The organism is Glaciecola sp. SC05 (assembly GCF_041380235.1).
In the GTDB taxonomy this organism is placed as follows: Bacteria; Pseudomonadota; Gammaproteobacteria; order Enterobacterales; family Alteromonadaceae; genus Glaciecola.
Window position 1 is genome coordinate 1 of sequence record NZ_JBGIYY010000003.1, and the last position, 57,671, is coordinate 57,671.

The window sequence follows — 57,671 nt, forward strand, 5'->3', positions numbered from 1 at the left end:
GGCAAGCAATAACTTTCATGACGTATAACACCTTACATAACCGGTGGTGGCTGCTCTTGCCAACATCCGGTTAATGTATTTGTTATGTAACATTACCTTTATCTCAGACAAAACCAATTACTAGCCCAACGACCAAAACTATCCAGAAATTTGTGGTATTCAGCGTTTTAGATAACAACCAAAAATATATGTAACTTAAAATACCTGAAATAACAGTGCTAATTAAAATATTTAAAATACTCGACCCGAAAGCTAGGCCAAAAATCAGCATGAGAGCAGTGTATATAGCAGCACATAATTCAGGCTTCTCTGTTCTTACTAGAAGTTGAACTAGGGCTACCAAAATAAGCATATTCAAAAAAAACATCTAAATATCTTCCCTGTTATATAACAACTTATTATCCGAACACAATTATCAGATAAACCAAAATCTGAGTCGTGTTTGTTTTTTTTCATATTACTAATATATTAGGCAAGCCTTGTTAGGTCAATAAGGTCGTTTTATCGTGTTTTTAAAACACGAACAAATGCTGAATCTTGCACATAGGCGGCTTTTGTTGATAGTTCGATGGTTAAAACAAAATTGCTCTAGTGATAAATAAGAAGTTTCATGTTTTCTAAATAGAGCAATAACTACAGTAATGTTGTATCTTGTTTTTATGCGGTAATTTGTATTAAATAGCGAATATAGCGGCTCAGACTGCGATCATACCCGTTGTCCGTTACTCGATACCCGTTATCGAAATGCTGTTAGTAAGCTGCAAGGTGGCGTTATTTATCTGCGAGAAAATGACACCATAAGCGCCTATATAAAATCAGAATTCCCACTACATAGTCGCCGTTTCCTGGCAAACAGTACAAGCAGAGTTATTCAAAACCCTTTACCAATATCGAATTGGCCGTACTTCCCGCTTCTCGATGCTTTGAAATAGCTTGATACTCATCAGACATTAACCACGTGATTGCACTTCGCTTTGAAGGAAATTCAATAATCACTGAACGTGTGGCCTCCCACTTGCCGGCAAGGACGGTTGGCTCTTCGTCAACGCTTAGCATTTTGCCGTCAAATTTTTCGAAAACTTCGGTAAAGCCGCTTTCGTACTCGTCGTATTTAGCACGGTCGTGGATAGTTAGTTGTGAGACGATATAAACTGTCATCATAAATTCCTGTAAACATTCAATATGGACTTGCCTAGTAAATTGATAGTACATTAATCAGCGTGAATAGATGACTAACGCTAGCGTATAAATACTTATAAATTTGATGAAGTTTACGCCTCAACTATGTTCACTGAGCAAAACCTTATACAGTTAAAGGATCGGTAAACACACAACTTAAAAAACCGCATAAAAGAGGACGTGTAAAATGACAATCGGAACAGACCCCATTCTATTGGAGCCGGATGTGTTTAGCGCATTTGCCATAGGCCAAGGCCACTGTGTTGGTAACGTGGTGTATCTGTCAGGTCAGGCAGCAGTAAACGATGCAGGCGAAATTGTGGGCGAAGGTGACATTACTGCGCAAATTGACCAAGCCATGGCGAACATTAAACGTGCGCTGCAAGCAGCAGGCTCTGATATTGACCGTATTTTCAAGATTACGGTGTACCTTACCGACATGAACAATTTTGAACATATCATGGCTATGCGTCATCGATATTTTGCTGAGCCATGGCCCGCCGATACCACTGTGGGCGTGCAATCACTGGCATTACCTGAACTCATGGTTGAGCTAGAGGTTATCGCTACACGCAGTTAAAGTTCAGTCAGGCTCGCACGATTTGTAAACTGGCAATTGCGATTGACGCTAAGATCAAAAGGAACGTCTAAATATCATCACGTAGCTTTGCCACATGCGATTATTTGATCTACCAAATCTCTCAAGCGTAATCTATATCTTCAGGCAGGATATATCGCCACAACCTCTAAAATGAAGCTAAAAATGAAAATACTAAAGACAGTAATCTTATCGCTTTGCGTACTCAGTCTAGCCGCTTGCACTACCTCCCAACCTGCATCTAATGCAAGTATTACAATGGCGACAGATTCAATTCAAGAAAATTCAGCTATAGCCTTAAGTGCCTGTGGTCAAGGCAATGTGAAAAGTGTTGATGAGCAAGGGTTTGATTGCGCAAACAACATGCAAACGGGCTCCGCAATGCATAAAAACGGTTGGGTAATGCCGGTTGGCTATGAGTTCCCTGACGGTGACACCGTAAAAATCATTTCGTGGAACGTCGAGCACTTTGTTGACGAACACGACGATCCCTATGTAGAAAATCGCCGCGAAGATAACCCTGAGCATATGGGCAACAAACGCGCCGACTTAGTTGCTGCTCTTAGAATGGCCGATGCCGATGTGGTCGTACTGCAAGAGTTTGAAAGCGCTAAGTTGCTGCGACATATCGCCGTAAATGAACTTGCAGACATGGGCTATCAATTTTTTGCAGATGCCCCCTCGCACACTTGGTATATGAACGTAGTAGTCATGAGCCGCGTACCTTTAGGCGTTCTGTATAGCTACGGTAACCTGCATACCCCCCTAGTAGATTGGCTAAATGATGAGGGCAAACCCGCTTCACAGAATCGTTTAAATACCCGTACTTGGGCTATTGATGTTTATCCGTCTACAGACTATTCATTTGTTATGGGCGCTGTTCACCTTAAAGCTGGGCGCGACAAGCGCGATGTAGCTATGCGATTGGGTCAAATTAACATGTTAAAAGGCCAGTTCGAGCGTTTTTTAAATGAAGATCCTGACCGAAACATACTATTAGTAGGTGATTTCAACTCACTGCCCAACACCATAGAGCTGAATACTCTACTAAGCGGTCAGCACAATGGTAATACCTTTACCGACCCCTTGAGCGATACTGACTTTACCCACACTGCGTTAGAGCCTCAGCGACGTTTAGACTATGCGGTGATGAACGGTAACATGCTGCCCGAGTTAGTGCCTGGGTCAGCTAAACCAGTAAGTTATTTTGAGCCTAAGCGTCAAGACGATCTAGCCGACCACTTGCCTGTCGTCATTGAGTTTTATACTACCGACAGAACTTTCTCTGCTCCTTTGGATTACGATACTAATTGAGCCTCTTGCTTAAAGAAGCTGAGCAACTAAATGTGATTGCGCTTCACAAATGCAAACAAATTTGATTGCACAACTTTCTTTTTGTAATTACCCTTAGCTGGCTATTTAGAGAGGACTAAACAAGTCCTTAATTTTTGTTTGCCATACGTCGCCATGCCAGCGAAATCCTCCACTGCAATAGGAATATGCTGATAATCAATGGGGTTTTCATCTTCGTCTAAATCAGGATCATGAATGTATAAACAAGTATCATCAATATGCGTAATGGCTACCCAATGCGGCACCTTTTTTTCATCAAACTGATAGGTACTGATTAAACAAATAACCGCTTTACCCTGCTCTATTGCATCACGCAGGTCCTGAATGTCGGGTTCGGCATAATGCAGTTGAATACCAGCCTGAGATGATTTATCACAAAATTGCTGATGTACCGCGTTTAGCAGGGCTTTTTTGTGAGCACTGCGTACACCATCTATAAAGGGCGTATGCGCAATGTTAATATAAACTTCAGCTGTCATGCCAAGGCTTTTTGCAGCAAGGGCCAAACCTATCGGGTGGCTACCGCCATGACCAGAAGTCATATATATAGATGTCGCCTGCCGCCATATATCCAGCTCAGTGTTTTGAGTCAGCACTACTTGAGCATCAAGCGCCGCTCCAGCCATCATTAAAGCTGCGGCACCGCAGGTAAACTCCGTGGTTTGTTGATACCAAGGGTAAGCAGGCAAGAAGGTTTTAGAAAACAACTGTTTTATGGCTTTTTGCATCCGTAAGGCGTCCGCCTTATTTTCGTAATATTCTTTATAAAGACCAAACTGCTTATAGTCTAAGCGTTCATACAGCGAGATTGCATGTTGATTATCGATTGCAACCTCAAGTCTCATAAATAATAAGCCTTGTTCTACTGCGGCTGCTTCAGCAGCCAACAATAAGCGCTCACCTAACTTGTGGCCACGCGCACTTTTGTCGCTTGCAATCGAGTATAAACGAGCAGAGCGAGAGCCTTTGCGCATGATCACCAAGGCATAGGCCATTACTTTACCAAGCCCTTGTGTACTATTGTCGCAAGCCACCATAAATATTGCGTTTGGTGCGCTAATCCAATAACGAATGCGGCGTTTGGTGAGTTTGTCGTATTCAAAACTGGCATTTTCAAGCGCAAAAAGCGACTCTACGTCTGCACTCTGCGCTGCTCTAATTTCAAAGATCTGACTCATATTAGCTGTTTCATTGAATTTTGCATGATGACTACTAATACTAGCGGCCACGCGATTCCAAACGGTTTGCAAATTCCTGCATGATGATCATGTACAGCTCTTTGCCTAAGTACAGATCTTCTACTTTTGACTCTAGGCTTGGGTTGTCATTAACTTCAATTACATAAACTTGGTTGTTACTTTGCTTTACGTCTACACCGTACAATCCACGCCCAACAATAGCACTGGCTTTTATTGCAGCATCAAGCACTGGTTTGGGTACTTCAAAAGTTGGTAAGGTTTCAAAAGCGCCAGAGAAATCCTTTGTAGAGCTGTGATTGTAAATCTGCCAATGATTACGCGCCATAAAGTATCGACAGGCATATATCGCTCTGCCGTTTAGTACGCCAATACGCCAGTCGTATTCAGTAAAGATAAATTCTTGAATAAGAACAAGGGCTGACTGTGCCAACATTAAATCAAGCTTAGCGCTTAGTTGAGCTTCGTCATCAACTTTAAATACGCCAATCGAAAATGAGCTTTCAGGCAACTTCAGCACCATTGGAAAACCAAACTGAGCAATTAAGCGTTCTCTTGAAGCTTCATCATTTTGTGATACAAACGCACTTTTTGGAGCCGGCACTTTGTTGTAAGTAAATGCATCTTGCAAAAACACTTTGTTGCAGCAGCGCAAAATTGATGTTGCATCATCAATGACCACTAAGCCCTCTTGCTCAGCTTTACGCGCAGCATGATAGGTGTGGTGATTAATTGCCGTGGTTTCACGAATAAACAAGGCATCATACTGACCAATCAAGCCCAGCTGTTTCGGCGTGATTAATTCAGCGTGAATACCGACTTGTTGAGCTGCTTTTACAAAGTTTTTAAGTGATTTAGCATCACTTGGCGGCGTTTTTTCATCTGGGTTGTGCAATATAGCCATATCCCATCGAGCACGTTTTTTAGGCGATGTTTTACGCCAGTTGGTTACAATAAACTGCTGTAAACGGCTAAACAATAAGCTTTGTTGCTCGGCATCTAAACTCTCTATGCTCACCAACTGAACAGTCAACGAGGTAACGTTGTGTGCGACGGTTACGCTAAGTGATAAAATTGGCACAGGAAAGCGCTCAAACGCGTATTTTGCGATACGTTTAAATGCATTGTTTTCAGTGTTTCCAAAAAAGGCAAAGACACTGTCAGTTTTTAGACTTGACGCTACTTCAGCAAAACTGCCACATAAATGTTGTGGAAGCGTAATCTGGTGACTATCTAATTGCTCATCATCACTGCGAATGATTAGGTCATTAATGGCATTCACACTTGGCAAAACTTTATGCTGCCGCGCCTCAGCTAGGAGCGAGCAATAATAACCGCGACTCAAATATAAATCGGTTGCACACAGATTGATTACCCGTGTTTTAGGCTCGCCTTTTTTAGGATAGTCAGACAAGTACTGATTAAAATCAATAACCGGTACGCCAATATCAGGAATTGTTTCAGCAAAATTGCTTACTGAATCTACCACAACAATAGTGTGGATCATGTGTTTACCCTTGTGAAATTGATGCCAACATAGCATCACAAAATTGAGCGAAATATAGACACTATTTGTAAATACGCAAGGGATTTTTATCGAAAATTACATTATTTTTTAGGGTATATTTTAGGCATAAAAATACCAGCGCTTAGGCTGGTATTTTTTGTTACTTAAAAAAGCGTTAAGTTATTGATTTATAAAGCAGACTCTAACTGAGGCAATACTTCAAATAGGTCCCCTACCAAGCCATAATCTGCGACTTGGAATATTGGAGCTTCTTCATCTTTATTGATGGCAACAATAACTTTTGAATCTTTCATACCGGCAAGGTGCTGGATCGCCCCTGAAATACCCACTGCAATGTACAGGTCAGGTGCAACAATTTTACCCGTTTGTCCAACTTGCATGTCGTTAGGTACGAAGCCTGCGTCTACTGCGGCGCGTGATGCACCAATTGCAGCGCCAAGTTTATCGGCAATACCGTTTAACAAAGCAAAGTTATCGCCATTCTGCATACCGCGTCCACCAGAAATGATCACGTTTGCTGCAGTCAACTCAGGTCGCTCAGACTTAGTTAGCTCTGCACTTACATAAGATGACTTTTCTGAAGTTTTCACTACGTCGACAACTTCAATTGCAGCGTTGCCGTCATCACTCACCGCATCAAATGCAGATGCACGAACAGTGACTACTTTTACCGCGTCAGAACTTTGCACAGTAGCAATGGCATTACCCGCATAAATAGGACGTACAAAAGTATCTGCAGATTCAACATCGATAGCATCAGATATTTGTGCAACATCTAACAATGCTGCCACGCGTGGCATGAAATTTTTACCTGTGGTCGTTGCAGCCGAAAATATATGCGTGTATCCGCTGGCAAGCTCTACCACTAAATCAGCAATATTTTCTGGCATTTGATGCAAATACACGGCGTTATCGGCTAACAATACTTTACTGACGCCGGCTAGCTTAGACGCAGCCTCTGCAACACCTTGACACTGCTCACCGGCAACTAATACTGTGATATCAGTGCCCACAGCTTTCGCTGCCGTTATCAGCTTGTTCGTTTCAGGTTTTAGCACCGCGTTGTCGTGCTCTGCATATACTAGAACTGTCATGAAATCACCTTTGCTTCATTTTTCAATTTATCGACCAACTCTTCTACACTAGCTACTTTAATGCCGCCCTGTCTTTGCGGTGGAGGTGTTACTTTAATCACTTTAACGTTTGAAGAAAGATCAACACCCATATCTGCCGCAGATTTCACGTCAATTGGTTTACGCTTGGCTTTCATAATATTTGGAAGTGATGCATAGCGAGGTTCATTCAGGCGAAGGTCAGTTGTAACTACTGCTGGTAGAGATAGTTCTACGGTTTGCAGGCCGCCATCGATTTCGCGAGTGACCAAAACTTTACCATCAGCAAGCTTTACTTCCGAAGCAAATGTGCCCTGAGGCATATCAGTTAATGCAGCCAGCATTTGACCGGTTTGGTTATTGTCAGAATCAATTGCTTGCTTACCTAAGATAACTAAATCGGGCGCTTCTGCTTCGACTACTTTTTGCAAGAGCTTGGCAACCTGCAGTGACTCTAAAGACACGCCAACTTCGGTTTCGATATGAATACCGCGATCTGCGCCTAGCGCTAGACCGGTTCTGATTTGCTCTTGGCAAGCTTTATCGCCTATCGAAACGACGATGACTTCTGTCGCGTCGCCTTTTTCTTTCAAGCGAATCGCTTCTTCGACTGCGATTTCACAAAATGGGTTGATTGCCATTTTGACGTTGTTGAGGTCAACCCCAGAATTATCAGGCTTCACACGGACCTTGACGTTATAGTCGATGGCGCGTTTCACCGGCACTAATACCTTCATACTTTCCCCTAGTGGAATTGGTTAGTTTTAGCTTGCTAACTTAAACGTGCTAAAGCGTTTAAAGGTAGACAACTTTAAAAATGTAATGCATTTGATAGATGTCATGATAACTATACATTCGCTACAATGACCATAGTTGCTTAATACGCCTGTCGAACAAACATGTGATTATAATAGACACAGTGTTTTAAACAGCTTTTAATTGTATAACGCAATTTATATAGAGTTGACGTAAACGTCAACCTGCATTACCTTTCACACACTATTTGATTTTACAATGTTTTGACGAGTTGTAATATTCGTTTAACGAATACTCCTCTATAACTTGCGAGCACCTGCTTGGAGACAGCAATGGAAAGAGAAACAATGGAGTTTGATGTAGTCATTGTAGGCGCGGGTCCATCCGGCTTATCGACGGCGATCAAGCTCAAGCAATTAGCGAATGAGAAAAATACCGAACTCAATGTTTGTGTTCTTGAAAAAGGCGCAGAAGTTGGAGCCCATATTTTGTCTGGCGCGGTGTTTGAACCTACTGCACTTGCCGAACTATTCCCAGACTATAAAGAGCGTGGCGCGCCACTGGGCCTTGAAGTCACTGAAGACCATATTTATCTTCTTAACAGCGAAACAAGCTCAACCAAGTTACCCAATTTAATTACGCCTAAAAGCATGCACAACCATGGTAACTATATTTTAAGTATGGCGAACATGTGCCGCTGGTTGGCAGAACAGGCTGAAAGCTTAGGAGTTGAAATCTACCCAGGCTTTACCGCTTCTGAAATTCACTACGATGATAAAGGTAATGTTGCAGGTATCATTACGGGCAGTTTAGGGCTTGGCGAAAACGGCGCTGAAAAAGACGGCTACGTACCAGGTATGCTGTTAACCGGAAAATATACTGTATTTGCGGAAGGTTGCCGTGGCCATCTTGGCAAAGAACTCATTGCAAAATTTGAATTAGATAAAGACGTTTCAACCCAACACTACGCAATTGGTTTTAAAGAAATATGGGATGTACCGGCCGAACAACATCAGCCTGGTTTGGTTGTTCACACTGCCGGATGGCCCTTAGGTAAAGCAACTGGTGGTAGCTATTTGTATCACGCTGAAAATAACCAAGTATTCGTTGGTTTAATTGTTGACCTAAATTACAACAATCCACATTTGTCGCCTTTTGATGAATTTCAGCGTTTAAAACACCATCCAGTAATTGCCGAAACCTTAAAAGGTGGCACACGAGTCACTTATGGTGCAAGAGCCATTTCTAAGGGTGGTTTTCAATCATTGCCTAAAATGACCTTCCCCGGTGGTTTAATGGTGGGTTGTAATGCAGGTACGCTTAACTTCTCAAAAATTAAGGGTAACCACACTGCTATGAAGTCGGGCTTGTTAGCGGCTGAGGCTCTGTTTGGCTTAACACAAACAGAGGAAGTTAAAGACCCAGTTGAATACACTGAACGCTTTAAATCCTCTTGGTTGTACGACGAGTTATATCGCTCGCGTAATTTCGGCCCGGCTATTCATAAGTTTGGAAACTTTATGGGCGGTGCCTATAATACGCTGGATCAAAACTTCTTCGGCGGTAAATTACCGTTTACCATCACCGATTCTACGCCGGATCACGCCACACTTAAGCCCGCGAGTGAGATGCCTGATATCGAGTATCCGAAGCCCGACGGCGTGTTAAGTTTCGATAAGCTGTCTTCTGTGTATCTATCCAATACTAACCATGAAGAAGATCAGCCCTGTCACTTAAAATTAAAAGATCCAAGCATTCCTATTCAGGTCAATTTACCTAAGTTCAACGAACCGGCCCAGCGCTACTGCCCTGCTGGCGTCTACGAAGTAATTGATAGCGACGATGGTGAAAAGAAATTCCAGATAAATGCACAAAACTGCGTACATTGTAAAACCTGCGATATCAAAGACCCTTCGCAAAACATTGTTTGGGTGGTGCCAGAGGGCGGCGGTGGCCCCATGTATCCAAATATGTAGCGAGTAGGACTACTGAACAAAGATTGCTTAACTTGATATGATTGCCCAGCCTACGCTGGGTAATCTTTTTTACGCACATCAGTGGTATTCGCAGAATAATTCGTCCGCCAATCCAAACGAAAACTCAGGAACTACAAATGTCACACGGTTTATTTTATCAAACGCATTCACCTAAAAGCGCTTCAACAGAAGCACTACCAGCACTAGTGTTGATACATGGCTTGTTTGGTAACTCTGATAACTTATCGGTAATTCGGCGGGCGTTTGAACATGAGCGTTTAGTTATTAGTATAGATTTACCTAATCATGGTAAATCTTTGCGCACCGAACGTTTCAATTTTGATGATTACGCCGAGCGTGTAGTCAAACTATTGCAAGAGCTTAAGCTGAGCAACTGTGTGCTTGTAGGCCATTCATTGGGCGGCAAGGTGTCGATGTTAGTGGCCAAGCAACTGCCGCAAATCGTGTCGAAATTGGTCATTATGGACATTGCACCTATCCCCTATCCTGCCCGGCATCACGCAGTATTCAGCGGTTTAAACAACGTTGATTTATCGAAAATATCATCGCGCACCGATGCAAAAATCAAACTAGCTGAGCATGTGCAAGAATCAGGCACTCAAGCATTTTTACTGAAAAGCCTTTACCAAGATGACAATCAACAGTGGCAGTGGCGCTTTAATCTGCCGCTGATCGTACGCGACTATGATGCACTCAGCGCATGGGATCATTCTGGCATATGCTACAGCGGGCCTACTTTGTTCATGAAAGGTGCTGAATCTGACTATATAACAGCAGCCCATCAAGCAACAATTATTGAGCAGTTTCCGCAGGCAAGCGCTAAAATTGTGCAAGCGGGTCATTGGCTGCACGCCCAAAAACCACAAGTCGTTAACGCTCTGATTACAAAGTTTTTACGTGGTGAGTAAACTGAACACTTTATGCACCGAATATCGGTGTTTTGCTCAGTTTTAAAAATTTTTTATGATAATATCCGCGAAGTTTTCATTCAAAGGTCGATACGTAAATAACGCGGATTGACCTAAGCGGCTAATGCCGTACATGTTTGACTTTATTTGGATTAATGCATGTCGCCCGAAACGTTTAAAACAGTTGAGTCTATCGCCTTAAATATCACGCTAGTTGTGTTATTTACGCTAATGTTCTTTGCTGTACACGATGTGCTAACTAAAAACGATGTGCCGAAAACAGGTCGTTTTATAGTTTATGGGGTTTTGGGCTTAGGTGCCTTAGGTTTCGTAATGAAAGGTATTATTGAACTCTTTTGGATGGCGCAAGGCGTCTGACGACAAACAGAAGCGGAGAATTGTATAAATGGCAAGTGTAGGCCTCTTTTTTGGTAGCGATACCGGTAACACTGAACATATCGCAAAGATGATTCAAAAAGAATTAGGTAAGCACCTAATTGACGTAAAAGATATTGCGAAAAGCAGTAAAGAACAAATTGCCGAATTCGACCTGCTTATGTTTGGTATTCCTACTTGGTACTATGGCGAAGCTCAGTGTGATTGGGATGACTTCTTCCCTGAGCTGGAAGAAATTGATTTCGCTGACAAGCTTGTAGCGATATTTGGTTGCGGTGACCAAGAAGACTACGCCGAATATTTTTTAGACGCGATGGGCATGATCAGAGACATCGTAGAGCCAAAGGGTGCGATATTAATCGGTCAATGGCCTACAGAAAGCTACGATTTTGAAGCCTCTAAAGGAATGGCCGACGACAACCACTTTGTTGGCCTAGGCATTGATGAAGACCGCCAGCCGGAGCTCACCGAAGAGCGTGTCAAAGCTTGGTGCGCACAAATTAAAGAAGAGATGTGCCTAGCAGAGCTTGAATAACAAAGGCGCTAGACATCGAGGCTACTACATCGTTTAGTAGCCTTTTTTTTGCCCTTAATTTAGTCTTAAGCGTGTTTGCTTTAATTTGAACCTTTTAAGCCTTTAGTGGTAGTCTAATCACTTCAGCATATTACCTAGAACATTCTACAAAATCGTGAATGCCTAACCCATCAATAATAATAGCGGAAACCTACGATGCATAAAAAACTCATTAGCTTGATGTGCGCTGCTGTTTGCCTGACGCAAGTTGCGCAGGCCAGTTTATTAATGAAACCAACCTATCACCCCGATTTAGACTACAAAGCGCCTTTACTCGAAGGTAATTACAATCAAGACATTACCCACCCTGACGATGTATTAGGGTTTGAGATTGGTCAGCGGGTAGCAAACCCTGCTCTTATTACCGAAGCAATTCAAATTTGGAAGACCCAAAGTGAGCGCATGGTGGTGCTTGAGTATGCAAAGAGTCATGAAGGACGACCTCTATTTGCAGTGTTTATCTCAAGTCCTGAAAATCTTGCTAAACTTGACGATATCAAACAAGATCTTAACGCCCTTGCCGACCCACGGGTAACCTCAGACGCTGAGGCTGAGCAGATCATTGAACGTCTACCGGCCATTGCGTGGATGGCATATTCGATTCATGGTAACGAAACTTCCGGCGCGGATGCGGCACTTGCCGCTATCTATCACCTTGCTGCAAGCACCGATCAAGCGACAATCGATTTGCTCGATGACATGGTGGTGGTGATTGACCCTATGATGAATCCTGACGGACGCGCGCGCTTTGCCAAGTCTTTAGAACAATATCGCGGAGCTGCACCAAACGTAGATGACCAAAGCTTGTTGCACCGCGGTGATTGGCCCTATGGCCGCACTAATCATTACCTATTTGATTTAAATCGAGACTTTTTTTATCTGACCCAGCCCGAAACAAAAGGCCGCGTAGCACTTATTAATAAATGGCGCCCGCAGCTTATGATAGATGGCCATGAAATGGGTCCACAAGATACCTATTTGATGGGCCCTCCCCGTCAGCCCTTAAACTTTAATATCGCTCCTAGCGTCCAAAAATGGGCGGTCACGTTTTCTAAAGACCAAGGCGCTGCGTTTGACAAAAATGGCTGGACTTACTACACCGGCGAATGGTTTGAAAACTGGTATCCAGGTTACTCAAACTACGCAGAGTATAGAGGCAGCATGCATATTTTGTATGAGCAATCGCGTATGTCTGAAGACGGCGTAAAGCGTCCCGAAGGCACCATTCAAACGTATAAGCAGTCGGTGCACCATCAATATGTTAGTACCCTAGCAAACTTAGCGTCTTTGGATAAATATTCAGACGCAATGTACAAAGACTATTGGCAAGACCGAAAAATGGTAGTTTCGAGCAAAAGTCCTTATGCGAATAAATCGTATGTAGTGCTAGCCAACGATAATCATTCGCGCACTCACCTATTGGCTGAAAAATTATTAGCACAAGACATTGAAGTACAGATGGTAAACAAAGCCTTCAAAGTCGATAACGCCACTAATCACCTTGGTATAGAAAAAGATAAGGTGAATTTGCCTGTGGGAAGTTTAGTGATCAACGGTCGCCAGCCCGAAGCGCGTTTACTGGCAGCAATAATGGAGTTTGATTCTGCGTTAAAGCCAGAGGTAGTTCAAGCTGAGCGCCAGCGAGTGCTGAAAAAAGGGGAATCGATAATGTACGATACCTCAGCATGGAATTTAACCATGATGTATGGTCTCGAGGCCCTAACGGTTAGCGATGAACTCAGTAAAAACCTATCTGCTTACAACGAGCCTAGTCAAGTCAATAATCAACCCGATTCGAACGCTATTGCATGGTTTGTTGACGGCGCAGACGACGCGTCTGTTGCCTTTGCAGCAAGGTTAATGGAACAAGGGGTCAACGTTCGAGTCATTGATAAAGTCGCGCAGTTTGATGATGTCAAACTCAATAGAGGCTCGGTGGCCATCACCATCACTGACAACGTCAACAACAAAGACTTACTGGCGCTAATTAAAAAAACCGGTGACGAGTTAAACCTGCAGGTAATGAGCGCAACAACCGGTTATGGTAATGGCGAATTGCCGGACTGGGGTGGTGAACACTTTGTGCTATTGCAGCAACCGCAAATTGCAATTGCCTCTCAGGCTGGCACCCGTGCGAATGACGTAGGTACCACCTGGTGGAGCATTGATACGAATCTGGGTATACGTCATAGTCACTTAGAATCTGATCGCTTAGCCTCTGCTGATTTACGTCGCTACAACACAATTATTTTGCCCCAACGTGGTAGCTTGAACCAAAGCAGTCAAAAAGCGCTCGCTGAATGGGTGAAGCAAGGCGGAACATTAATCACTCATGATAACGCCAGCGCGATCATTGCGAAAATGGAAGATTTTAGCTCGGTGAAAATTGTTGACGAAATCTTTGCAGATGCTGAAGATTTTGATATCGCCTTACAGCGACGTCTACTAGCAATGCAGCCATATAGTGTAAGCGAGGCTCTCACGACGTCCCTACTGAATACGGATGTTGCCTACCCATGGGATAACAAGCCAGATCGTCTCGATGAAGATGCGCTTAAACAACGCAACGAATGGCAGAAACTATTTATGCCGGCAGGCGCCATGGCAGTGGGACATGCCGACCAAGAGCACTGGCTCACCTTTGGCGTAACTGAACAGCTACCGGTGCTTTATGCTGACCAATCGGTGCTAGTAACGCCTCAAGGCGCAGAGTCAGTTGTCTCTATTGGTGTATATACTGATAACGAGGAAGCTAAAAACGACAGTGCACTCGGCTGGTATTCCATTCCAGACGGAAAAGAGCTGCACGTGCGCATGAGTGGACTAATTTGGCCAGAAGCGGCTCAACGTATCGCCAACTCAAGTTATTTAACACGAGAATCTATTGGTAAAGGTCAGTTGATTATGTTCTCTGGACAACCAAACTTCAGAGGGGCCACAAGAGGGACTAATCGTTTATTACTAAATGCCATCGTATATGGCGGAGGCTTTGGGACACGCCCGAATATTGAGTTGTAAAAATATACTGATAAACAGCGTGCTTTATCATGAATATCCATTATTAAGCACAATACCTTTATTTTTAATTAGAAAGCCTGACCGACGTTAATCACGTAAGTTAGGCTTTTTTCGTGGCAATTTGTCTGTTCTATGCGGTATATCAAAATGAACTTACTTACACGCAGCCACTGGCAATCACGAAAAACACGGAGAGACTGGTAAAGCCTATTACCATTTTTTGAACAACACTTAACTGCATAAAATTAGGTACATCGCTAATTTTGAATTAAACCAAGATGTGTTGGCCCTTTATTTGTTATCATAATGATCGGCAAAAGCTGTTAAATCTTGAATTCTTACTTATAATAAGAACAATAATCCGAACATTAGGAAACTCATGGACCATAATAAAGAACTGAAAAAAGCAGGCCTTAAAGTTACGCTTCCTCGCTTAAAAATCCTTGAGATTCTTCAACAACCAAATAATCAGCATATTAGTGCAGAAGATGTATACAAACTGCTGATTGATATGGGTGAAGAGATTGGCTTGGCAACGGTGTATCGGGTACTCAACCAATTCGATGATGCCGGAATTTTGAATCGTCACCATTTTGAAGGTGGAAAATCGGTGTTCGAAATAAGCCATAAAGATCATCACGATCATTTGGTGTGCTTAAAGTGCGGCAAAGTTGTAGAGTTTGAAGATCACATCATTGAAAGGCGTCAAGAAGAGGTTGCTGCGGCAAACAATATGACGCTTACTCACCACAGCCTTTATTTATATGGTCAATGCGCAGAAGGTGAATGCAACGAAGACGATTAACAAGTAAATTTGTAGTTGTTGTATACCGTCTGGGCGGCTAACCACATTTCGCCCGGACGACCATCTCCAACCGCTTTGTCATTCACTTCCACCACGGCACCTATTTCTTTACTCGAAGATGTCAACCAAACCTCATCGCAATCATCTAACATGCTTAGCGGCACAACTGTTTCACGCAGGTCAAACCCACCGGCGTTCGCTAAACTATCAACAATGATTCTTCTTGTAATACCCGGCAGCAACTGATTATCGAGTGGCGGCGTGTAAATAACCTTGTCTTTAACAACAAAAATATTGCAGGCGGCCGCTTCTGTAATTTCATGTTTATCGTTATACAAAATCACTTCATCCTTACCCGCATCTTGGCCTTGCTGAAAATGCATGACGTTTCCGAGTAAGGATGTCGATTTAATATGGCAACGCTGCCACCGTAAATCCTGAGCAGTAGTTACTCTAAAGCCCTTGGCTTTATCGCGATCAAGAGCCTGTGAAGCAGGGATAACAAACGCATAGGCGAATACAGTAGGTGTCACGTTTTTTGGGTAAGCATGAAAGCGCTTGGTATCGGCGCCTCGGCTCACGTGAATATATATACCCATGTCGGGCGTATCAAACTGCGCTAGCAAACCTTGGATAAGTTCCATCCACATTGTTTCGTCTGCATGATACTCAATGCCAATCTCTTTTAAACCGCTGTTCATTCTTGCTAGATGCAGTTTCAAACCTACCGGCTGACGCCCATAGCAAGGAATGACTTCATAGATACCATCGCCAAATAAAAAGCCCCTGTCCATTGGCGAAATTTTTGCTTCGCTTTCATCAATATATTGGTGGTTAAGAATTACATTGGCCATGCTGATGCTCTCTATTGAGTTAGTTAGCTGATTGAATCACGAACTTAAGCGCTGATCTACCCATGTGGCTAAATTTTTCATTTGTTGATGCCAAATGCTACGCTTTGCAGCAATACTGAGTTCGTCAGTGGCAGTAAAGCGAAGGGGGTCACCGGCTTTTTTCTGGGCCAATTTTGCTCTTGAAAAACCATCGACTGCACCAAGTACAGGATAGCCACCGATAGTTTGACGATCGTTAAGCATCACAATAAGTTGTCCGTTACCCGCACACTGGATTGCACCATTGCAAAGCCCTTGCGAATAGAGTGTTCTAGCATCGGTATCTATAGACGGACCAACGAGACGCATGCCCATGCGATCACAATCAGGCGACACCATAAATTCTGAACTTAACAACTTTAAACGCTCTTTAGTCGAAAACGACTCCCATTGGTAGCTGGGGATAAATTGTAAAGTTTCGGTATCTATAACGCTTTGGCGGTGAAGCACGCTGCCAATAAGCTTGTTATCACGCCTTAAGGTTTCTACCAATTCTGCTAGCTCATGGGCTGGCCTAGAGTGCTGTTTTTTAAACGATAAGGTATCACCTGCCTGCAGGCTATCTCCGTTTAAATGGAGCCCTCCGCTACCCTCACGCCTAACATTAGACGCTGAGCCATATAGAGTAGGCACATCAAACAACCCTCTACACGCTAGATAGAGCCTCGCGCCTTGCGTGGCCCCGATGTTAGTAACATTAAGCGTGGCACCTTTAGGAATAAAGATAGCCTCGTTCATGTTGTGCGCTTCGCCATCGACGAGGCAGTTCGCAGGCGCCCCAGTTAAAGCGACAAGCGCTGCTTGATGAAATATCATCTCGATGCCGCCTAATGTCACTTCGACGCCAACATGACTGAATTTGGCATCTGCTTTGTGGTTTCCGAGCAATGCCTGACCCAACTCAAAGCTTTGCCAGTCTAATGCGCCTGATTGGGTATAGCCTAAGTGCGAGGCTAATCGCCTGCCTGCATCAACTAATTGGGCGTATACGCTTACCTTCAGGATCTCAATCACAACTGCTCACCCGTTGACAGTAGTCTTCTTCGCTAATCGCTCGAAAGCTCACAGTGTCCCCCGCCCTGAACTGAACCTGAGCATTATTGCCAAGCGCTAAAGGTGTGTAGCCCAAAATATGCCACCCACCTGGAGAGCTTTGCGGATAAATTGCAGTTTGGTTGTCGGCAATGGCTACCGCGCCAGCCGGCACGCTTTTTCGTGGGCTACTGCGCCGCGGAATATTGAGCGCGTGCTCAGTCAGTCCCATATATGCAAAGTTAGGCAAAAATCCTACTGTGAATACGCGATACTTAGGCTGGCAATGCAGCACTATGACTTCATCTATCGTCAGTGCACTGTATCCGCTGACGATGTCAATATCGTTGGGCAGCGTTTTGCCTGACAGTTGGTTCTTAGGCAATGCTTGCTCTAATGTGGGTGAATAACACACATCAATCGTATGGTGCTGTTGGCTAGTATCAGTGTTTGGCACTGCATCAGTTTGCGTTTGAGTTATACTTTGGATGTGTCGCAAGCAGCGCAGCACTGAGAACTTATCTGCCAGTTCTGCATCGTAAACAATTAACAGTGAAGTGTAGGCCGGCACATAATTTTCTAGCCAATTGGGCAACTGAGATACTAGCGCAGCACTCCACCTTCGCACCTGTTGATTGGCATTGATGAGAGCCGCGTCGCGACTAGATTCGGGTGATGAAAACTGCAGTAAACAGCTGTTTTCGTTTACCCAATGCACGCACACAGACTCGCCAAGCCAGTACTTATCTAGCGCCCCATGAATATATTCATCTCGCGGCAAAAACACGCTTATTTACTCAGAAATTTACGAATGTTTATTAGCAGTTCCAAGGCACTCGGGGTATCACCATGAACGCACAGCGTGGTGGCCTCTACATCAATAGCTTTATTGTTTTCCGCAATTACCTGCTTATTTACAATCAAGCGCTTTGCTTGCTCGAGGGCCTCTTCTGCATGTAATACTGATCCAGACTGCTGACGCGAAACCAAGTAACCTGTGGCGGTATATCGACGGTCGGCAAATGCTTCAAACATCAGGGTGACGCCGTAGCGTTTTGCAAGTTCTTTATGAAAATCGTTATTTGAAAGAGCCTGTATCATTAAGGGATATGTGCAATGATATTGCGACATTGCGCTTAACACATCCTCGAACACCTGAGGATACTGCATCATATCGTTATACAGCGCGCCATGCGGCTTTACGTACTCTAGCTTAACCTGCTGACATTTTGCCATGCCTTCTACAACCGCTATTTGTGCGTGCAGCATTGGAATTAATTCGTTTCCTGGAATGCGCATACTGCGACGCCCAAAGCCCTGTAAATCCGGATAGGAGGGATGCGCACCAAGGCTGACATTATGTTCTTTGACCAATGCTATGGTCGTTTGCAGCACCTTCGGGTCGCCCGCATGGTAGCCGCAGGCAAGATTAGCTTGGTCGATATACGGCATCACATCCTGATCGGTGCTCGACTGCCAAGACCCGTAACTTTCACCTAAATCTGCATTCAGTTTCATCAACGCTCTATTACCTCAACGATTAGGGATAGAATCATAACAGTACCTCTGTACTGTTTTACCAGAATTTTCATAATTATTTGTAAATCTTGGGTTGCCCAAATTGATTCAATTGCAGGACTGATTTTTGTATTTTACTTTGTGCTATGTTCTGTATTAAATAATAAACGGAACATAGTCAATGTTTTCATGGAATAAGAATCGGTTAGTTTCTATCTTTTTTTGTTATTGCCCTAATCGCATTTAACACTAACACCATTGCTCAAGACACCTCTAATTCAAACAATTCGGCCTCAAGTGACGGCACTTACATCGAAAGTACTGACGGTGAATATGAAGACGACGAAGAAGTTGTCGAGACCCTCGAAGAGCTCGTGCAGGGTATGCAAAAATTTGACGGCATTTTTACCTTATATCAAGACGCAGATACCGGCGGTCTGCACATGGCCCATAAACATACACAATTGCTGTGATATTTTTGTGGGTTTTTAATGCAGTAGCGCTCGAAAAGCCGGTGTATACTGTTATCATGCGCAACATATAGCCACAAATGAACTAGTAGACTGATGTTATCGATTGGAAAAATCAACACCTTACAGGTAAAAGAAGCCACACCGGTTGGTTACGTGTTATGCGACCCTCAAAGCATAGCCCTTCCCAGCAACCCATGGACTGAAAATGTGCGTGCCCAAGCCCAAGAAATATTGCTGAGCGCCACTGATCATAGTCTTACCGAAGGCCAAAGCGTTGAGGTATTTTTATACTATGGGCAAGACAAGGCTATTCATGCCAGCATGCTCAAACCCACAATTTCGGTAGATGAGTTCAAGGCACTAACGGTGATAGGGCTAACCGACGCCGGTGCATTTTTTAAATGGGGTATCGAGCGCGATTTGTTTGCACCTAAACAGCATACACATAGCGAACTCGCTGAAGGCATGCCCGCGGTAGTGCGCTTAATTCATGAGCCAACTCAAAACCGCATGTTTGCTACCACTAAAATTGAGCAATTTCTGTTAGATGCCCCTGCTCAATGGGATTATAGCCTGCCAGTAGAGCTGTTAGTTTATGGTAAGTCCCCATTAGGTTATAAAGTCATCATTAACAATAGTTTTGGTGGCCTGCTGTATCACAGCGACCTGTTTAAACCTGTGCATATCGGTGAGACTCATACGGGGTATATCACTAAAATAAGAGAAGATGGCAAAATTGACGTCAGTCTGCAGCGTCATGACGCAAAACAGAGGCAGTCTCTTAATCAGCAAATTCTAGAGGATTTAGAGGCCCATGGCGGTATCTCAACACTAACGGATAAGAGCAGCCCTGATGATATTCAAACACGGTTTAACGTCAGCAAAGCAGCATACAAGCGCGCGCTTGGGCAACTTTATAAGTCAAAGCAGATCCTCATCACCCCTACTCATATTAAACGTAATTCGGAGAGTACTTAAACATGAAAGCAACGGTTAGTTGGCAACCTTCAGAAGATGATCTTGGTTTTGATGGCAAGATGGACTCAGGCGAAACACTGCATCTTGACGGTAACGGCAAAGCACTCTCGCCGATGCAGGCTGTGTTGCTTAGCGTCGGAGCTTGCTCATCGGTAGATGTAGTTGAAATCATGCGTAAAGCCCGTCAGGGGATCACTAGCTGTGAATGCGAACTTGAAGCGCAGCGGGCTGATCAGCCACCACGCGTATTTACACACATTCACGCTCATTATGTGGTAAGCGGGAGCAATGTAAGCGAAAAACACCTCGCGCGAGCGGTGGCCTTGTCGACTGAAAAATACTGCTCCGTCATGCTCATGCTAAATGAACAAGTGGAAATCAAAACCACTTATGAAATCAAAGCGTAAGCGAGTTCCGGCATGAATTGGCGGGCCTTAGTAATTGCATTGCTGTTGTTAGCCTCCGGTTTTTACGGAGGATATACAGCTGCAGTGCTCGGGCTTTTTGGTGGCAAAGTAAACCAAGCCCCATCTCAACAAGTTGATCAGAAACTGGCTGCCCAAAACACTTCTAAGGCTCCTCATGCCTGGCTAGATATCGAACAAGGCCTGCGTAAAAAAACTAGCGACCCAAGCGAGACAAGCGTTTATTTAGCCCCTACCGACTTAGTCGAACTCCCTGAAGAAGAGAATCAGGGCGAAGATTATCGCTGGCAAGACCCAAGCGATATTATATCAATGTTTGATGAATTAATGAGTTTATCTGAGCCAGCTGACGACGACGAGGTCGCCGCGTTCTCTCGGGCAATTGATCAACTTCGCACAGCACTTGCTGATTCTCCGACGCAACTGGCGATATTAGTAGAGCACATGCAAACGCTGAGTTTTGATTCTAAAGAATTTCACTACATCACGGCCATTTTACAAGGTTTGCCCGATCAAAAAGGTTACGCGTCACTCGAGAACGCCGCATTAAGACTCAGTCAACAAGAAGATCTGCAGTCTCGCCAACAGTTTTTGCATCTAGTTTCTAGCACTTATACAGCAACAGAGAACCCGGAAATTCTATCTGCACTTGTCAACATTGCCTTGTATTCACAAGCGGATGAAGAGGCAAAACTAGAGGCGCTTGATCTGGTCATGCCTTTTCAAATTACCAGTGTCGAAAAATCACAAATTTTGTCTACGCTATATGGAATGTTAGAAAATCCTGACACTGAAAACCGCAGTACGCTAGCAAATCATACTTTACGTTTTAGCAGCAATGATGAGCGTGAAGTCATCGCCAATCGCTTCATTAAGCCAGAAAACGATTTGGAGCTACGTTACAGCATTTTAGACGGTTTACACGCAGGTACAGTTCCTCGTTCAGCACAAATAAAAGAACAGCTGTTTACTATTGCAAGAGACTCTTCTGATCCTCTGAGCGACCAAGCTAAACACGCCCTAATGTATGTCTTTGATATTACCAACCAGGAATACCAGCAGCTTAAACAGTAGTAGCGCCGTTAATAAAAACCGATGGTTAGCAAAATCGTCCCTCTATACCTTTGAGCCTGCTAAAGACTTTGGAATATTCAGTGCAATGGCCAATAATCCAAACACAAATAGCAACATTGGGTACCATGAGTACATCGATACCGACAGCGGCGAAATACCACCTAATGCAGCGATGGCAAGGATTTGTCCACCATAGGGCACAAGCCCCTGAAAGCTGCAAGAAAACACGTCTAAGATGCTGGCTGTGCGGCGAGGATCGACCCCATATTGGCGATTTAGATCTTTAGCAATAGGCCCGGCAGTCACAATTGAAATAGTATTATTTGCGGTAGATACGTCGAGCACACTGACCAATGCGGCGATGCTAAACTCAGCACCTCGGCGAGTTTTAATGCGGCGCGTGAGCACACTTATTAGCCATGCAATGCCGCCGTATGCCTGCATCAAACTAACAATGCCGCCAATTGTTACTGCAATCATCGCTAAATTTTGCATCCAACTTATACCGGTTTGAATGCTTTGCAAGGTGCTAACTAGCGTTAAGCTACCCTCCCAAAGACCAATCATGGCAGCACTGCCAATGCCGATTGCCAACACCAAAATCACATTCAAGCCAAATAGTGCGCTGGCGATAATGAGCACGTAGGGCAAAATTTGCAGCAGTTCATAGCTGCTCGACTGTAAATTGCTAACATCGGCGACGGGAATAAACAGTAAAATCAACATCGTTACAAAGCATGCTGGCAGGGTAATATATACGTTTGCTTTAAATTTATCTTTTAGTTCAACATCTTGACTACGCGTGGCAGCAATTGTGGTATCTGACACAAACGACAGGTTGTCACCAAACATCGCACCACCCACAACAATTCCGGCTAGCAGTGCTGGTGCTGCACCTAAGGGCTCTGCAAGGCCAAGACCAATTGGCGCCATAGCGGTAATGGTACCGGTAGACGTACCCATTGCAAATGAGATAAAGCAACAAATAAGAAAAAGCCCCGGCAAAATCATAGGTCTTGGTATTAGGCCCAAGGCAAGATTAACCGTTGCGTCTCGTGCACCAATATCTACCGTGATTGAATAAAACGCGCCCGCTAGTAAAAAGATAAACACCAACAATATGATGTTTTTATTGCCTGCTCCTTGGCAGAATATATTTAATTTATCCGCAAAGCTTAAGGCCTTATCTTTGCGGTTTAACAGCAGTGCATAGGCAGCCCCCAGAAAAAACGCCACCAAAATTGGCATCGTGGTGATATCGTTAGTCAATATACCGGTAAAGAGCACAATAACGACAAAAAATATAATCGGGCTAAGCCCTATAAACTGTGCTGGTGGCGCTTTGATCACGTGGTCTCTTTTTATTGGAGTTGATTTAACTTTCGTATTTGCAAATACCCAAGAAACCCAATGATAACAGCAGTAATGGCTAAGAAGTAGCTGAAATAACTCTCAAAAGCTTGTTGGATAAACGGCCAGTTTTCAGCTACTTCCGGCTTGCTAATGATAATTAACTCTGGCAATGATGCCATCCATAAAAAAGCGACGGAAAACACAATGTGATCAGCGATATAGCTAAGCAAAGTCCATCGCTGCCAGCTTGCTTGTGTTAATCGAAATAGCGCAAAAACCAATGATGCGACAGAAATAACCGTTAAGATAATACGCCAATGCTCACTGCTAGGAGATAAGGCAAACACCAAAGCTTGTTGGCCCTCCTCACTCATCCATAAAGAAGTCCATAGCAATAACAGAAGAAAACTTGTACTGACGAGATCGGTCAGGGTGTCTGATAAACTGATTTTAGCGTCAGGATATTTCGGCAATTTTTCAAGAGACCAATTTTTATAGCGCAACTTCCCTAAATACCCACTCTTTCCTAAAAAGTAAAAGCTCAAGGTCACTACCAGCAAAAGCAATGCTGCATGATCAACAAAATTTCCAAAGGTTTGAAAAACTAATCTAAACGGGTTTAAAGAGTCAGACACCAACATTGCGCTTAGCGTTTTTAACAATGAAAAGATGAATATCAAGACCGCACCATGCATCAACACCGACTGGTATAGCGGCATGTCTTCGCCAGCAACTAAGGGAGCTTGTGGCGCATAACTTTGCGCAACAGCAAGCGGATGCCCGTACTTTTCAATCACTAATTGTATGGCGTGATCTTGAGTTTCGCCGTTTTCGGTGTGCGCGTCTGCCTCATCTAACATATTCGCTTTGAGTTCGCGCAGGATGTCGGATTCTTTATCGGCGGGTAATGCTTGTTTTACTGCGGCTAAGTATCTATCTAATAATGTCATCATTTTATATCCAACAAAGCGTTCATGCTTTTATTTAGTTGTTGCCAATCATCAATGAGTTGCTCGAGCACTTCATGCCCTTTTTTGCTTAGCAGGTAGTACCGCCTTTCCCTGCCCTCACTATGCTTCCATTCACTGTCTAGCAATTCTTGCTCAGCTAAGCGTCGAACCAGCGGATACAGTGTGCCTTCATCAATTTCTATTCCTGCGTCATTCAGTAGCTTTCTTAAGGAGTAACCGTATTGGGGAGTTTTTGTCGAGGCGAGTACCGACATAATTAAGGTTCCCCTTCTGAGCTCCAGTCGAAGTTTATTGGCTCGCGAATCTGTCATTAATCACTCCTAAATTGGTACTGTATGACGCACAGTAATATTACTATGCGCCACACAGTAGTGTAGTGTCAATCATTTTTTATAAGCGTCTTTGTAGCAAGATGTTTGGCGCTTAATGCAAAGACAGCAACAGAGTGCATTGCTGAACGCTAGTTTTGCACCTTTCGATAAGAAAGCCGCATCATCAAATATTGTCTATCCGTTATTCGCAGACAAAAAGGACATCAAGTATAAATTGTAAAGTTTGAACGATTATAAAATGCTATTTTTGTCCTATCGACTCGGTCTAGAATACGGCAATAGCGGTCATTAGAGCATTAAGTTTGAACATGCATTTTGGCCATACGCGAGTCTTTGGTAGGTCTGCATTGAAGCGCAGGCATGGGCTGATTACCTGCCACTTCTGATTTCTATTATTTGCGATCGCAATAGTAAAAAGGTGGTCCTCGTTTCAATAATTGAAACGGTAAATTTACGGTTATTCAAAAGTTATGATTAAACTATTTCTTCTCGATACCTAAGATTCAAAAACACCTGAGCCAAGAGCTAGGCCCAATTTTTCCAGGGGCTTGGTTTGCCAATTAAAAAGCGAAACGCACGCCCACATTTAACGTTGTGATTTTTCCAAACTCGTAGCCTGTTACCAGTGCAATGTTGGGAAGGAAGTTCCAACGTCCGTTCACGCCGATAAGAACGTCTGTCTCGAAGGGATCTGAACCACTAGAGGCAACGCCCCCGACCGCGGTATAACGCGCATGGCCTTGGAGATGAAATGTCGGAGTTACTGCCCAGATAACACCAATTTCTGAACCGATGCCGCTATCGTCAGAGTCAATATCAAGGTTGAAGCCGGCAACGCTTGCATCCCTTAACTCGAGCTGGTCAAGGCTCAGCCGACCATAGTAAGCTAATGTTTTTGAGACATTGTATTGATAACCAACTCCAATGCGCCAACGCACCACATCATACTCACCTGTGACAGTGTCGGTGTCACTACGGATTTCCAGTTCTTGGCCGAGAGATGCATACTCACCAAACAAGTGTATTTGATTACTAAACTGCCATGCACCACCAATGAATCCACCACCATCAGCATCGCTCTCCACGTCTAGTGGGCCGTTTCCCGTGACCGCTCCTGATGTCTCGATGTCGTTGACAAAACCACCGATAATTCCTCCCTCAATGTAGGTGAAGCTGATATCACCCGCTTGCGCCATCGCATTATTAAATGAGCTGGTAAATATAGCTAAAGCCAATAACAAAGCTGAGTTGTTTTTCATTTTAAAATCTCTATTGTTTGAAAGAACATAAAAGAGTTGTGCTCTTTTCTTTCCATGACTATAGGTGAGTTCTTGCAAAAAAGCTCCATTAAGGTCTGTTAAATTTGTTTAATCTCTGCTCTTGAAGCATTTATAGTGCTGATTGAACATAAGCATAATATCGCAAAACCCAAAAAGACGACTCTCCGAAAACTGCCCAAACCCGTCTAATTAAAGACAACGTTACAATCGATTGTCGAAATATACTTGAGCAACTAATGCAAATATAATCCTAAAAGCGCGTTTACAATAAGACAATCCGTGCTAATTTACATTCATCAAACTCAAGAGCTTGCGTAGCTGTTGAATAAATCAGTTATGACTCTTACTCTGCTCTTAATATGAGTAATAAAATTAATTTCATTCAACAGTGGAGCGAAATAAGCGACATGATCAATTCCATAATTTTGTTAGTGCTTTTTTTGGCCGGTGGCCTAGTTGGTTTTGCCATATAAAGCTCGGATCCGAGTTAACGACTTCTGTCTATTATGCATTTGCTTATTATTTCACAAGTCGCAAAAACACTACACAGTAGTTTAGTGTCAATCACTTTTCATAGGGGTTTTGTTTGAGATGGAAATTGTTGATGTGAAAGACATGTTTTAAAGAATATATGACAAGGTCGGTCACTGGCGTTTAATTAACAATTTTTACCGTGGGCTTCTTATTTTATTGGTTCTAGGAGAGTGTTTTTTGCAACTATGTTAGTCTTTGATTGCTGAATCTGCATTTTGAGGGCTACTGTCTGCATGCGTATTTGCATCTAATTGCTCCCGAAACTTGGCATAATACTCGGCGGAATAACAGACTTCATCTTTTTCAAGCTCACGCGGGCATTTGCCGCTAAACTCAGACTCGTAACGCTTTAATTCTTCATTTTTAACGAGATCTTCTTTCATTCCAAACTTACCCACTAACTCTCCGACAAAAGCTGCGTCTGCCTGTAAACCCATTTCTGTAAGAGGCAAATCGTGCTGACTAGAAGGTGCCTTTTTGTCTTCGATAGCTTCAATAATTGCTACATCTGCTATAAAACCAATAAAAACGACGAAAGCACCCCATTGATCATAATCAGATTCTTAGTTCTATTACTATTATAGATATAGCTTTTATTCATCAATTTGTTCTAGCGTATCATCGTCTTCATCCTGACTATAGCGACTATCCAGCTGTTTAGTCGTCGACACCCCGAGCGCTTTAAAGTCTTGCGCTTGTTTGATCAAATTGCCTCTACCGGTTGATAACTTATTCATTGCGCCATCGTAGCTGTTGCGAAGGGTATCCATATTTTTGCCAATTTTTTCCATGTCACTCACAAAATTAGCAAATTTGTCGTACATCCTAGAGGCTTTTTCGGCGATCACTTTGGCATTTTGGTTTTGATATTCGTACTGCCAAATATTATTGATAGTGCGCAGAGCAACCAGTAAATTTGTAGGGCTCACCAGCATAATTTGATTATCCAAAGCAAGTTTGATTAGCTCTGGCTCTTCTTCTACCGCATTAATAAACGCCGACTCTATTGGAATGAACATCAGCACATAATCAAGAGTCGTAACGCCAGATAGGTTCTGATAGTCTTTTAACGACAGGCCTTTTATGTGGCCCTTTAGCGAGGCTACATGCTCTTTAAGAGCGCGCTTACGGTCTTCTTTACTCGGTGCATTTACTACTTTCTCATGAGCTGTTAACGAGACTTTTGAATCGATAACAATGTCTTTATTGTTCGGCAGATGCACTACTACATCTGGCTGATAGCGTTTGCCGTCTTCATTGGTGACGCTCATTTGCACTTCGTACTCATGACCATTTCTTAGGCCTGATTCTGACAAAATACGCTCGAGCACTAGCTCGCCCCAGTTACCCTGCTGTTTATTATCACCTTTTAGCGCATTGGTAAGGGCCGCTGCTTCTTCGGTGATCTGTTTGTTAAGTTCTTTAAGCCCGAGTATTTCTGTTTTGAGTGAAGCTCGCTCTTGTCCTTCGCGGGTATATTGTTCGGTGATCTGGCGTTTAAAGTCATCAATTTGTTGTTTGAGCGGAGACAGTATTTGGTTGATACCGCTTTCACTGGTTTTAGTGAATTTTTCTGATTTTTGCTCAAATATCTTGTTCGCTAAATTCTCAAACTGAGTGTTGAGTTTGGCTTCTGCATTCTCAAGTAGGCTAAGCTTTTCATCAAAGCCTTTGCGCTCCTGCGCTACACTGGCCTGCATGCCTTCAAAGCGAGCCTGCAACGAAGAATGTTCAGACTGCAGGGTCTGCATCTCTTGTTTTAAGCCTTGAAACTGCGCTTTAGCGTCATCTAACTGAATCGACTGTTGATGAAACTCACCTAACTTTCGTTCACTTTCATACAGTTTAGTTTGATATACCGATAGCTGTTGCTGATACTTTTCTTGGGCGTGATTAGCCGAGACAGACTGTTGCTCGAGCGCGCGCTCTAATTGCGTAAAATTCTGATGCTGAAGCTCTGCCTGATGCTGAAGTTGCTGCACGTCTTGGGCATGCTGTGTTTGTTGCAAAAAATGCTGTGCCTGATGCCGTTTATTTATCACGGCGATAATTATAACGAATATAAATAAACACAAAAACGCAGTTGCAGAAATTAGATACAGCGGCGAAGACACCAGCACATTCCAGAGTGACAAATAACACCTCCTATTTGACATAGATTATTATTGTTATTTTTGGCATTAAAAATGGCAAGCTTGCGTACATGCAGACTTGCCATTCAAACCAATGTTAGACCATTATAGCGACAAACTCTTTTCTACTTTGATAGCGCCGCGTCTAAATCAGCGATATTCGCTTTCCATATCGCAGGGCCAATTTCATGAGCGTTTGCGCCGCTGCTATCAACCGCAACGGTTACCGGCATGTCTTCTACTTCAAACTCATAAATCGCTTCCATGCCTAAGTCTTCAAACGCGACCACGTGTGCTTTTTTTATCGCTTTGGATACCAAATAAGCCGCACCGCCAACCGCCATCAAATACACTGACTTATGTTTCGCGATACTCTTCACTGTTGCCGGGCCGCGCTCTGCTTTGCCAATGGTGCCGAGAATACCGGTTTTTTCAAGCATCATATCGGTGAATTTATCCATACGGGTCGCAGTAGTTGGGCCTGCAGGGCCAACAGCTTCCTTGCCTACCGCGTCTACCGGGCCAACGTAATAAATAAACTTGCCGTTTAGGTCAACGCCATCGGGTAAGCCTTCGCCCTTATCGAACATAGTTTGCAGGCGTTTATGTGCGGCGTCTCTGCCGGTTAGCATTTTACCGCTAAGTAACAGAGTTTCACCCACCTTCCAATCAGCGATATCGTCTTTGCTAACAGTATCGAGGTTTACGCGGCGAGTATTCTCCCCTACTTCCCAGGTAATTTCTGGCCAGTCTTCAAGCTTAGGCTGCGCTAACTCGGCGGGGCCGCTACCGTCTAAATAAAAGTGTGCATGACGCGTGGCTGCGCAGTTCGGGATCATCGCAATAGGCAACGATGCAGCATGAGTAGGCACTGACATAATTTTCACATCAACAACGGTGGTTAAACCACCTAAGCCTTGCGCGCCTATACCCAAAGCATTTACCTTATTGAAAATATCCACACGGAGTTTTTCTTCGGTCGTTACCGGACCGCGCTCAATGAGTTCGGGCATGTCCACCGGATCCATCAAACTTTCTTTGGCAAGCACCGCTGCTTTTTCAGCCGTTCCGCCTATACCTAGACCTAACATTCCAGGTGGACACCAGCCAGCGCCCATAGTTGGCAATGTCTTCACTACCCACTCAGCAATGTCGTCATTTGGGTTAAGCATGACCATCTTAGATTTGTTTTCAGAGCCGCCGCCTTTTGCAGCGATCATCACTTCAATTTTATCCCCAGCGACCATATCGATATGCACTACCGCTGGAGTATTGTCTTTGGTATTTTTACGCGCGCCGGCAGGGTCGCTCACGATAGACGCACGTAGAGGATTATCTGGATTCAAATATGCCCGTCGGGTACCTTCATCAACCATTTGCTGCACGGTCAAATCGCTTTTATCCCACGTAACCTGCATACCTATTTTTACAAAGCAGGTAACAATACCGGTATCTTGGCAAATTGGGCGCTTACCTTCGGCTGACATCCTCGAATTGATTAAAATTTGCGCCATGGCATCTTTTGCAGCCTGACTCTTTTCTTTGTGATAAGCGGCTTCAACGGCCTTAATATAATCGAGTGGGTGATAATACGAAATAAACTGCAGTGCGTCTTCAATGCTGTCGATGAAGTCTTGTTGACAAATGGTGGTCATAAGGTCCCCGTATAAAAAAAGGTGTTGCCTGTGTATATTGCCACGTATACTACCTGTAATCCGATAATACACCAATCATTACCACCGATACTTTAGTGGGAAATCCGATAATTGTGGCCGTGTAATTGACTTGCTTACCTTCGCTGTCAGTAAACTTTTACCCGCTACTATTGCTTGTAAGCAAGCCTTTGCGATCGGGTTGTTGTAAATAAGTGTATCAAGCTTCAACGTGAGTACCAAAACCTAAGTTATATGTCGTTATCGTCACTAACCATTAACGCTGTTGACCAGCTGAAAAATACCCGCGCCCATGACGCTTTTGCGTGCGTAGAGCATTTGCCGTGGGCAATGCTCTTAGATACCTGCAATAATCGCTTAAGCGATGGGCGTTACGACATTATCGCCTATGCACCCCTTGCTAGCTTCCAGTTTGCCGATGGTCAATCGAAATTAAGTATACTAAATCCAAAAGCCGATTTTTTAAGAGAGGCCACGCTAAACCACTCGCCTTTTGATGACCTCAGCAAATTACATCAATTGTTTAGCCAGTCGGTCGACATTAGCGAGCATCAAACAAGTCAACTGCCTTTTTTAATTGGGGCGCTTGGCTTGTTTGCTTATGATATCAATACCCATACTGACCGCATTACCGACAGTCACCCTGATCAATATCAACTCGACGATATCGCCGTAGGTTTTTATGAACAGTCACTGATATTCGACAATTATACTGGTGAGGTTTATCACATAAGCACTAGCGCAAACGATAGCGAGTGGTTGGCACGAATCATAGGACTAACGAATACCGCAGTATTCAAAGCAAACATGCACGCACCGTTTTATCTAACCCAAAATTGGCAAGCCAATATGAGTGAGTCTGAGTATCATGAGAGCATGCACAAAATTGATAACTATCTGCGCGCGGGTGACTGCTACCAAATTAATTTCGCGCAGCGATTTTCAGCCCCCTACCAAGGCTCAGAGTGGCAAGCCTATCAGCATTTAACGGCGGTAAACAAAGCCCCCTTTTCAAGCTTTATTCGCCTGCCAGAGTCTTGCGTGTTGAGTGTATCGCCGGAGCGATTCATCTCAGTTAAAGATCGTAAGGTTGTTACCAAACCGATTAAAGGCACGCGCAAACGTTCGGACGACCCACTTTTAGATAAACAGCTGTCTGATGCGCTACTTAACTCTGAAAAAGACAAAGCTGAAAACCTAATGATTGTTGATTTACTGCGCAACGACTTAAGTAAACACTGCAAACCGCATTCAGTAAAAGTACCGCATTTATTTGCGCTTGAAAGCTACCCGGCTGTGCATCATATGGTAAGCACAGTAACTGGCGAACTAAAAGATAACTCTAGCCCATTCGACTTGCTTGCGGGCGCCTTTCCGGGCGGTTCGATTACCGGCGCTCCGAAAGTACGCGCCATGCAAATCATTCAAGAGCTTGAACCCGACAAGCGCAGCATTTATTGTGGCAGTATTGGCTACGTGGGGATTAGACAAGACATGGACACTAATATTTGTATTCGCACAATTCTCGCAGAAAAAGGCACCATGCACTGCTGGGCTGGCGGCGGTATTGTATTAGACTCACAAGCAAGTGATGAGTATCAAGAGTCATTTCATAAAGTGGCCAAAATATTACCCACCCTTTCAGCCACGTTGCGCCAGCAAAACAACAGTAGCAAAAAGGCGAGCTAATGAAAGAATCTGATTTTTTAGCCGCGTTTAATCAACCTTGGCAAGTAGAGCGTGATGCCGGCGAGCCATTTCCAAACGCTAAGCGTCCAGCGGCGGTGTTGATCTGTTTAAACCCTACTGAGAACGGCCTCAACGTTATTTTTACCACTCGCGCAACGCACTTAAAGCACCACGGCGGTCAAATTAGCTTCCCGGGCGGAAAAGCCGAAGATGATGATATGGGGGTAATTCATACCGCTTTTCGTGAAGCCGAAGAAGAAATCGGCTTAGCCCCTGAACAGCTCAAAGTCATTGGACAGCTCCCACCCTATCGAACGATTAGCGGTTTTGCCGTGACGCCCATAGTAGCCAAACACATAAGCGGTGTGAAGATCCCTGATGACCTAACAATCGACGCTAACGAAGTCGGTGATGTGTTCCAAGTACCATTATCTTTTTTAATGGATAAAAAGAACTATTTTATTCATCACGTTAACCGAGGTGAGTTAAACTTTCCTGTTTATTACATTACCTATAATGACTACACAATATGGGGAGCCACCGCAGGCATGATTGCGCACCTTCGTGATCATATCCTTTATCACACCTAACAGGTAGAACAACATAGCCATTCTTTGCTTTAACCTTTTGTTGCTATGGACGATTTATCTTGCAACAATTTATTAACATTACTAATATCAAGCATTAGTAAATCTAACTTGTTAACGCATCAATATGTGTAACACTTAAGCACTAAAATTTTAGGAGTGCATTATGATCAGCGTTTTCGACATGTTTAAGGTTGGCATCGGCCCATCTAGCTCACATACCGTTGGACCCATGCGAGCGGCAAGACAGTTTGGCTTAGATTTACAAGCGCAGTCATTATTGCAGTCTGTAGACACTATTCGTACTGAGCTCTATGGCTCCCTAGGTCAAACCGGCAAGGGACATGGCACAGGTAAAGCGGTCATACTAGGACTGTTAGGCTATACCCCCGACAATGTGCCAGTCGAAGCGATAGATAAAATGCTTGCCGATGTTGAACGTAAACAAAGCCTGCAGTTAATGCTTGAAAAAGACATTGTTTTCCCTACTCAAGGCGCCATCGTCTTTCATCGTCGTAAAACCTTACCCTTGCATGCTAACGGCATGACACTGTTTGCAGAGAAAAACGGCGAGTGTATTTACCAACAAACTTACTATTCTATCGGCGGCGGTTTTATTGTTGAAGAATCTGACTTTGAAGCACAAAAGAAAGAGAAGATTTCTGAGCAGCAAATGGTTGCACCTTTTGGCTTTTCAAAAGCGGCTGAGCTACTTGTGCACTGCAAAGAAAATAGCTTTCGAATAAGCTCACTGATGCTAAAAAATGAAGCGATACTGCGAGATGAAGCAGACACCCGCAAGCAGCTTGTGCATATTTGGAAAGTCATGCAAAACTGTATTGAGCGCGGCATTAATACCGAGGGGATTTTACCCGGCGGACTTAAAGTGCATCGCCGAGCCCCTGCCCTTTATCATCGTCTGCAAAACGAGCGTAACGATGACCCCATGCAAGTCATGGATTGGGTAAACATGTATGCTCTAGCCGTAAATGAAGAAAATGCCGCAGGCGGACGTGTGGTTACTGCACCCACTAATGGTGCGGCTGGGATTATTCCCGCGGTGATGAGCTATTATCATAAATTTATCCGCCCAATGGACGACGATACGGCCTGTCGCTTTTTGTTGACCGCGGGCGCCATTGCGATTTTATACAAAAAGAACGCTTCCATATCTGGCGCAGAAGTAGGATGTCAAGGTGAGGTTGGCGTAGCTTGCTCAATGGCGGCTGGCGCACTTACCGAAATTTTAGGCGGCTCAGTAGACTCGGTTGAAAACGCCGCTGAGATTGGCATGGAGCACAACTTAGGCTTAACCTGCGACCCGGTGGGCGGCCTAGTTCAGGTGCCCTGCATCGAACGCAACGCAATGGGCGCAATCAAAGCGATCAATGCTTCTAGATTAGCCCTACGCGGCACAGGCACCCATAAGGTCTCCTTAGATAAAGTCATCAAAACCATGTGGGAAACCGGTAACGATATGAAGAGTAAATACAAAGAGACGGCCCGCGGTGGCTTAGCCGTAAATATTATTGAGTGTTAAGCTATGAGTGATGCCTACTGAAATTAAAAAAGGGACGCTTTGTCCCTTTTTTACTCGTGTCGTGAGATTTGCTATAAAATAAGCCCGATGACGCTCTTGGGCTTTATTTAACCGGCAAAGTTAAACCCTTGAACATCTTTTCGACTTCTTCATTGTTTTTTTGCATCATCGCACGCTCAACGACTTCTTTTGTTAAATGCGGTGCAAAGCGCTCAATAAATTCATACATATAATTACGCAAAAATGAGCCCTTTCTAAAGCCTATTTTAGTGGTGCTGTAATCAAACAGATGACTGGCGTCAATTCTTACTAAGTCTGAATCAAGCTTTTCGTCAATTGCCATCGATGCGATGACTCCAACCCCGACACCTAAGCGAACATATGTTTTTATCACGTCTGCATCGGTAGCGGTAAACACAATTTTTGGCTCAAGGCCGGCTTCGGTAAACGCTCGATCTAACTCAGAGCGACCGGTAAAGCCAAACACATAAGTCACTAAAGAATATTTAGCGATGTCTTCAATAGTTAAGTTTGGTTTCTTTGCTAAGGGATGCGATTTATTAACAATCACTGAGCGGTTCCAGTGATAGCAAGGCAGCATGACTAGGTCGCTATATAAGTGCAGTGACTCTGTGGCAATCACAAAGTCCGCTTCACCCTTAGACGCTAAACTGCTTATTTGAGAGGGCGTTCCCTGATGCATATGCAAAGACACTTTAGGATACTTGCTCATAAACCCTTGTATGACATCTGGCAAAGCATATCGGGCTTGGGTATGCGTTGTCGCAATATTCAGCTTACCTTGATCGGGTAAGGTGTGTTCACGAGCAACCGATTTAATACTTTCTACTTTCGCTAAAATTTCACGCGAAATATTAATGACTTCTTTGCCGGCTTCGGTCACGTGCGTGAGATGCTTTCCACTGCGTCCAAAAATTTGAATGCCTAGCTCATCTTCTAACATACGCACTTGTTTGCTAATGCCCGGTTGTGAGGTGTACAGATTTTCAGCGGTTGCCGAAACATTCAGGTTATTATTTAGTACTTCTACAATGTATCGCAGTTGTTGTAGTTTCATTCAAGACCTTGGGTATATTGCATTTAACGGGATAGCAAAAAACGTGGCGACTATACTTTGGTTTAGCTTCAGCAAATGTAAACTCAGTCGATACATTCATATGTAAATTCGCACAAAAGTATAGCGAACATATCATTTTATTGCATAAGAAAAACGTATTTTGTGTTTCATTGCAAGTAACTTTTGGTATTAATTGACTCAAATTGGATCCCCACAGTGCCTAACAAACCTAGCGACAGCGGAAGTGAAACAAAAGAACTGGTAGATTTTTCATCAGTGATCGCCGTAGCGATACATGACATGAAGAACTCGCTTAGCTTACTCATGCAATCTATTGAGCAAATGGCTGAGGTTATACCTAAAGAAGTCATTCAGGCCCACAACAGCTTAAACAGCGTCCATTACGAAGCCAATAGAATGAACACTACGCTGGTACAGGTACTATCGTTGTATCGCGCTGAAATAGATGCTTTGCCCGTTAACATTGACGAAGTTTTTATTGCTGAACTGTTTGATGAAATTGTTGAGTCAAACGTCTTATATACTAATCAGCAAGGCATCAAAGTGAAGGTCAATGTAGATGAAGATTTATCTTGGTACTTAGATCGCGAGCTTATCTATCTGCTGCTGCACGACGTGCTTATTAATGCAGTGCGCTATGGGTGCAAAAATATTTGTCTTAGCGCAGATATCACTGACGAAAATCTGATTGTTTCAGTAGAGGATGATGGCCCTGGGTACCCCGCTTCGATGCTAGAAATGTCGAGTAAGGTTTTGGATCAGCACTGCATTAGCGAGGGGCGTACTGGCCTTGGGCTCTTTTTTGCTCGATTGATGGCGCACACTCATAAAAACATGGACCGGCGCGGCTCAATTAACTTAGCCAACTCAGACGTCACCGGTGGCAGTGTGTTTACACTATCATTGCCTTAACTCATAACTCTTATTAGCACAGTACCGATAATATGAATCAAACCTACATCATTATTATTGTTTTAATAGCAGCCCTTATTGTAGCGGGAATAGCGGCTAGTGCCGTTCAACAACATAATGAACGCAAAGCCACTAGCAAACGAGAGGAAATTATTCGTCAGCGTGCAATTTTAGACGAAACCGAAATTGCGGTCGGCGCCGCTCAAAAAATGAAATTGTCAAAGCGCCTTATTTCAATATTGCGCAAGCGGTCGCTATCAGCGCTAATTGAAATCTACGAACAAAATCCGAGCAACGACTTAAAAGGTAAAGTTAGCGAGCTTCAAAAATCAATCCGTGAAATTAAAATCGACGAGCCCGCACCGGACCAATCTGCCTTTGAGTTGCCTAAGAGCGATAAGGTGATCATCAAGTACATCCAAGCTATAAAAAAACTCAGGGTGATATTAAGAAGCGAATACAAAAAAGGTAACATCAGCATTGAGGAATTTAAGGTTGAAGAAGAGGCCTTAGAGCGCCTGCAACTCAGAGTGAATATAGAAACACTTCACAAGAGAGCCACGGACGCCGTAATTAATGGTATGCAAGGTTCTGCGCGACAGTATCTTGAAAAAGCATTAGCTGCTTTGGCCAAACAAAAACAAACGAGCGCTTATATTGAAGCAAAGAGGCAAGAGGTAACCGCTATGCTCGATGGCTTAGAAAGCACACTCAAAGATAAAAATGTGCAAAATATTTTGGATGAAAAAGCAAAAGAAAAAGAAGATATCGACACACTCTTCGCACCAAAAAAGAAATGGTAACTCCCTACTCTATTTAGCCCTTCGGAGCTAAATAAATACTTCTATGGTTTAATCCATTTGATAATTCGGGTATAGTGCGCGCGCAATTTACAGCAGTCTACTGCTGACCACCGTTTATTATGCGTATTTATGACATTACGCACATGTGCACCACCTCAAAGGATACACCGAGTTGATTACCACCGCTAACATCACCATGCAGTTTGGCGCTAAGCCATTGTTTGAGAATATCTCCGCCAAATTTGGCAACGGCAATAGATATGGCCTAATTGGCGCAAATGGTTGCGGCAAGTCAACCCTTATGAAAATCATGAGCGGTGAACTTGCGCCCTCAGCAGGCAATATATCAGTCTCTCCTGGAGCGCGCATCGGTACCCTTAATCAGAATCAATACGCGTTTGAAGAATACTCCGTAATCGATGCCGTGATCATGGGTGATCCTCGCTTATGGGAAGTCAAAAAAGAGCGTGACCGCATATATTCCTTGCCTGAAATGTCGGAAGAAGATGGCATGAAAGTCGCTGATCTAGAGTCAGAATTTGCTGAAATGGATGGCTACACTGCTGAGAGTCGAGCAATCGAATTATTGGTAGAAGCGGGAATTGAAGATAGCTATCACTTTGGTTTAATGTCTGAAGTTGCCCCCGGTATCAAGCTCCGCATACTAATTGCCCAAGCCCTATTCGCTGAGCCCGACATTTTGCTTCTCGATGAGCCGACTAACAACCTCGACATTTACACCATAAAATGGCTTGAAGACGTTCTTAATCAGCGTAAAAGCACCATGATCATCATCTCGCATGACCGACATTTTCTGAACGCTGTATGCACACATATGGCCGATATTGACTACGGCGAACTGCGAATTTACCCAGGTAATTACGAAGCATACACTGCCGCTTCAAGCCTTGTACAAGAGCAATTACACACCGAAAACGCTAAGAAAAGCGCTGAAATTAAAGAGTTGCAGAGCTTTGTAGCGCGCTTCTCTGCAAATGCATCAAAAGCAAAACAAGCGACCTCTCGCGCAAAACGCATGGAAAAAATTGAATTGGACGAAGTCATTGCGTCAAGTCGTCAAAGCCCATTCATCAGATATAAGCAACACAAAAAATTACATCGCCTAGCGCTTGAAATGCATAATCTGTCGCACGGTTTTGATGGGGAAACACTTTTTACCAGTGAAGATATTTTACTGGAAGCTGGCGCCAAACTTGCCATCATCGGTGAGAACGGTGCAGGTAAAACAACCTTAGTTCGCTGCCTTGTGAACGAACTGGTTGCAAACGCAGGCACAATGAAATGGTCAGAGAATGCCTCAATCGGTTATTTAGGCCAAGACGTTAGCAATGATTTTGGCACTTCTATGAAGCTCTTTGATTGGATGTCGCAATGGCGCACACCTAAGCACGACGATTTAGCAGTTCGCGCAATTTTAGGACGCTTATTATTTACTGCAGACGACATCGAGAAAGACGTGAAAGTTTGTTCGGGTGGAGAGAAAAACCGCCTGATGTTTGGCAAACTTATGATGCAAGAAATCAATGTACTGGTAATGGATGAGCCGACTAACCACATGGATATGGAAGCCATTGAGGCCCTAAACAAAGCCCTCAAAGAATTTGACGGAACACTGATTTTTGTCAGCCATGACCGTGAGTTTGTATCCAGTTTAGCGACATCAGTGATTGAAATTAAAGACACCAAACTACACTATTTTCAAGGCACTTATGACGAGTACGTCAGCGGGCGCTAAACCGGTGAATTAAGATGATATGAAAAGTGAGGCGCCTTTCGGCTACTCACTTTTTTTTGCACCGGCACTTTTCACTTGCGCCATTCTTATGCCGGCCGAAGACGCGTCATCATCATTCAGCACCCGAACCTCACGCTGAGGGAACGGGATAGTAATACCGTTGGCCTTGAGGGTTTCAAAGATGATCAGCAGTAAATCACCACCCACGCGGTTTTTACCATCATCAATTCCTTCCATCCAAAACTCCACAAACATGTTAACGCCTGAATCACCAAAGCTGTCTATTTCACAGTCGGGCTGCTCCTCAAACGGAATACCCTCGCCACTGATTACTTTTGGATGGGTGGCAACCGCGGCCTTAATCAGTTCGACCATAGAGCGGATATCGGTGGCATAGGCGACTGAAAAGTCGACTCGATAGCGTTGTTTTGGATCTTTGTGAGTCCAGTTGACCAAAAACGTTGAGATGAATTTTTCATTGGGTACTAAAATGTCCTTTCCATCATAGGTTTCAAGTACCGCATAACGCATTCTGAATTCTCTTACAAATCCCATCTGGCCATCTTCTAGTTCAACAAAGTCACCCACGGTAAGCGACTTGTCTAATAAAATGATGATGCCCGAAATAAAATTTGATGCGATGGTTTGCAGACCTAAACCAATCCCTACCCCTAAAGCACCACCAAAGACGGCTAAGGTTGTAAGGTTGATACCCATGACATTAAGCAACAGTAACGCGATGATACAAAATAATGTGACTTCAAACAGTTTTGCAAACACTTCTCGAGTCGGTATATCGAGAGACTCTTGGCGTTTAATTACCGATTGCCCGAAGTTGTTCGACGCTCTACCTAACCAAAATAGGAAGCCACCAAAAACAAGCACCCTAGCCACGCCATAAGCGGACACTTCAATATTGCCGACGGCTAAGGAAATACTTTCAAGGGAACTAATTAACAGAGGAAGTAAACCAACTAATTTTAAAAATATTAGCGGTAGGCCAACCCACTTAAAGGCTCTAGCAGCAACTGGGTTTAGAACAAGGGCGTTGATCAATGCGTTAAAAAACAGCAGTGCGGCAATCGCATAGGCGGTGTTTATCAGCCACGGCGAGTATTCAAAGTAACTTGAAAATTCACTAGAAATAAACAGCAGCACAAATGCAAACATCGGGAACATCAGCGCGCCAATGCGGTAAATCAGATTAACAATTGGGTGGGAAGTCGGCTCTGGTGCCTGCATCGTGATTGCATTGCTTGCACGTATTTTCCAAGCGATAGAAAAAGCGATGATATAAATGAGCGCAACCAAGCAAAGCTGTATGTAGGTATGTGGGTCGCCAAGTACCGCTTCAAACTTTTGCAGAGCCACATCGGCTTGCGTAATAATCTTGTCAAAGTTCATAGATACGCCTTTAGTAAATGGATTTGAAACAAACATTATTTTGTTTCAAATCCAGCTTGTCGCTTAATTAACTGTCGATGTTAGGGAGCATCTTGTATTTAAGCAACTAAATTAGTCTCTTTTTACTCTCTTTGGACGTTTTGGCTTTGGCGCTCTGATGGGCGCTTGGGTGCTGGGCTTTTCAGATAGACCGGCAACTTCAAGTACATTAATGTGTTGACCGATGAGGTTTTGAATCGCTTTTAATTGTTTACCGTCTTCGTTGGTTACAAAAGATACGGCACTACCTGTGGCGCCTGCACGGCCGGTTCGGCCAATGCGGTGAACGTAATCTTCCGGAACGTGCGGTAGATCATAATTGACCACATTCGGCAGCAAGTCGATATCGATGCCGCGAGCGGCAATATCAGTGGCAACAAGCACGCGTAAATTACCCGATTTAAAATCGCTCAGGGCTTTGGTGCGAGCTCCTTGGCTTTTATTACCATGAATAGCAAGAGAGGTAAGCCCTTTCGCGTTTAGCTGTTTAGCAATGCGATTCGCACCGTGCTTTGTGCGTGAGAACACGAGCACTTGTTGCCATTTATTGTCGGCAATTAAAGTGGCTAACAGCTTACTTTTATTCGATTTATCAACATGCACTATGTGCTGCTCGACGGTGGTCGCCGCTGCATTTTTGGGCGTGACCGAGATTTCGATAGGATCTTTAATAAACTGTTTAGCAAGCTGGCGGATATCGTCAGAGAAAGTGGCTGAAAACAGCAAAGTTTGGCGTTTAGTCGGCAATAGTTTCATGATCCTTTTAAGATCATGGATAAAGCCCATATCGAGCATACGGTCGGCTTCGTCCAACACAAGAATACTCAGATCAGTAAATTTTATCGCGTTTTGAGAATACAAATCTAACAAACGACCCGGTGTTGCAGTCAGCACGTCACTGCCCTTTCTCAGACTTTTAAGTTGAGGGTTAATCGATACCCCACCAAAGGCAACGGTAGAGTTCATATTTGTATATTTATGACTGAGCAATACGCTTTGAGCAACCTGCGCGGCTAATTCACGGGTTGGGGTTAAAATCAGCGCTTTCACATGGTTGGGTTTGGGCCGCTGCGGATGCGCGTTAAGCATGTGCACTATTGGCAGTGCAAAAGCGCCCGTCTTACCGGTGCCGGTTTGCGCAGCTGCCATTACGTCTTTGCCGCTTAACACAGCACCAATCGCTTGTGCTTGAATAGGAGAAGGTGTTTCGTAGCCTTGGTCAGCAATTGCGTCAAGTACTGGCTTTGACAAGCCTAGTTCAGAAAATGAGACAGACATTAAACGCGTTGCTCCGATATAGCTGGGTTAAAGATGATGTGCAAGCGCACAAATACAGTTTGAAAAAAGGCAAATGCCATTAAAAATCCTAATAGATAAAATAGAGAGGGAGGTCATGCCGACAGACTTGGAAAATAAGCGAATACCGACCTTAGCAGTATATCGCATTACCGATAGTAATTGATAGACAAACCCTAGCTTAATCATTCTTTCATCGATTTGCACAAGCAATTTTTATTAATAGCCATATACTGTGACGCAACATGCTTTCCATGGCATACGTTGACCAAAATATTGTGACACAGTGTTAAGCTTGTTCGATAAGCGCAAAAGCATGAGCCCTGTAAAGTCTGACAGCTTTAGCTCCCACATGGAGGGCTTTTCTTATAACTTAAACATTGCCGCATGTTACATCAAACAAGGCCAAAACCAATTGGCATCACCTCTGATTGACAAGGTCGAAAGCACGCTCAAAGCGACAAAAGAAAAAAGAAAAAAGCAGGGATGCGCCAGGTTTGACATTAATTCAAGTTAAGATAGATAAATTACGCGGTGAAAGTGTTGATATTGAAAGCATGTCTAAACGCTTTAAAAATCAATTATTTCCTCATGCATGGATGCCACAAAAAGATTGGGCATCTAACGATAGATAGCAGGTTTTCAGTCGAACCTCTCCAGATTATGACTTATTAGCCGATAAATCATTATCGTGAGATGTATTATTATTACAAATTTTTAAAAAGGAATATTTCATTATGCAGTTACCTCAAAAAAACTTGAGTTTAACAGACCGTATGATTAGAGGGGGCGTAAGTCTTGCTATGATAGTATTCGCGGTATTTTGGGCCGATCAAATCGGAGACATTTTTTTACAACTTGTCATTATAATTTTTGCCGTTTTAAACCTGATTTCTTTTATTACCGGTTGGTGTCCCGTTTATAAATTAGCGAGCATTTCAACTTACAAAAATAAACAAGTTTAGTTTCATCAATTGTCTAAACTGCGAACCGGCATTTCTGATACTAACCTTCGTCGAAGGTTGATTTTAGGTTCAATTAGCCTTGCCGTGGCTGTTTCAATAATTTTTATTGTTGTCGCATATCGATTGGCAAGCGACTTGGCTGAATCAACAGAAATAAGGCATTTTGATAAACAATTTCATTGGCTTTTCAGCGAGCTTGAAGAGCTCAACAAGACGATTAACGATCCCGTTCAACAATTAGCAACCGTTAAAAATAAATTTATCTATAAGAGCATGATTGATAACATATTAGCGATTCAGGTATTGCCTGAGGATCGTACTTTTCAGGCCAACAGTATTATCAGCAAATCACCCATCGAGGAAAAACTTCGTTCGCTTAACTTTCCTAATTTTGCAAAAGGCGCATTTTTTTTAGAAGATAAACGATTATTTTGGCAATTTAAAAGCAGTAGTGAAAGTCAATTTTCTCTGCTAGTGGTATACGAAATTAGCAGTTTGGAAGAGGCACTCGACTATGTCGCGAAACGCTTATCTATTACCGCATTTTTAACCTTTTGGTTAGCCATATGGGCAGCGTTAACGATGTCTGCAATCATCGCTAAGCGATTTGAAGAGAACAATCAAAAACTAACCTATTTAGCAATGCACGATAACCTTTCTGGTTTGAAAAATCGTACTTACTTACATGAGTTTTTTAGCACTCAGATAGAAAAGCAAATAGCTAACGAACCCAAAAATAAAGATCCAATCGGGGCGCTGCTAATCATCGATTTAAATAAATTCAAAGATGTTAATGATACTTTCGGCCACGGTATTGGAGATGAACTCTTAATAGTTATATCTCATCGACTTCAAGCCGCAATTGACGAAAGAGATTTACTGGTAAGATATGGTGGAGATGAATTTGTCATTTGGTTCAACATGAATGACACTAGAGACATTCAACAATTGGTCGAAAGCATTCTTTACTGCTGTACTCAGCCTGTCCCCCTTGCTAATTCTCAATTTGAAGTTGGAGCAAGTATTGGTATTGCTTATTGTCCCAACGACGGAAATAAACTAGATACCTTATGCAAGCATGCCGATATAGCAATGTACCAAGCTAAAAAGTTGCGCACAGGTTTCGAGTTCTACCAAAAGCAATTGCCCATTTTCAGTGAAAGACAGGTACTGTTGCGTGGACAATTATCGCAAGCGCTTGCGTTACAACAATTTGTGCTTGTTTACCAACCTAAAGTATCGTTGCTCGACGGAGATATTATAGGTGCAGAAGCACTTGCTCGTTGGCAACATCCAGTAGATGGTTTATTAAGTCCAGCTGAATTTATTGATTTAATTGAGCAAAGCGATGTTATTCACAGCTTTAGCCGCTTTGTTATTTCTGAGGCGATTCGACAGGCAAAAGAATGGGAAACAACAATAAAATCAATTCCCATATCAATTAACTTGTCTGCATACAATTTAGCAGACCCTCAGATTGTGCCGTATATTTCACAGCAGTTGGACTATTATCAATTACCCGCGCATTTATTAGAAATAGAGTTAACAGAAAGTGCTAGTATGATTGATATTGAGGTTACTCAGAACGCCTTTATCGCGCTGCGCGCACTTGGCGTAAAGTTATCGATTGATGACTTTGGAACAGGTATGAGTTCATTTGCTTACTTACGTGAACTTGACATGGACTATGTCAAAATTGACCGTTCGTTTATTGCCGCAATGCTAGGCGATAAACGTAGTGAAAAAGTGGTCAAAGGAATAATTTCTATGTGTCATAGTCTAGAGAGTGAAGTTATTGCAGAGGGTATCGAAACTAAAGAACAGGCGCAGAAGTTGCTTGAATTAGGCTGTCGTTTGGGTCAAGGTTATTTTTATGCACGGCCTAGTTCGGCTAAAAATGTTACCGAATCTCTATTGTCCAATCGGCGGCAATGATCCTTCAATTACCACCATAGCTTTTTGCTAAGAAAAAAATCAATAAATTTACGCACTTTTGGCTGTTCATACTTCAATTGATGATAGTAAATGTAGGCGTTTACGGATAAACACTAATAGTTTTCACCCTTATCATGACTGTACTACCCACGTATTCTTCGACCCCGAATATAGACAAATTAACACTATCGATTAGCCTCTGTGACAGCTTTATTTGAGAGTTGCGATGCAGTCACTTGGGGCGAAAATTGCTGTTGGGCGCAGATACTCGATACTAGCGAGCAAAACGAACACAGTGAGATTGAGGCATGGTGGCAGGATAAGAGCAGCGAGCATGCTGCGCTTAAGGTAAGTAGTGACGTCTGCGGATTTTTTTTCGCTGAATTATCATTATAAACATCTTAATTATCCTAACTAAGGTTTTAGATTTTGGCCTCAAAGTTGCAACGCACTTGACACTATTTTAGCGAAATAATAAATAAGGTCAGGAAAATAATGAAGGCAAAGCTACTTATTGGACTGTGTTTAGTTAGCTCAGCGACTTTTGCAAGTGACGATAGCATCGTATCAACGGATACAAGAGCAGTAATTAATTTGAGCGTGCAGCAAAAAGATTTTGTTCTTGAACGGATGCGGCGGATGTTGGAAACACTCACTGCTATCCAGCAGTCTTTAGTACAAGAATCACCAGAAAAAGTCGACGATTTAGTAAGCTTACTGTTTGAATATACGAGGGAAAATCATCCTGACGGTCTGCATGACTCAATGCCTGCAGGATTTCAACAAATGAGTAAACAAATGAATGTCCACTGGAAAAAACTAGCTAAAGAAAATAAAGATACAAGCTTCATACAAAAGGAAGTCGTCACTATTATGTCGACATGCAATGCATGCCATCGCTCATATAAAATACAATAGCATTTTCGGGATGCGGCTACTGTTGGTCATAGCTAAAGTATAATTTAAAAATTGACGAATTTGTCATTTTTATTGTCGTATCTGTCAATTCAAAACTAAACACAATAAAAATTAGCAAGGAATTTAAAAAAAGACATATAAATTAATGGCATTTTATTTCTATTAATCTGGTACGGCGCTTGCAAAATACTCTTACAGTCTAAAACGCGATAAGACGTATACGACAATTTTGCAAGTCCACAAACCAGATAAGAGAGTATCCGATGAAAAAATTGATTTCGTTTAGCATCATATTATTAACTATATTTATCTTAAGTGCTTGCGGAGGAAGTTCGAACGATACTCCCCCCTTACTTGATGTTGATTTAGAAGGGTCAACCGCATTTAATCCCAATACGCTCCTCAACAACCTCAGCACAATTCCGTTAAGTGATTTATCTGCTGCAGAAAAAGAAAGTCTAGTTTTTATGCGGGAAGAAGAAAAGCTTGCCAGAGACGTATATACAGTTATGTATAACAAATACAGGACAAAAATATTCACCAATATTGCTGCCAGTGAGCAAACCCACACAGACGCAGTTCTCGCGCTTATTCAACGTTATGATTTAGTCGATCCAATGGAAACTGACGTTTTTGGCGGTTTTATGAATAGCGAACTGCAACTCATTTACGATACGCTAGTAACATCGGGTTCAATTTCACAGCTAGAGGCTTTATATGTTGGTGCGACTGTTGAAGAGTTGGATATCTATGACCTACAATACCAAAAAGATAGTGTTGTTGATAACGCCGACATTATCTACGTTTACGATAATTTATTGAAAGGCTCGCGCAACCATTTACGCTCATTTGATAAACAAATTAAAAATAGTGGGGGTACTTATACTCCGGTTTATATCAGTCAAGATTTATATGACAGTATAGTTAACTCAGCGATAGAGAGAAACTAGTGGAGATTGGCTTTTACTGACCGTAAAAGCGTTCTCAACAATTGTAGACTAAAGCTAAGCGGTGCAAGGGCACTACTCAGCTTAACTTATTTGGTTTCGTGCCATTAGCAAGTACCGAGGGATGCGGAAACTCAGCACCCACTGGCGAATTGGATACGACTAATCCAGTTACCTGCGCAGTACATCATGAATTAAAAGCGCGGTACTTTCGGGCATTTTTCTGGCCCCATGACTGGGGCAAAAGCCCTTAGGCTTGAAATTAAAAGCGACTAACTTCTCATGCTTGCAGGTCTAATAATACTAATCTACTTTACTGGCTTCGGTGCCAGCACAGTAGACATTAGCAACGCGAGATCACCATCATAGCTTTTCGTAAATGTTGTAACATCCCCGCGGGTGAGGCCTGCAGCGTTTAACTTATCAACCATGTCCCATGCAATATATTTGGCATTACCATTGATGTCGATTAGACCAAAGTGCTTTTCTGAGTCGCCAGGATTGTCTTTGTTTCCTTTCCATGGCTCATCGAAAGCCTGGAACAAAAACAGTGAAGCACCGAAATCATCTGACCAAGCTCTCATTAAATCTGAAAATATTTTTTGTTTGTACTCGTCTGCTGCCTTTGATGCATCGTCACCATATTGTACGTTAGCATATGAAGCCCAACCGGTTTCACCAATATGTATCTGCTTTTCAACACCAGATGCAAGCATATATGCTTGCGCACCCGCTGTTTGCTCTATCGCGAGCTCTTTTGACCTGAGCATAGCCGCATCGACTTTTTGCTTAGTCGTTAAATTGGCCTCGGTTTCAGGGACCAACCAAAATTCTTCATCGTAATAGGTGTCATGGAATGGGTAGGTATGCAAAGAAATAAAATCTACAGCCTTTATAAGTGCCTTCAAATCATCATTATCGTAACCATTATCGGGGCCTGTGCCTAAACTGCCCCAAGAAGCATGGTTGTCAGAACTCGTGATCCACATATCCTTGGCAATCAGTCCCTGTGCTTTCAGGTCTTGCAACGCATTTACATGTTTTAGAATAATCCTTGGCGTAACATGATAAGGAGCCCAATGCACCATTGCCTCATTGCCCACAGCCATTACCTTGACAATTGACGGATAATCTTGTGCTAGCTTTATTCCCATTGCCATCTCTAATGCGTTAGTGGGGTTTTCTTCGTCGTGAACGACTTCTTTATCAGTGAACGAGTTTAATCCATCAATCCAAATGCCAAGCATTACATACATTTCGAAGTCACTGTTTTCGTCTTTTAACTGCTTTATTGCTTCAAGTAAATTTTCAGTATTGCTCTTACCGTCTAAGCCAATATAATTTTGAGTATTATAGGTGCGGATAACTTTAATGCCCATCGCGGCTAAAATCTTCATATCCTCTTTATGCTGCTCAACCGTTGGCACTAACTCACCTGATTCGCGCACTTTTGTGCGCCATGCACCATAGGAAATAGCGGGGTAATCCTTATTTCCCAAAAGCACATCGCCATTGCGAGCTGTAGGATAGTCGCCTTGCGGTGCTGGCTGAGCAACTAACTGAATGTCTTGAGCAAGATCATCGCTGCTGGTTATTGTTTGCTCAGCACACGCGAGAGTAAACAGCGCCATAATGGCCACTAACATGATGTTATAATTACGCTTTTTCATATGATCCCTTTGTCGATTTAAACACGCCGCTATTATTGGATGATTCATGGTTCTTATATTATCGCTTATACTTTTTCTGCTCAGGCATTTGCTTGCGGCTAAACACACGCACTGTTAGATGGTATTACATAGAACCTCACTAAATCAATTCGTGATTTCCAATGCTATATCCCTAATTTAATAGAGCATTTTACCAACTTGCACTTAAAGTGCTTTTATTAGCATTTCAGCTGATTGCGGTATCCCAAAGCATCTGCGCTGCGCTTGATAAACCTACAGAGCTTAGCGCAATCATCCCCACTCGCTTCTTTAACAAAGCATTATCTAAGGGCACACAGCTAAGACCCTTATTAAGCATCTGCTGCTGAGAAAGCTCTGGCACTATCGCCAAACCTAAACCCGTTTTCACCAATTGTCCTAGAGTACCGAGCTGCGAAGCCTCAGCAATAATGGTGGGCGTTATGCTCTCTTCGGCAAAGGCATTATCCATCCATAGCCTAATGGAAGAACCAATGTTCATGGCGACTAAGGGATAAGCCTGAATCTCTTCAAGTGATATGTTGGATAGCGCAGTCATCTCATGCCCGGTGGGCATCACCACACAAAAATTATCAGTCAGTAAAGGCGCAAAGCTTAAGCCCTGTAGGGACTCTGGTTCAAACACAAAGCCAATATCGGCTCTGCCACTTTGCACCGCCTCAATGACTCTCTCCATCACCACGTCATGCACCCTTAGCATGATATTAGGATGATTCTGATGATAGCGCTGCAGTATTTGTGCAAGATTACCTTCAGCGAACGACGGCATACTGGCCACAGTTAATCGGCCTTTTTGCACACTAAACAAATCTTGTACATCGGTTAGCGCGCTGTTCCAATCGTCAATCAGTCGCTTGGCGATGGGTAAAAACGTTGCCCCCTCCGGCGTTAAACTGACTCGCCGTGTGGAGCGGGTGAATAGCTGACCGCCTAACTGTATCTCCATATTTTTAATAGAGGTAGATAGAGCGGGCTGCGACAGGCAAAGTTTTTCAGCCGCCTCTGCAAAGGTTGAAGCTTGCGCGACACTCACAAAAGCACACATATTTTTATATGAAACAGACATGCTAATTATTCCAATAAATCTATCAATTAGAATATTAAATTAATTTTACAAAACATAGCAAGTCGTAAATACTAGAATCTAAGCTGGCTCTACAGCATCTTCTTATAAATGCACCTCAAAAGTGCTTTGACGAATCACAACAGGAGCAATCAATGGCAGGTTTTAATAAAGTAGTGTCAAGTTACGAAGAGGCCATGCAAGGCCTTGAAGATAACATGACCGTTATCGCAGGCGGCTTTGGCTTGTGTGGCATTCCTGAAGGACTTATCGCCCAAATCAAAAAAATGGGCACCAAGGGGTTGACGGTAGTGTCTAATAACTGCGGTGTGGATGGCTTTGGCTTAGGCCTGCTCTTGGAAGATAAGCAAATTAAAAAGATGGTGTCTTCTTATGTGGGTGAAAATGCTTTGTTTGAAAAGCAGCTCCTTAACGGCGAGCTAGAAGTAGAGCTCACGCCACAAGGCACGCTAGCAGAAAAAATGCGCGCAGGCGGTGCTGGCATTCCTGCCTTCTACACAGCCACAGGTTACGGCACCCCCGTAGGTGAAGGCAAAGAAGTAAAAGAATTTAACGGCCGCCCATACATTATGGAAGAAAGCATCACCGGCGAGTTTGCCATTGTAAAAGCTTGGAAGGCAGACCGATACGGCAACTGCATGTATCGTCATACCGCTATGAACTTCAACCCTATGGCCGCAACCGCCGGTAAAATTACGGTGGTAGAGGTAGAGGAAATCGTCGAGCCTGGGGAATTAGAGCCTAGCCAAATTCATACCCCCGGCATTTATGTGAATCGCGTGATCAAAGGTTCATTTGAAAAACGCATTGAACGCAAAGTATTGGCAAAGGAGGCAAGCTAATGGCCTTAAGCAGAGACCAAATCGCAATGCGCGTTGCGCAAGAGTTTCAAGACGGTGACTACGTTAACTTAGGCATCGGCATTCCTACCCTTGCAGCAAACTATGTGCCCAAAGACATCAGCGTGATGCTGCAGTCTGAAAATGGCTTGTTAGGCATGGGGCCCTATCCTACCGAGGAGCAAGTTGACGCCGACATGATCAACGCAGGTAAAGAAACGGTTACAGCCTCTACCGGTGCATCTATTTTTAACTCAGCAGAAAGTTTTGCCATGATCCGCGGCGGCCATGTGGACTTTACCGTACTCGGTGCTTTTGAGGTGGACATAAACGGCAATATCGCCTCATGGATGATCCCGGGGAAATTAATCAAGGGAATGGGCGGTGCTATGGATTTAGTAGCGGGTGCAAAAAACATCATTGTGACCATGACCCACGCCGACAAACACGGCAACTCTAAGCTATTAGAGGCCTGCACGCTGCCTCTTACCGGCGTAAATTGTATTACCCGGATCATTACCGACCTCGCGGTACTTGAAGTGCAAGACGGCGCGTTTCATCTCACCGAGCGTGCACCAGGCGTTAGCATTGCAGAAATCCAAGAGAAAACCGCAGGTAAATTGGTAGTCAGCGGCGATATTCCTGAGATGAAATTTAGCTAAAACACGTTTTAGCGGCAATAAGCGTTTAGCTTAGGCCCGTAAACCTTTATAATGGCGCTCCTATTTGCATATGAGCGCCATTTTGTTATTTAACGAACTCCCTTTAGACAATCGATTGCTAAGCATACTGCAAACTATGCAGATGAGCGAAGTCACCGACATCCAGCAGCAGGCCATCCCACATGGTTTGATGGGTAAAGATATTCTCGCTTCCTCAAAAACCGGTTCGGGTAAAACTTTGGCGTTTTTAGTGCCCGCTGTACAGCGCTTACTGACTCAAAAAGCCTTGTCTAAACGTGATCCTCGCGCACTTATTTTGGCGCCTACTCGTGAACTAGCCAAGCAAGTGTTTTCAGTAGCAAAAGCGCTTACACAGAAGCAGTCTTTATCATGCGCATTAATTGTGGGTGGCGAAAACTACAACGACCAAGCAAAAGCGCTCAAACGCAACCCGCATATCGTAGTGGGAACCGCAGGCAGAGTAAACGACCATCTCGAGGCCCGCCACCTGTTTTTAAATGGCTTAGAACTACTGATACTAGATGAAGCCGACCGCATGCTTGAGCTAGGCTTTGAAAAAGCGCTGGAGAACATCAACACCAGTGCAGACCATCGTAAGCGACAAACCATGATGTTTTCGGCCACTATCGACAGCGCCGAGGTCAATCATATGACGCAGCTGATGCTCAAAGCGCCAGCTAAAATCAACATCGATAAAGTAGCCACGCCGCATGAAGATATCACCCAAAACTTCTACTTTGCGGATGGCGTCAGTCATAAAGACCAGCTTTTACTAAAAGCCGTCGAAATAGAAGGCCGTGAGCAAGCACTGATATTTACCGCTACGCGCAGCGACACCGAACGCCTCTCTGCATTTTTGAAAGCACAAAACATCAGCGCCACGTTTTTACACGGTGAGTTACTGCAAAACCAACGCTCTGCCATTATTAATGATTTTGGGCGCGGCAAAACCGGCGTGCTGGTCACTACCGACCTCGCCTCTCGTGGCTTAGACATCGCCAACATTGCCAAAGTAATTAACTACGACTTACCCAAATTTGCAGATGAATATGTGCACCGCATCGGTCGCACAGGCCGCGCCGGTAAAAAAGGCAACGCGCTCTCGTTTGTGAGCCGCAAAGACTGGCGTAGTTTTTTAGCCATACAGTCTCGCTTAGAGCAGCGCTTCGATTTCACCGAGTTTGAGGGCTTAGCTGCTCGATTTAAAGGCTTAGGTCTAAAACCAAAAGAAATGCAGGAAAAAGTAGAAAAGCCTTTCGCAAAAAAAGTTACGAAAACACAAAAACAAGCCCCTAAAAAACGCTTTAATCCGCTCGAGTCTGAAGAAATGGGTTTTATACCGATCAAACGTAAGCCAAGGGCAGAGCCTGATGCGTCTGTTGATGATATCGATGAGTAGCCAACAATCAGATGTTCTGAAATGCCTTTGGCAAATGTGTAAGCGGCCCACATATCAGTGCTAATAGCAACATACCACCATTCCAAAGCATCTTCGGATAGGTATATTGCACCGTACCGCTTATCTTTAGATATGGGCTGAATCAACTCTTTTTACAGGTTCCATCATTTCAAGTTATGCCTTGGCAGAACAATGCACTTATGCGGTGTCAATGCGGTACTCTTACAAATGCTTAATCTTTGTTGGTTTAAATGCGTAACAGAGCGCTGAAAAACCAATCACACCCATCGGAAATAATGGATTAAAAGAGTAATCAACTACAAGAGCAATGGGACAGATCAGAAAAAATAACAACATTCCCCAATGTTTCCAAAAGCCGGTAGCCCATAATGAAAGCATCAAACAAATCGCTAGTGCGAATACTGTAATAAATATCAAGCCCATATCTAATGGATCATAGCGACTTAAATAAACGAGCGCCAATATTGAAGCAAGTGATCCAACAGAACCGAGGCCGCCCAGAAAGATCCCTTTGCATAGCAAAATTAAATCCACTTTTGTCATTGAGATTCCGTCACCAAAGTAAAGTCCAAGCGCACTTTTAGATCTTTCTGCACTACCGGAACACCGTCGACTATTTTGGGCTTATACTTCCACTTTGTTAATGCCCTCACTGCTTCCTTGTCAAAAATCCGGGCGGGCACAGACTCTAACACGCTAATGTTGACTGGTTCGCCCAAAGTATTGATGTCAAACTCAAGCATTACCCATCCTTCAGGTTTGTTTTTTGATTGTGCTGAGTCTGGTAGTTGCTTGGAGGCTTCTGCTGGCTTTGGCAAGCCAGTATTTGCATTTGAGGATTTGCAACCTAGAGAAGTCAGGCAAAAAGCAATTAAAACTGCGGCAAATAAGCATCTGTGTTTATTAAAATTTGGGCTAGCTTCATCTAAGATCATAATCGCTCCATTGTTCTCTTTCGCAAAGTATAATTTAACCCTAAGCGTTCATCCAACATACTATTTCTGCTTTGAAATTTGAGCGAAGCTGGCGCATAAGCAAAGTGAAAGCGCATTGGGCGATATCGCTAACTCTAGGCCACGCTTTCCCGCGCTAACATATATTATTTCAAATTCATTGGCTGAAACGTCACATATCGTTGGCAGTGTTTTTTTCTGACCAAATGGGCTGACGCCTCCCAACACATAACCGGTGCTATTTTTAACCAAATCAGGGCTTGCCATTTTTGCACTTTTTACGTTCATCTGTTGCGCAACAGCCTTCATATCGAGCATTGAGCTTGTTGGGACTAAAGCAGTAAGCAATGTTTCGTTATTGAGCATGAGCACTAAGGTTTTAAAAACTTGTGTAACCGGCAGGTCTAGTTGCTGGGCGGCTTCGAGTCCAAAGGCAGTAGATTGTGGATCGTGCTCGTAACGCAGCAATTCAAATGTTACTTTTTGTGCTTTCAAGTAATTAACAGCGGGTGTCATAGTATTAGCTTCTTATCTTTAATTTAAAAAGATAACTGAAAAACATCGCCAATAACAGCATCGCTTTGTGAAACGAATGTGCGCGATTATTGCTCGGCAGGATTTTACTCGTTGTTCTTACCTTCATTTAGTATGAAAGTGAATTTGGTTAGATATCAAAAGCGTATTAACTTTAAAGTATAATGCAAATTAATCTTCATCTATTGCTAAAACAAAGTTTAATAAATTAATAAATTAATAAATTTAATTTTATATGTATTTAATACATATTTCGATGCATTTAGACTTATTTAGATACTTTTTAGAACAATTATATCAATAATAAGATATTAAAACATAAATTGCTTTTAGATACTTTTAGCGTATTTTAATGTTTTTCATAGTACCTTTTAAGAACTTGAGAACTTTTAGTAAACTTAAGTTTTATGTACTTTTATATGATTTTCGTAGATTTTCATTGTAAAAATCAAAAATAATCCATTCTTTCAAACGATCAACAATGCAAGCCATTTATGAGAATTAGCGTTATTGAATAAAGCGTTCTGACATATTTAATAGGTCAGTATGTATTGTCAGATAACTTAGGAATTATTGGCGCAATGAGAATCGATATGAATGAGTCGATTTAACTATTACCACATGCTCCTGCATGACAATTGCCGGCAATCGAACATAAAGGTATAAAATGAGCGTTTATTGCCACGATCCAACATTTGTACCCAATATCATCTGCATTATTTAAGAAAACCGACGTTTTAAAATCTTCATTGTAGGGCAAGAATGGGCAGATAGCCGACGGCCGATATTGCTATCAAAATGACATCAACATTCTAGAATTCGCTACTATTAAACGCTGTCACTCAGTTACCCCAGAGTAGTCGATGAACCTTATAAACATTAAAATCGCCATCGATCGTAAAATTAGATTTTTCTAGATTTTACATATACCGAGAATAAGTTTCTAAGACTCATACTATTATCATTAAACCATAGACAATATTTGCCCCTTATACCTTCAAAAGTTAAAGCCATTATTAACTGTTTTTAACCTACGAGTTATTACTACACTACGCATCTAAATCATTCAAAAAAGATCTACTCCCTAAAAAGTTATGCATAGCTGAGAGTATGAAAGGAAAACTGATAACCAATAATGCGATTTTTAGTGGATTATCGAACTCGGCATTGTTTAAAAGATCGCTAAAAACACCAGCTAACGTGGGGCCAACGCCTTGGCCGATAATTGCAGCAACAAATAACACTAGAGCCGATGATGTAGCCCTATACTGAGGTGATGTTAATGACTGAATTGCAGCGAAGTTTGGGCCAAGTCCAGCAGTGGAGGCGACCCCGCCAAAAAAACAAGCTACTAATGAAATAGGTAAACTAGGCGCTAATAACACAGTGCAAAATGCAAAAAAGGCCATAATGGAGACTAGTGCTGGAAAACGCATTTCCCATATCCTTGAACGTGCGATCAGCTTATTCGCTAAGACTGCGCCTGCAAAAGAGCCGAAGACTAAGCCCAACCCTAAAGCCATACCAAAATATAATCCAATCTCACTACTATCGAGTCCATGTACCCTATTGTAAAACTGAGGTAGCCACAGCATCATAGCGTAGCTAGAAAATATAAAAAAAGTATATCCGAGTACTAAGTGAATATATGAACGTTTTTTTATCAGTTTTTTAATAATTATAAAAAGCTCAACTTTACTATTATTTTGAGTTTCGTCAGTTGCAGTCCGCTTTGGCTCTCTAACTGTAAACTTCAAACATATAGCTAGCAATACCCCGGGTAGTCCAACTACTACGAAGGTAAGCCGCCATCCAATAGATTCCGCTAATGCTCCCGTAAAGGCTAAACCAAACGTAAAACCTAAAAAACCAGCGAAATAGAATAGCCCTATGGCAAAAGCGCGTTTAGAAGGCGCGAAATAATCGGACAAAACTGAAAAGGAAGCAGGAAAGCATCCTGCCTCGCCACCACCAACGGCTATTCTAGCTGCCAAAAGCTGCCAAAAGTTCGCTACCAGCCCGCAAGCGGCAGTCGCTAAACTCCAAAAAGTCAGACAAAGAGTAAGTAAATTTATTCTATTAGTCTTGTCAGCCAACCTAGCTAAAGGAAGTCCCATTATTGCGTAAAATAGTGCAAACCCAACGCCACCAACTAAGCCAATTTGAGTGTCTGATAGTAGTAAGTCTTCTTTTATTGATACGGCTAAAACTGAGAATATTGCGCGATCGATAAAGTTAACAGCTGCTACTAATCCCAACATGAATAATACAAAATACTTGTAATTATCTGAATTGAAAAAGCGACTTCTCTGTTTAATTATGACGCTCACAGGTTCAATCCCAAGTAACGATTATATACTTGAAGCATTTTTTGTTTAAAAGCCGGACTGGTTTTAAATTGAAACGCTTTAATTGGAAGTGTCATATCTCTTAGGCTGTCTTTTACCGGCGTGAGTACTTTGTTCCCATTTTCCGTTACCAATAGCGTATCAGAATGCCGAAACCCGCCAAGACCGTCTATGTATATTCCAGGTTCTATAGTAAATAACATGCCAGCTTGAATTTGATGATGAAATCCTTTTGCCAAAAAAGGCCCCTCATGCCCAGTAACACCAATACTATGACCTACGCGATGTAAAATATTGTCACCATAACCATATTTAGTTAACAGTTGAACTACACGGCTATCTACATCATGCATATCTGCCCCTGCCACGCATAACTCAATGCATAGTGCTCGTGCATCCATCATTACTTGATATGGTTTTTCTGCTTTACTTGGGACATCGCCCAAGAAAAAAGTCCGTTCTACTTCGGTGCCATAGCCGTTCATTGTGCCATTTATAATAGATACATGAGGCCCACCTTGACACATATCCATATCCATTAAGTTAGTAAAATTATGAGGATCATGAGACACATTCGGAGGTTGCACAACTGCTGCAACATTTGTCGCTAATGGGTTTATTTGTGGGTTATCACTTAGTAACTGCATCTGCATAAGCTTAGTTATTTTAGAATGAAGCTCTAGCAGTGATAATCCTGGGCGTGCCATATTAAGCAACTTCTCCATTGCTCTAGTTGCTAAATTACACGAATAAACAATTCTACAGATTTCATAATCCGACTTTACGTATCGTGCTTCCTCAACTAGTTCGCTAGCCTCGGTAGTTGATGGAATCGCATTTGAGATAAATTGTGGTGCGTTTAGCTCAAGACCAACCCTTTTAAAAGCGCTAATTCGCTTTTGAAAAACGGCAAGCCATGCTGTGTCTTCTTCACACGGGAACTCATAATATGTATCTAATTCAATATTACCGATTGAACGTGTCCTGGCATGCTGCCTTTCTAATTCTGGAATGATAAATGTTAGTTGACCGGATAATGGTAATATAAGAATAAAGGGGCGCTCATGAATATAATTGGCAAAATTTGTTAACCAATAAATATTGTCTGGATCCGTTATTACTAAACAATCTAATCCTCTTTGCTCCATAGAAGCAAGCAACTTATTTTTCCGAGAGCTTAACTCCTGTTCACTTGGGTCACTGTAAATAGGTAAGTGGGTCATTTTTTCTCCGATTTTCATTTTTGGCGATTAATATTCCAAGCAAAAACGCTGTTACACCGTAAATATTTATTAATATTGCTAATGCCCAAGCTAAAAAAGAGTTATAAACCTCTAATATGCCGATACTTAAAGCGTTATAAATATGGGAGCCAATACCCGCCACGATTAGAATGATCGTGAGTAAGCAACCTACCGATATATAAAGTCGATAAAGCCTAGCGTGTCCGATTAAAATGATTACTCCGTACAATGCCAAAAAAAGAAGTGTTTCGACTGGTTTGCCCTCTTTAAGCGGCGGGTAGTCATAAAGTGTTAATGTAATGCTTATGCCATTGTATGTCGCTGCTATCGCGAGCCATACTGATTGCATAATCAAACTTTGTCGAAAGGTTACATCTAGGATTGCCATGTTTTTCAATTGGACTCTTTATGATGAATCTCACTCACAGATTTCTATTAGAATCTGTAAGTAACGGAAGCACCAAACGTTCGCGGTTCGTTTCTATATGCGCCAGTAAAGCCAAATTCGCTTAATAGTCCCGCTACGTTTGTTAAAAAAGCTTCGTCAGTCAGATTGTTACCAAAAATTGCGAGTTCCCAATTGCCACTTTCACTTAGCAGAGAAACTTTAGCATTTAGCAAGAAATACGCGTCTTGCTCAACACCAGTTGCAAGCAAATGATCACCTTTATAAGAATAAGTCACGAACGAGCGAATCTCGCCTATCTTATCTATGTCTTTGATATGGTCGAGTGATATTCCGCCAGAAAACTTGGGTGTGAACAGAAGTGACGTACCGGATAAGTCTTGCCCACTTACAACGTAGTCTTTAAATTCAGAGTCCATCCATGTCGCATTAAATAGAAGAGATAAATTATTAGAAACATTGTATCGTCCATC

54 protein-coding genes (1 of these 54 running past the window's edge) are annotated in these 57,671 nt (G+C 42.9%); 26 read left to right on the forward strand and 28 right to left on the reverse strand.

The genetic code is table 11. The features are described from left to right. Positions 1–867 precede the first annotated feature (867 nt). Positions 868–1,161: a DUF1330 domain-containing protein gene (locus AB9H30_RS03285; RefSeq protein WP_371193205.1), complete on the reverse strand. Its 294-nt coding sequence runs from the start codon at positions 1,159–1,161 to the stop codon at positions 868–870. A gap of 205 nt (positions 1,162–1,366) precedes the next feature. On the opposite strand from AB9H30_RS03285, the gene AB9H30_RS03290 reads away from it, so the two are divergent. Together AB9H30_RS03290 and AB9H30_RS03295 are read left to right on the forward strand one after the other, a co-directional pair. After that, complete coding sequence (locus tag AB9H30_RS03290) at positions 1,367–1,759, forward strand: RidA family protein (RefSeq protein WP_371193206.1); 393 nt, start codon at positions 1,367–1,369, stop codon at positions 1,757–1,759. A gap of 276 nt (positions 1,760–2,035) precedes the next feature. Then, positions 2,036–3,091 carry an endonuclease/exonuclease/phosphatase family protein gene (locus AB9H30_RS03295; protein ID WP_371193207.1) on the forward strand — a complete coding sequence of 352 codons (1,056 nt, stop codon included), beginning with the start codon at positions 2,036–2,038 and terminating at the stop codon, positions 3,089–3,091. A 101-nt stretch (positions 3,092–3,192) separates the two neighbouring features. On the opposite strand, the gene AB9H30_RS03300 is transcribed toward AB9H30_RS03295, so the two are convergent. The 4 genes from AB9H30_RS03300 to AB9H30_RS03315 all read right to left on the reverse strand — a co-directional run bounded on the left by AB9H30_RS03300 (position 3,193) and on the right by AB9H30_RS03315 (position 7,703). Then, the gene (locus tag AB9H30_RS03300) at positions 3,193–4,308 is read right to left on the reverse strand and encodes a peptidase C39 family protein (RefSeq protein ID WP_371193209.1); all 1,116 of its coding nucleotides are present in this window, start codon (positions 4,306–4,308) and stop codon (positions 3,193–3,195) included. A gap of 40 nt (positions 4,309–4,348) precedes the next feature. After that, complete coding sequence (locus AB9H30_RS03305; RefSeq protein ID WP_371193210.1) at positions 4,349–5,833, reverse strand: RimK family protein; 1,485 nt, start codon at positions 5,831–5,833, stop codon at positions 4,349–4,351. Positions 5,834–6,021: 188 nt separating this feature from the next. Beyond that, positions 6,022–6,948: an electron transfer flavoprotein subunit alpha/FixB family protein gene (locus AB9H30_RS03310; RefSeq protein ID WP_371193212.1), complete on the reverse strand. Its 927-nt coding sequence runs from the start codon at positions 6,946–6,948 to the stop codon at positions 6,022–6,024. Next, on the reverse strand, positions 6,945–7,703 hold the full coding sequence (locus AB9H30_RS03315) for an electron transfer flavoprotein subunit beta/FixA family protein (protein ID WP_371193213.1): 759 nt from the start codon (positions 7,701–7,703) through the stop codon (positions 6,945–6,947). Before AB9H30_RS03315 ends, AB9H30_RS03310 begins: the two co-directional genes overlap by 4 nt. A 351-nt stretch (positions 7,704–8,054) precedes the next feature. On the opposite strand from AB9H30_RS03315, the gene AB9H30_RS03320 reads away from it, so the two are divergent. The 6 genes from AB9H30_RS03320 (at position 8,055) to fur (ending at position 15,420) form a co-directional block, all read left to right on the forward strand. Continuing rightward, entirely contained in the window at positions 8,055–9,698 is a 1,644-nt protein-coding gene (locus AB9H30_RS03320) for an electron transfer flavoprotein-ubiquinone oxidoreductase (protein ID WP_371193214.1), read from the forward strand. Positions 9,699–9,835: 137 nt separating this feature from the next. Then, complete coding sequence (locus AB9H30_RS03325) at positions 9,836–10,627, forward strand: alpha/beta fold hydrolase (RefSeq protein ID WP_371193216.1); 792 nt, start codon at positions 9,836–9,838, stop codon at positions 10,625–10,627. A gap of 159 nt (positions 10,628–10,786) precedes the next feature. Next, on the forward strand, positions 10,787–11,005 hold the full coding sequence (locus AB9H30_RS03330; protein WP_371193217.1) for a DUF2788 domain-containing protein: 219 nt from the start codon (positions 10,787–10,789) through the stop codon (positions 11,003–11,005). 28 nt (positions 11,006–11,033) lie between these two features. Beyond that, positions 11,034–11,558: a flavodoxin FldA gene (fldA, locus tag AB9H30_RS03335; protein WP_371193219.1), complete on the forward strand. Its 525-nt coding sequence runs from the start codon at positions 11,034–11,036 to the stop codon at positions 11,556–11,558. Positions 11,559–11,753: 195 nt separating this feature from the next. Then, the gene (locus tag AB9H30_RS03340) at positions 11,754–14,615 is read left to right on the forward strand and encodes a M14 family metallopeptidase (RefSeq protein WP_371193220.1); all 2,862 of its coding nucleotides are present in this window, start codon (positions 11,754–11,756) and stop codon (positions 14,613–14,615) included. A 379-nt stretch (positions 14,616–14,994) separates the two neighbouring features. Beyond that, positions 14,995–15,420 (forward strand): ferric iron uptake transcriptional regulator, encoded by a 426-nt coding sequence (gene fur, locus AB9H30_RS03345; protein ID WP_371193222.1) that lies wholly within the window; start codon positions 14,995–14,997, stop codon positions 15,418–15,420. Here the strand turns inward: fur and AB9H30_RS03350 are convergent. From AB9H30_RS03350 to AB9H30_RS03365, 4 genes are read right to left on the reverse strand one after another with little or no spacing between them, the layout of a single operon-like run. After that, entirely contained in the window at positions 15,417–16,274 is an 858-nt protein-coding gene (locus tag AB9H30_RS03350) for an aminotransferase class IV (RefSeq protein ID WP_371193224.1), read from the reverse strand. The two genes, fur and AB9H30_RS03350, sit on opposite strands and share 4 nt — an antisense overlap. Positions 16,275–16,310: 36 nt before the next feature. Continuing rightward, positions 16,311–17,327, reverse strand: coding sequence for a biotin-dependent carboxyltransferase family protein (locus AB9H30_RS03355; RefSeq protein ID WP_371193226.1), 1,017 nt, complete (start codon positions 17,325–17,327; stop codon positions 16,311–16,313). Further along, positions 17,320–18,132 carry an allophanate hydrolase subunit 1 gene (locus AB9H30_RS03360; protein ID WP_371193227.1) on the reverse strand — a complete coding sequence of 271 codons (813 nt, stop codon included), beginning with the start codon at positions 18,130–18,132 and terminating at the stop codon, positions 17,320–17,322. The genes AB9H30_RS03355 and AB9H30_RS03360 overlap by 8 nt, the downstream gene beginning before the upstream one ends. 2 nt (positions 18,133–18,134) lie before the next feature. Beyond that, complete coding sequence (locus AB9H30_RS03365; RefSeq protein WP_371193228.1) at positions 18,135–18,863, reverse strand: 5-oxoprolinase subunit PxpA; 729 nt, start codon at positions 18,861–18,863, stop codon at positions 18,135–18,137. A 566-nt stretch (positions 18,864–19,429) separates the two neighbouring features. Here AB9H30_RS03365 and AB9H30_RS03370 point away from each other — a divergent pair. The 3 genes from AB9H30_RS03370 to AB9H30_RS03380 are packed head-to-tail and all read left to right on the forward strand — an operon-like array spanning position 19,430 to position 21,813. Next, positions 19,430–20,314 carry a S1 RNA-binding domain-containing protein gene (locus tag AB9H30_RS03370; RefSeq protein WP_371193230.1) on the forward strand — a complete coding sequence of 295 codons (885 nt, stop codon included), beginning with the start codon at positions 19,430–19,432 and terminating at the stop codon, positions 20,312–20,314. A gap of 2 nt (positions 20,315–20,316) precedes the next feature. Next, positions 20,317–20,721: an OsmC family protein gene (locus AB9H30_RS03375; protein WP_371193231.1), complete on the forward strand. Its 405-nt coding sequence runs from the start codon at positions 20,317–20,319 to the stop codon at positions 20,719–20,721. A 12-nt stretch (positions 20,722–20,733) separates the two neighbouring features. Further along, positions 20,734–21,813, forward strand: coding sequence for a hypothetical protein (locus AB9H30_RS03380; protein WP_371193232.1), 1,080 nt, complete (start codon positions 20,734–20,736; stop codon positions 21,811–21,813). A gap of 42 nt (positions 21,814–21,855) precedes the next feature. Here the strand turns inward: AB9H30_RS03380 and AB9H30_RS03385 are convergent, their stop codons facing one another. From AB9H30_RS03385 to AB9H30_RS03415, 7 genes are all read right to left on the reverse strand, one after another. Beyond that, the gene (locus AB9H30_RS03385) at positions 21,856–23,163 is read right to left on the reverse strand and encodes a Na+/H+ antiporter NhaC family protein (RefSeq protein WP_371193233.1); all 1,308 of its coding nucleotides are present in this window, start codon (positions 23,161–23,163) and stop codon (positions 21,856–21,858) included. An 11-nt stretch (positions 23,164–23,174) separates the two neighbouring features. Further along, positions 23,175–24,119: a hypothetical protein gene (locus AB9H30_RS03390; protein WP_371193234.1), complete on the reverse strand. Its 945-nt coding sequence runs from the start codon at positions 24,117–24,119 to the stop codon at positions 23,175–23,177. Beyond that, positions 24,116–24,448: a PadR family transcriptional regulator gene (locus AB9H30_RS03395; RefSeq protein WP_371193235.1), complete on the reverse strand. Its 333-nt coding sequence runs from the start codon at positions 24,446–24,448 to the stop codon at positions 24,116–24,118. The genes AB9H30_RS03390 and AB9H30_RS03395 overlap by 4 nt, the downstream gene beginning before the upstream one ends. A gap of 581 nt (positions 24,449–25,029) precedes the next feature. Further along, positions 25,030–25,806 carry a hypothetical protein gene (locus AB9H30_RS03400; protein WP_371193236.1) on the reverse strand — a complete coding sequence of 259 codons (777 nt, stop codon included), beginning with the start codon at positions 25,804–25,806 and terminating at the stop codon, positions 25,030–25,032. A gap of 665 nt (positions 25,807–26,471) precedes the next feature. After that, positions 26,472–26,735, reverse strand: a complete 264-nt coding sequence (locus AB9H30_RS03405; protein ID WP_371193238.1) for a hypothetical protein — start codon at positions 26,733–26,735, stop codon at positions 26,472–26,474. A 141-nt stretch (positions 26,736–26,876) separates the two neighbouring features. Next, complete coding sequence (gene rmuC / locus AB9H30_RS03410) at positions 26,877–28,418, reverse strand: DNA recombination protein RmuC (protein ID WP_371193239.1); 1,542 nt, start codon at positions 28,416–28,418, stop codon at positions 26,877–26,879. 122 nt (positions 28,419–28,540) lie between these two features. After that, on the reverse strand, positions 28,541–30,070 hold the full coding sequence (locus AB9H30_RS03415; RefSeq protein WP_371193240.1) for a fumarate hydratase: 1,530 nt from the start codon (positions 30,068–30,070) through the stop codon (positions 28,541–28,543). Positions 30,071–30,322: 252 nt separating this feature from the next. On the opposite strand from AB9H30_RS03415, the gene pabB reads away from it, so the two are divergent. The 3 genes from pabB to AB9H30_RS03430 all read left to right on the forward strand — a co-directional run bounded on the left by pabB (position 30,323) and on the right by AB9H30_RS03430 (position 33,904). Beyond that, positions 30,323–31,777, forward strand: a complete 1,455-nt coding sequence (gene pabB / locus AB9H30_RS03420; RefSeq protein WP_371193241.1) for an aminodeoxychorismate synthase component I — start codon at positions 30,323–30,325, stop codon at positions 31,775–31,777. Then, positions 31,777–32,367: a CoA pyrophosphatase gene (locus AB9H30_RS03425; protein WP_371193242.1), complete on the forward strand. Its 591-nt coding sequence runs from the start codon at positions 31,777–31,779 to the stop codon at positions 32,365–32,367. Before pabB ends, AB9H30_RS03425 begins: the two co-directional genes overlap by 1 nt. A gap of 163 nt (positions 32,368–32,530) precedes the next feature. After that, positions 32,531–33,904 carry an L-serine ammonia-lyase gene (locus tag AB9H30_RS03430; RefSeq protein WP_371193243.1) on the forward strand — a complete coding sequence of 458 codons (1,374 nt, stop codon included), beginning with the start codon at positions 32,531–32,533 and terminating at the stop codon, positions 33,902–33,904. A 103-nt stretch (positions 33,905–34,007) separates the two neighbouring features. Here the strand turns inward: AB9H30_RS03430 and cysB are convergent, their stop codons facing one another. Next, a complete protein-coding gene (cysB, locus tag AB9H30_RS03435; RefSeq protein ID WP_371193244.1) occupies positions 34,008–34,982 on the reverse strand; it encodes an HTH-type transcriptional regulator CysB in 975 nt (324 codons plus the stop codon). 216 nt (positions 34,983–35,198) lie between these two features. On the opposite strand from cysB, the gene AB9H30_RS03440 reads away from it, so the two are divergent. The 3 genes from AB9H30_RS03440 (at position 35,199) to AB9H30_RS03450 (ending at position 38,474) form a co-directional block, all read left to right on the forward strand. Further along, positions 35,199–35,915 (forward strand): sensor histidine kinase, encoded by a 717-nt coding sequence (locus AB9H30_RS03440; RefSeq protein ID WP_371193245.1) that lies wholly within the window; start codon positions 35,199–35,201, stop codon positions 35,913–35,915. Between the two features lie 32 nt (positions 35,916–35,947). Next, positions 35,948–36,718 carry a hypothetical protein gene (locus tag AB9H30_RS03445; protein ID WP_371193246.1) on the forward strand — a complete coding sequence of 257 codons (771 nt, stop codon included), beginning with the start codon at positions 35,948–35,950 and terminating at the stop codon, positions 36,716–36,718. A gap of 172 nt (positions 36,719–36,890) precedes the next feature. Further along, positions 36,891–38,474, forward strand: a complete 1,584-nt coding sequence (locus tag AB9H30_RS03450) for an ABC-F family ATPase (RefSeq protein WP_371193247.1) — start codon at positions 36,891–36,893, stop codon at positions 38,472–38,474. A gap of 42 nt (positions 38,475–38,516) precedes the next feature. Here AB9H30_RS03450 and AB9H30_RS03455 read toward each other — a convergent pair whose 3' ends face one another. Together AB9H30_RS03455 and AB9H30_RS03460 are read right to left on the reverse strand one after the other, a co-directional pair. Next, on the reverse strand, positions 38,517–39,878 hold the full coding sequence (locus AB9H30_RS03455) for a mechanosensitive ion channel family protein (RefSeq protein ID WP_371193248.1): 1,362 nt from the start codon (positions 39,876–39,878) through the stop codon (positions 38,517–38,519). A gap of 111 nt (positions 39,879–39,989) precedes the next feature. Continuing rightward, positions 39,990–41,195 carry a DEAD/DEAH box helicase gene (locus tag AB9H30_RS03460; protein ID WP_371193249.1) on the reverse strand — a complete coding sequence of 402 codons (1,206 nt, stop codon included), beginning with the start codon at positions 41,193–41,195 and terminating at the stop codon, positions 39,990–39,992. Between the two features lie 515 nt (positions 41,196–41,710). Here AB9H30_RS03460 and AB9H30_RS03465 point away from each other — a divergent pair. From AB9H30_RS03465 to AB9H30_RS03490, 6 genes are all read left to right on the forward strand, one after another. Continuing rightward, the gene (locus AB9H30_RS03465) at positions 41,711–41,848 is read left to right on the forward strand and encodes a hypothetical protein (protein WP_371193250.1); all 138 of its coding nucleotides are present in this window, start codon (positions 41,711–41,713) and stop codon (positions 41,846–41,848) included. Between the two features lie 102 nt (positions 41,849–41,950). After that, on the forward strand, positions 41,951–42,178 hold the full coding sequence (locus AB9H30_RS03470; protein ID WP_371193251.1) for a DUF2892 domain-containing protein: 228 nt from the start codon (positions 41,951–41,953) through the stop codon (positions 42,176–42,178). Positions 42,179–42,187: 9 nt separating this feature from the next. Next, on the forward strand, positions 42,188–44,113 hold the full coding sequence (locus AB9H30_RS03475) for a putative bifunctional diguanylate cyclase/phosphodiesterase (RefSeq protein ID WP_371193252.1): 1,926 nt from the start codon (positions 42,188–42,190) through the stop codon (positions 44,111–44,113). Between the two features lie 201 nt (positions 44,114–44,314). Beyond that, a complete protein-coding gene (locus tag AB9H30_RS03480; RefSeq protein WP_371193253.1) occupies positions 44,315–44,509 on the forward strand; it encodes a hypothetical protein in 195 nt (64 codons plus the stop codon). Positions 44,510–44,608: 99 nt separating this feature from the next. Beyond that, a complete protein-coding gene (locus AB9H30_RS03485) occupies positions 44,609–45,031 on the forward strand; it encodes a hypothetical protein (protein WP_371193254.1) in 423 nt (140 codons plus the stop codon). Between the two features lie 263 nt (positions 45,032–45,294). Beyond that, complete coding sequence (locus AB9H30_RS03490) at positions 45,295–45,981, forward strand: DUF2202 domain-containing protein (RefSeq protein ID WP_371193255.1); 687 nt, start codon at positions 45,295–45,297, stop codon at positions 45,979–45,981. A gap of 305 nt (positions 45,982–46,286) precedes the next feature. Here AB9H30_RS03490 and AB9H30_RS03495 read toward each other — a convergent pair whose 3' ends face one another. Both AB9H30_RS03495 and AB9H30_RS03500 read right to left on the reverse strand, forming a co-directional pair. Then, entirely contained in the window at positions 46,287–47,648 is a 1,362-nt protein-coding gene (locus tag AB9H30_RS03495) for a hypothetical protein (RefSeq protein WP_371193256.1), read from the reverse strand. Positions 47,649–47,874: 226 nt separating this feature from the next. Further along, the gene (locus AB9H30_RS03500; protein ID WP_371193257.1) at positions 47,875–48,753 is read right to left on the reverse strand and encodes a LysR family transcriptional regulator; all 879 of its coding nucleotides are present in this window, start codon (positions 48,751–48,753) and stop codon (positions 47,875–47,877) included. A 152-nt stretch (positions 48,754–48,905) separates the two neighbouring features. Between AB9H30_RS03500 and AB9H30_RS03505 the strand changes: the two genes are divergently transcribed. The 3 genes from AB9H30_RS03505 (at position 48,906) to AB9H30_RS03515 (ending at position 51,692) form a co-directional block, all read left to right on the forward strand. Beyond that, positions 48,906–49,613, forward strand: a complete 708-nt coding sequence (locus AB9H30_RS03505) for a CoA transferase subunit A (RefSeq protein ID WP_371193258.1) — start codon at positions 48,906–48,908, stop codon at positions 49,611–49,613. Next, positions 49,613–50,272: a CoA transferase subunit B gene (locus AB9H30_RS03510; protein WP_371193259.1), complete on the forward strand. Its 660-nt coding sequence runs from the start codon at positions 49,613–49,615 to the stop codon at positions 50,270–50,272. Before AB9H30_RS03505 ends, AB9H30_RS03510 begins: the two co-directional genes overlap by 1 nt. An 82-nt stretch (positions 50,273–50,354) precedes the next feature. Then, the gene (locus tag AB9H30_RS03515) at positions 50,355–51,692 is read left to right on the forward strand and encodes a DEAD/DEAH box helicase (protein ID WP_371193475.1); all 1,338 of its coding nucleotides are present in this window, start codon (positions 50,355–50,357) and stop codon (positions 51,690–51,692) included. Between the two features lie 222 nt (positions 51,693–51,914). Here the strand turns inward: AB9H30_RS03515 and AB9H30_RS03520 are convergent, their stop codons facing one another. From AB9H30_RS03520 to AB9H30_RS03550, 7 genes are all read right to left on the reverse strand, one after another. Beyond that, on the reverse strand, positions 51,915–52,256 hold the full coding sequence (locus AB9H30_RS03520) for a hypothetical protein (protein ID WP_371193260.1): 342 nt from the start codon (positions 52,254–52,256) through the stop codon (positions 51,915–51,917). Continuing rightward, on the reverse strand, positions 52,253–52,648 hold the full coding sequence (locus AB9H30_RS03525) for an energy transducer TonB (protein ID WP_371193261.1): 396 nt from the start codon (positions 52,646–52,648) through the stop codon (positions 52,253–52,255). Before AB9H30_RS03525 ends, AB9H30_RS03520 begins: the two co-directional genes overlap by 4 nt. A 60-nt stretch (positions 52,649–52,708) precedes the next feature. Next, positions 52,709–53,182 (reverse strand): Cys-tRNA(Pro) deacylase, encoded by a 474-nt coding sequence (ybaK, locus tag AB9H30_RS03530; protein ID WP_371193262.1) that lies wholly within the window; start codon positions 53,180–53,182, stop codon positions 52,709–52,711. Positions 53,183–54,249: 1,067 nt separating this feature from the next. Then, on the reverse strand, positions 54,250–55,461 hold the full coding sequence (locus tag AB9H30_RS03535; RefSeq protein ID WP_371193263.1) for a spinster family MFS transporter: 1,212 nt from the start codon (positions 55,459–55,461) through the stop codon (positions 54,250–54,252). Positions 55,462–55,526: 65 nt separating this feature from the next. Beyond that, complete coding sequence (locus tag AB9H30_RS03540) at positions 55,527–56,771, reverse strand: M24 family metallopeptidase (protein WP_371193264.1); 1,245 nt, start codon at positions 56,769–56,771, stop codon at positions 55,527–55,529. Beyond that, positions 56,746–57,141 (reverse strand): hypothetical protein, encoded by a 396-nt coding sequence (locus AB9H30_RS03545; protein WP_371193265.1) that lies wholly within the window; start codon positions 57,139–57,141, stop codon positions 56,746–56,748. Before AB9H30_RS03545 ends, AB9H30_RS03540 begins: the two co-directional genes overlap by 26 nt. Before the next feature lie 86 nt (positions 57,142–57,227). Further along, positions 57,228–57,671 carry the 3' end of a TonB-dependent receptor gene (locus AB9H30_RS03550; protein ID WP_371193266.1) on the reverse strand. 1,833 nt of this gene lie beyond the right edge of the window, so the window shows 444 of its 2,277 coding nt (coding positions 1,834–2,277); the start codon falls outside the window, past its right edge; its stop codon occupies positions 57,228–57,230.

Coding starts and splice junctions, on each gene's coding strand:
- AB9H30_RS03285 (WP_371193205.1), bottom strand. CDS start 1,161: ATGATGACAGTTTATATCGTCTCACAACTAACTATCCACGACCGTGCT.
- AB9H30_RS03290 (WP_371193206.1), top strand. CDS start 1,367: ATGACAATCGGAACAGACCCCATTCTATTGGAGCCGGATGTGTTTAGC.
- AB9H30_RS03295 (WP_371193207.1), top strand. CDS start 2,036: ATGGCGACAGATTCAATTCAAGAAAATTCAGCTATAGCCTTAAGTGCC.
- AB9H30_RS03300 (WP_371193209.1), bottom strand. CDS start 4,308: ATGAGTCAGATCTTTGAAATTAGAGCAGCGCAGAGTGCAGACGTAGAG.
- AB9H30_RS03305 (WP_371193210.1), bottom strand. CDS start 5,833: ATGATCCACACTATTGTTGTGGTAGATTCAGTAAGCAATTTTGCTGAA.
- AB9H30_RS03310 (WP_371193212.1), bottom strand. CDS start 6,948: ATGACAGTTCTAGTATATGCAGAGCACGACAACGCGGTGCTAAAACCT.
- AB9H30_RS03315 (WP_371193213.1), bottom strand. CDS start 7,703: ATGAAGGTATTAGTGCCGGTGAAACGCGCCATCGACTATAACGTCAAG.
- AB9H30_RS03320 (WP_371193214.1), top strand. CDS start 8,055: ATGGAAAGAGAAACAATGGAGTTTGATGTAGTCATTGTAGGCGCGGGT.
- AB9H30_RS03325 (WP_371193216.1), top strand. CDS start 9,836: ATGTCACACGGTTTATTTTATCAAACGCATTCACCTAAAAGCGCTTCA.
- AB9H30_RS03330 (WP_371193217.1), top strand. CDS start 10,787: ATGTCGCCCGAAACGTTTAAAACAGTTGAGTCTATCGCCTTAAATATC.
- fldA (WP_371193219.1), top strand. CDS start 11,034: ATGGCAAGTGTAGGCCTCTTTTTTGGTAGCGATACCGGTAACACTGAA.
- AB9H30_RS03340 (WP_371193220.1), top strand. CDS start 11,754: ATGCATAAAAAACTCATTAGCTTGATGTGCGCTGCTGTTTGCCTGACG.
- fur (WP_371193222.1), top strand. CDS start 14,995: ATGGACCATAATAAAGAACTGAAAAAAGCAGGCCTTAAAGTTACGCTT.
- AB9H30_RS03350 (WP_371193224.1), bottom strand. CDS start 16,274: ATGGCCAATGTAATTCTTAACCACCAATATATTGATGAAAGCGAAGCA.
- AB9H30_RS03365 (WP_371193228.1), bottom strand. CDS start 18,863: ATGAAACTGAATGCAGATTTAGGTGAAAGTTACGGGTCTTGGCAGTCG.
- AB9H30_RS03370 (WP_371193230.1), top strand. CDS start 19,430: ATGTTATCGATTGGAAAAATCAACACCTTACAGGTAAAAGAAGCCACA.
- AB9H30_RS03375 (WP_371193231.1), top strand. CDS start 20,317: ATGAAAGCAACGGTTAGTTGGCAACCTTCAGAAGATGATCTTGGTTTT.
- AB9H30_RS03380 (WP_371193232.1), top strand. CDS start 20,734: ATGAATTGGCGGGCCTTAGTAATTGCATTGCTGTTGTTAGCCTCCGGT.
- AB9H30_RS03390 (WP_371193234.1), bottom strand. CDS start 24,119: ATGATGACATTATTAGATAGATACTTAGCCGCAGTAAAACAAGCATTA.
- AB9H30_RS03395 (WP_371193235.1), bottom strand. CDS start 24,448: ATGACAGATTCGCGAGCCAATAAACTTCGACTGGAGCTCAGAAGGGGA.
- AB9H30_RS03415 (WP_371193240.1), bottom strand. CDS start 30,070: ATGACCACCATTTGTCAACAAGACTTCATCGACAGCATTGAAGACGCA.
- pabB (WP_371193241.1), top strand. CDS start 30,323: ATGTCGTTATCGTCACTAACCATTAACGCTGTTGACCAGCTGAAAAAT.
- AB9H30_RS03425 (WP_371193242.1), top strand. CDS start 31,777: ATGAAAGAATCTGATTTTTTAGCCGCGTTTAATCAACCTTGGCAAGTA.
- AB9H30_RS03430 (WP_371193243.1), top strand. CDS start 32,531: ATGATCAGCGTTTTCGACATGTTTAAGGTTGGCATCGGCCCATCTAGC.
- cysB (WP_371193244.1), bottom strand. CDS start 34,982: ATGAAACTACAACAACTGCGATACATTGTAGAAGTACTAAATAATAAC.
- AB9H30_RS03445 (WP_371193246.1), top strand. CDS start 35,948: ATGAATCAAACCTACATCATTATTATTGTTTTAATAGCAGCCCTTATT.
- AB9H30_RS03455 (WP_371193248.1), bottom strand. CDS start 39,878: ATGAACTTTGACAAGATTATTACGCAAGCCGATGTGGCTCTGCAAAAG.
- AB9H30_RS03460 (WP_371193249.1), bottom strand. CDS start 41,195: ATGTCTGTCTCATTTTCTGAACTAGGCTTGTCAAAGCCAGTACTTGAC.
- AB9H30_RS03470 (WP_371193251.1), top strand. CDS start 41,951: ATGCAGTTACCTCAAAAAAACTTGAGTTTAACAGACCGTATGATTAGA.
- AB9H30_RS03485 (WP_371193254.1), top strand. CDS start 44,609: ATGAAGGCAAAGCTACTTATTGGACTGTGTTTAGTTAGCTCAGCGACT.
- AB9H30_RS03490 (WP_371193255.1), top strand. CDS start 45,295: ATGAAAAAATTGATTTCGTTTAGCATCATATTATTAACTATATTTATC.
- AB9H30_RS03495 (WP_371193256.1), bottom strand. CDS start 47,648: ATGAAAAAGCGTAATTATAACATCATGTTAGTGGCCATTATGGCGCTG.
- AB9H30_RS03500 (WP_371193257.1), bottom strand. CDS start 48,753: ATGTCTGTTTCATATAAAAATATGTGTGCTTTTGTGAGTGTCGCGCAA.
- AB9H30_RS03505 (WP_371193258.1), top strand. CDS start 48,906: ATGGCAGGTTTTAATAAAGTAGTGTCAAGTTACGAAGAGGCCATGCAA.
- AB9H30_RS03510 (WP_371193259.1), top strand. CDS start 49,613: ATGGCCTTAAGCAGAGACCAAATCGCAATGCGCGTTGCGCAAGAGTTT.
- AB9H30_RS03520 (WP_371193260.1), bottom strand. CDS start 52,256: ATGACAAAAGTGGATTTAATTTTGCTATGCAAAGGGATCTTTCTGGGC.
- AB9H30_RS03525 (WP_371193261.1), bottom strand. CDS start 52,648: ATGATCTTAGATGAAGCTAGCCCAAATTTTAATAAACACAGATGCTTA.
- ybaK (WP_371193262.1), bottom strand. CDS start 53,182: ATGACACCCGCTGTTAATTACTTGAAAGCACAAAAAGTAACATTTGAA.
- AB9H30_RS03535 (WP_371193263.1), bottom strand. CDS start 55,461: ATGTTGGGATTAGTAGCAGCTGTTAACTTTATCGATCGCGCAATATTC.
- AB9H30_RS03540 (WP_371193264.1), bottom strand. CDS start 56,771: ATGACCCACTTACCTATTTACAGTGACCCAAGTGAACAGGAGTTAAGC.
- AB9H30_RS03545 (WP_371193265.1), bottom strand. CDS start 57,141: ATGCAATCAGTATGGCTCGCGATAGCAGCGACATACAATGGCATAAGC.